This window comes from Sporolactobacillus inulinus, assembly GCF_006539285.1.
Taxonomy (GTDB): domain Bacteria; phylum Bacillota; class Bacilli; order Bacillales; family Sporolactobacillaceae; genus Sporolactobacillus; species Sporolactobacillus inulinus.
The window spans coordinates 1-53,381 of record NZ_BJMS01000023.1 but is presented as its reverse complement, the minus strand read 5'-3'; the positions used below and the strand labels follow the sequence as shown (position 1 = coordinate 53,381).

Sequence of the window (53,381 nt, the reverse complement as noted above, 5' to 3'; positions counted from 1 at the left end):
TTTTATCATATGTATGTGTTGAAAATGTTGAAATTGTTTTGATAGGAAAGCGCTGTTTCCAATTGATCCAGTGGATTGATCGAACAATCCCGCTTTTTTTCAGATTCATGCTCACTGGGGGATATAGATCATGATTAATCAAAAACGATTGGCGATGCAACAAGGATTCGGTCAATTTCAAACACCCGAGGCAAGGTTAATAAAAATCCACTTCGGGTGTTCCGTCCTTCATTTTTAATTCAACGGGCAACAGGGTCAATTTTTAGTGTGTCTGATAGGTACAAAACTTTTTTACGTCTGTCTGCAGATCGGATTTGTCAGCGCATTGTTCGCGATGGTTGGCCTCAAATCGTTTGCAGTGTTGGTCTTATCAGAATATCGTTAATCGTGGTATCCTCAGGCTGATCAATCACGTAGGCAATGGCTGCAGCGACACGGTCTGGGGAAATACTCGGCCATTCGGGATTGTCGTGTACGCCCGTATCAATCATCCCGGGGGATATGCTAGTCGCTCGAATCCTCGACGTTGGCGATTCTTCCTGACGAAGGCCCTCTGTAATGGCGCGAACAGCAAATTTGGTGGCACTGTATACCGCAGTCATCGGAATCACCTTTTGCCCCAAAAGTGAAGAAATATTGATAATATGCCCCGATTGCTGACGCCGCATCCTTGGTAAAACGGCGGCAATCCCGTGCAGTACGCCTTTTATATTCACATCAATCGCCTCGTCCCACTCTTGAATTCTAAGTGTATCTAACCGAGAAAGCGGCTGAAGGCCGGCATTATTAATAAGCACATCGATTCGTCCATAGCGCTCGAATGCGACCTGTGCAAGCTTTTTCATGTCTTCTGGTGACGTTACATCCGTTTTTCGATACACTGCCTGGCCACCTGTTTGCTCAATGGCATGGACGATGCTTTTCAGGCGATCCTCCCTTCTTGCAGCTAGTACAACGCTAGCTCCGTTTTTGGCCAGTAATTTGGCGGTTACTTCTCCAATGCCGCTTGAGGCGCCTGTAATGATGATCACCTTGGAATCCTTTTCTTTCACAATGGTCACTTCCTTGATCTGAATGGATGACGACAATCGTTTTATCAATGAACATATGTTGAATAAAAGACTATCGTTGATTATCATTATAAGGGGACTCAGAGTGAAAGCAATCGCTAATCTCGGCGTTTCTGTTGATTAATCAACATTTCAAAGCGACCTGTTCATTAATAGGAGGAAAATCGAAAAATGGAAACATCAGCAAAGACTGACAGAAGAATTCGTCGAACCCAAGCGGCCATAACTCAGGCCTTTCTAGAACTGCTATCGAAAAAAACGTTCGAACGGATAACCATAAACGATATTGCGAAGCAGGCAGACGTCAACCGTGGCACCATCTATCTGCATTACGCGGATAAATACGACCTTCTGAACGCATGTATTGACTGTCACCTAAACGCCATGATTCATTCTTGTGTCTTTACCCATTTTACGGAACACAAAGCAAATGTAGACGAGGCTACTGAATCACTGGCAGCGTTGTTTCATTATTTTGAAGAACATGCGCTTTTCTTCTCCTCCATGCTTTCTTGTCAGAAAACATCCGTCTTCCGTGAGCGAATGGTGCAGATATTTGCTTCTGTCATTCAAAAAAAACCGATCACGCCAAGCAATAATCAAACTATAGATAAACAAGTCCTGACCCAGTTTATCGCATCAGCTTTTGTAGGAACCTTGGAATGGTGGATTCTGAATCGGATGCCGCACTCTCCTGAATATATGGCTAAGCAAGTATGGATGTTGCTCAAAAGCGATTGAGCCGGGCTTTCTTCAGACCGTCTCTGATGTAATGGATCAAATGTACGAACCGTCCCTATCCATCGATCGGTACACGTGGCCGTGGGACTGCACCATAAAAATTCATATTATAAACAGTTTAATACTTCGTCTAGCTTTTTGACTTCACGATAGGGCATGCAATTTTGGAGTCCAAGTTTAGAGTGGCGATTTACCCAAATCCTTCTCCAATTCATTCTTTGTGCAGGGACAATATCCCACCAAAAACCAGCCGCTATATGTACATGGTAATCATTTGATAATTTATTTTGAACCTGCTCATAAAAGCTTAGTTGAGGTTTGTAAGCGTGTAAATCTTCAGCAAGATAGATCGAATCAAAATCATGTTTGAGTGATTTTAAGTTATATCTCATAATATTCCAATCAGAGTTTGACATGATAGACGTTTGGTAGCCTTTTGATTTCAACGTTTTCAATGCATCGACTACTTCTGGGAATGGCGAGAGTTCTTTATGGACCTTGATTAATCGCTCATATTGATCGGTCAACTCCCCAACACTTAAATCCATTTCGCAATATTGCAGAGCCTTATAGATAATATCACTATAAGGAGTAAACAAACCTTAGCCATACATCAAACGCTCTTCAAAACTGCGATACGTATTGACCATTAATGCTTTGTTAATGCCATGTTCTGTAGCAATTTTCTCAAGTTCTTCCCAAAAGGTGGAAGTGTCAATTAATGTTCCATAACAATCAAAGGTTAGTATATCGGCCAATGTTATCGCTCCTCGTCGTTTAGTATTAGATGCTTATGATCAGAATGCCAACTTTTGCAGGGTTGCAGAAGTTAAGCGGGTTACTTAACGTTTGAAAAAAGTATAGTAAATGTCTTAAGTATTTTGAGCGATTAATATTTCTTACGAATGATCAGCCAATAAACGAATCCAGCGAGTACGGTTAAGGACATTGATGTTGTGAGGCATACCCTTAAAGTTACATAATCTAAAGTTCTCCAGCTTGTCAAAAGAATGATTAAGGACAATAAACCACATAAGAATACAAACAAAAATCGAAAAAGCCGATAGGCCATGATCACGGCACGTTCATCTTTGCCTTCTTTAGCAACCGAAAGTACAAGACCAATGACCACAAAAAAAGCCACGACGGTCATGCTGTTCGTAAACATGATAATTTTCTCCATTAGTTGCTCTCCTCCTTATATTGAAAAACCATGTTTATATCAACATTCAATGCCTTTGCTATTTTAAAAGCCAATACTAAAGATGGGGAATACTTTTTGTTCTCAATCGAAAGGATTGTTTGTCTGCTTACGTCAGCTTTCTCAGCTAATTCTTTTTGAGTCATTTTTCGTTCAGCCCGCAAGACAGCAATTCGATTCGTTAATTGCTGACTTTTTTCGTTCATCAGTATTTTTCATCTCCTGACACGCGAAGTAAAGTTAACATTACTTATTGTAACTAATACTTTACTTTATGTCAAGTTTATTTTACTTTTTGGGTTGGATTTTTCCTCTTTATAAAAAATCAATGGAATTTGAAGCGCTATTTTATTACACGATCTCCAGTCAAGTCGTCATTTTTATCGAGGAGATGCAACTTAACCGCATTGAAGAGTCACAAATTTTAAAACGAGGTAATAATATTGTTATAATGTATGTACAGTTGAATATAATAACAAGGAGGAAAAGAGTACAATGGAGCGTGCGACCGTGGAACGAAAAATTATAAAAATGGGCAATAGCTTTGGATCGACCTATCCAGTAGAAGTATTAAACCACCTTCGTGTAAAACAAGGCGATCATGTTGCCTTTGAACTTCAGCCGGACGGGACAGTGACCATAAAGAAACAGAACATGAACCAGCTACCTAAAGGAATTGAGCCGGAATTTCTTCAGATCGTCTCTGATGTAATGGATCAATATGATGATGCAATTAAGGAACTGGCAAATAAATGAAGCACATTTTATTTATCAATGAAAACGAGTTGATCCTGATTAACGCAGTGTTGATTAAGCGATATACACCATTGGAGCAGATCGCTGTAAAGGAACCCTTTTTACTAAATCGTGCAGTGAATCGTCCGAAGCAATCTGCTTTCGGGCAAGATGCTTATGCAACAATCGATGAAAAAGCGGCAGCACTCTTTCAAAGTATCGCGCAAAACCATGCGTTCTATAATGCGAATAAGCGGACAGCATTTGTAGGAATGGTGACTTTTCTTGGAAAGAATGCGATTGAATTCGATGCGGAAAAAGATGATGTAGTCTCCTTTACGGTTAAAATCTCAGATCAACAGAACAAGATAAGTCTTAGCGAAATCAGCAGATGGATTCAAAAGCACTCTAGAAAAATGAAAGATTAGCGTGCATGCAGAGTAAAGATGGATTTTATAGCGATAATTGGTGAATAATTCAGGAAAACTGTCTATTGCCTAATAAGGTGAGGACCGTTTTTTTATACACTTGTGTTGAAAATATTGAGATTGTTGAATTGTTTGGAAACAATCGGTTATAATGAAGTTAAGGAGGCTGAAGCGATGATGAGAACAATAGACTACGATCAAATTGAAATGTGGGACAGCGTTCGGACCTTGTCAAAAATTAATCGGCAACAGGCAAAAGTTGTGCTCAAAGCCACTATTGAACGATCTTTTCGCCAAGTCGGTATTGTTCTTCCTAAATTATCCAGCCGATCACTAAAATTACCAAAACGAGACGAATTAAACCAGTTGAAACAGCTTGAAAAAAAGTTAAACAATGCTGCTGAACAACAGATGATTGATGATGACTTATTAGCTGAATATATAGACGGATTGATCCAATTGACGGCAAATAATCAGCCAAAGTTCAGAAAAGCGGTCACTGTTTCATTATTGAAGCAAGGAAGAATAAAACGCAGAATCAATCGAACAGCACATACGCAACCCATTATGACCTCATCATTAAAAGAAGAAACAAAACCCTTTTATACACCTAAAGAGGTCGGGGAAAAACTAGGATTGAGCGATCAAACGATTCGACGACTCTGTGAAAAGGGAAAGTTTTCAGAGGCATATCAAACGGAAGGCGGACATTGGCGAATTCCTCGCGATGCATTTATCACCACAAGCAAACAAGATGAGCAAGCAGAGATCGTTCTACAGAGGATCGACGAAAAAAATCGCCGAAGTGGGGATGTAGATGAATTTAATCTATAATGCAAAAATTCGACCGAAAATTTTTATAGATACAACTGTACTGTGCGGCGCAATTCGAGTCGATGGGATTAATCGAAGAATTCTTAAGGCAGCACGGTATCCTGATCTTTTTATTCCGGTTTTTTCAAGGGTCTGTCTCTTTGAATTCATGAAGCATGCTTTAGAAGGATTAGGAAAAGGAACAAACAGAGTTGCCTATACACCTGCAGAGATTGATGAAATCCAATTTTTGAGTATTATACCAAGTTGCCTGTAAATAGTTTGGTTGGACGTTACAGTTCAGAAACAATAATGAGAGAAAATTTGCCGATTGGACAGGTTCTTGTAGAATTAAGCGAATGTTCCGAAGAAGAAGCAAGAAAAATTGCTCAATCTCAAGAAATGAGCAAACCGCTATCAGTATTTGATCAAAACGATTTTCATGTTTGGGTCACAGCCATTCGTGAAAATTGTCAATACATAGTAACAACCAATCACCAGCGTTTTCCCGAACAAATCGGCACGATCAAACGGATTCACCCGAGTGATTTCTATGAACAGCTCATCAATCCTTCAAAGGATCGCCTCTAGATTCACGAACTACATCATAAAAACACAGATAGGGTACCAAAAAATTTTGCATAATAAACACGAGGAGGTAAGTATTTTGAGAAGATCAACGGCTGTCGTTCTTCTTATTCATGCTAACCTTTTTTGGGCTGGTAATTATGTATGTGGCAAATATGTGATAGGTGCCATGCAACCTATTCAGATCATTTTTTACGCTGGCTGATCGCAGCAATTATTCTTTTCCCGCTGGCACAGATTATTGAAAAGCCGGATTGGAAAGCGATTTTAAGAGAATGGAAGGTACTACTTATTCTTTCTGTATTAGGAATCATAGGCTACAATATTTTACTCTATGATGCCCTTTACTTTACGACATCTCTGGACGCAGCTTTAATCAATTCGGTCAACCCGGCCATGATTGCGATCTTTGCAGCTTGGTTATTAAAGGAAAAATTAAGTAAAGTAAATGTTTTGGGCTTGGTTGTATCACTGGTTGGTGTGCTGCTGGTTCTTACGCATGGCAATCTTTTACGCGTGTTTGCGATTGATTACAATGCCGGGGATACCATCATGCTAATGGTGATCATTTCATGGACCTTTTATACGCTGCTCAGTAATAGAATCAAAGGCCTACCCCCGATCGGGGCAACCGCTATTACTGTAGCCCTTAGTTTACTGTTGATGCTGCCCTTTTTCATTTATTCAAATTTCAACTGGCCATTTACTCCGACAACAACACTTGGTATTCTATATCTGGCACTCTTCCCTTCTGTGGGTTCGCTGTTATTCTGGAATATTGGTGTGCCCATCGTGGGATCAAGTCATGCAGGCATCTTTCTGAATTTGATTACGGTGTTTACCGCAATCCTCAGTATTTTATTAGGAAAAGGGATTAATCTTTTTCAGGTTATCGGTGGAATCGTTGTGATTTTTGGCGTCTATTTGACCAATAAAAAATCTGGTGATCATGAGTTGATTTCATTTCATAAACGGTGTTAACTATGGCATTTGTCGAAAATAAATAAATTCTATTCCCTTTTTAAAAGCTCATTTTATTTCGGGATATCCGTCTATTGTGCAGTATGTTCTCCTCTTGTTTTTGCTTTTTTTATTGTCCCTTTATTGACAAGGATCACACCGGCTAGAATGATCATTCCTCCTATTATCGACAGCCATCCGGGGATTTCTCCCAACCAGATCCAAGCAATCATAATGGCCGTAACCGGTGTCAAATAAATCGAACTGGATCCCTTTGCTGACCCCACCTTAGATACAGCATAAGCTAAAGCGAAATAGGCGATTACTGTTGGAAAAAGACCTAGGTAGATAACGCTCAAATTTGTGTAGCGCGAAGCCGAGAGTATCTCATGAAGGAGTTTTGGAACAGTAAAAAACATAAATAATGTGCCTGACCAGATCGTATAGGTTGTAAACGGAATAATTCCATATTTTTTTAAGTAAGGCGTTTGGATGACGAAATATAAACTTTCTGAGAAAGCGGCAAGGAGGATCCAAAAAACGCCGGTTGTGAGGTAAAATGAGCCCTCTTTTCCTAACGAAATCAGCGCTACTCCTGTAAAGCAGATAAGCGTTCCAAACCATCCCCGACTAGTGAATCGTTCATTTAAAAAAAGCGTTGAGAGAATCCCTGTAAATACGGGAGCCAGTGAGATGATTAAGCTGGAAAGACCTGCATTTACAGTGGTTTCCCCAATATTTAGCGCGATGTGGTAAACAGAAAAACCACAGAAACCACAAAGAAGAAAAATTGGAATGTCTTTTAAATCGGGAATACGAATCCGTTTAAATACGACAAATAGAGCGAGTGCTGTCGAACCAATGAACATACGCAAAAAAGCAAGATGCAAGGGCGTATAAGAAACCAACCCTGCCCGAATCCCTGCAAAAGCCGATGCCCACAAAAGGATTGCCAGACCATTGGCGATCCACACATCAATGTTTTTATTTCGAAATAACAAATCGCTCACTCCCAATCCCACCATGTATGATGCAAATTCTGTATTGATTATCTCTAGTTTAGAATTCCAGAAACTGCAAAAACATGGATAATAAAAGGAATGGGTGCCTCATTTGTTAACAATTGTGACGATTTACCGCGAAACTATTTACATAAGTAAACCAGTATCTGTTGATCTGTGTATCAGTTAGTTTTCAATTCTTGGTGAATGACGAATCAACGTATCCGATGAGGGTACTTCTGAAAAAATAATGCTTGTGACTGTATTCGCAAACGGTGCCATTTCGTTGATCAGTTTTTCTATGTCAGATAATGAAGGTGCAGTAAGCAGCATCATATAGCAGGCACGCCCCGCAACACAATAACAGTGAACGACATTTGGACAATTGCTAATAAAGGCGTTGAATCTATGAATTTCGCCATTTCTTAGTGTGATTTCGATCCAGCAATCGATCGTGAATCCTAACGCTTTTCGGTTTATTTGAATCGTGTATCCAGAGATTATACCTTCATCCTCAAGTTTTCTAACGCGGTCAGTGACGGACGGTGCCGACAGATGTACCTTTCTCCCTAATTCTCTTATTGACAACCTTGCATCTTTTTTCAATAACTCGAGAATCTGAACATCGGTATGATCCAGTTTTACCATTAGCTTCTCCCCTCAGTTTCAGTTGTTTTGAAGTATTACGCAGTTTCCGTCAACTATGAAAAATCCGTTCATTTCTTTTTCATTCATGAAAAAGGAATGTTTTCCTCTCTTAAAATGAACCTTTTTACGACCAAATTTCGATTACCGAATAAAAAAGCATGATTGCCATGATGAACGTTGCCACATGTTCATAGCGGGTGAAGAAATTTTTAAACAAAGAGCCGAATGAAGCCCAAAGTAGATTGGAACACGTCCCGGCAAAGCATAAAAAGAGTCCGAGAAGTAAGGCAATCCAAATATTTTCATAGGCAGGCAGAATGAACGCTATGTATCCAGTCAAAAAGTAAAGCATGACTTTTACATTGGACAAATTTAAAATCAGACCGGAAATAAATAATTGCTGATTCGATTGTTCTTTATTTTCGCTTTTATCCGACATACTAAATAGTCCCCAAATCAAATAGAGAATGTAGAGTGAACCTATAGTTTTCATATAAGGCTCGATCGACGGGATGTAAGTCATTAAGCGATCTGTAAATACGAGTGTGCTGATGGCTAAGATCAGAAATCCAGCAAGAAGACCTTCCATAAATGGAATGGATCGTTTAAATCCAAGACGTTTACTTTCTTCCAGTGCCATTAAATTATTGGGGCCAGGGGTAAAAGCAAGAGCAATAACATACGACAGAAATGCCACGAGATTCATAGAATCAACTCCTTGACTTGTCCTATTTATCTTGATATTTTTTGATATTGAGCCAACCGTTTTTCTGCTGCTGATTTCAAAGGATCACCCCAAGAGCATAGTTAGTTGCTTAACGATTGGATAATACATTTTCGTTTCATTTAGAACGATTCGCTTTTTCGTAGATTTCGATTTTCTGATCCAAATGCTTAAGATTGTTTTCCAGTTGCTTTTTCTTTTCAAGTACTGATTCTCGGTGCATGTGAAGCATGTCCAACCGTTCTTTCATGGTTTGATCGCCCGCGTACCTTAGTTTGGCATAGTTTTGTATCTCTCTTAACGGCATGGCGGTTTCTTTTAGTCTCAGAATAAAATCAATCCACGTTTTGTCTTTTTCCGTGTACTGGCGTTGGTTGTGCTTATTGCGTTCCGGTCGAATTAGATTTTCTTTTTCGTAATAGCGCAGTGTATCGATGCTTAGTCCAGTTAATTTTGAGAAGTCGCCGATTGAAAAATACATGAATCATCCTCCAATTCTTCATTTGACATGGAGTATACTCCAGCCCTTACGTTTAGATTGTACCAAAAGGGAGGATGAAAGCAATGGAGAAAAGTCGTTATAAAATCGGTCTTGAAAAGTTGTCTGAGGTGGATGGAAACGCGGGGGATCAGGTCATTGAATCTTTGAAGGATGTGGCCCCCGATTTGGGAAGATTGATTATTGAATTTACATTCGCGGATATTTATACGCGATCTGTTCTCGATTTAAAAGAGCGCGAGCGCATGACGCTGAGCTGTCTTGCATCAATCGGCGGTGCCGAAAATCAGCTGCGTGTACATATCAACGGAGCGCTGAATGTAGGGGTAACGGCTAAAGAAATTGTTGAAGTTTTCATTCACTGCGCGGTCTACGTTGGCTTTCCGTGAGCATTAAATGCTGTAGCCGTGGCTAAAGAGGTCTTTAAAGAAAGGAAAATACTTTAGGATGATAATCGGTGGCGATTTGCTTGTTTTTTTGAGCGAGTCGCTTTTTTTTGCATTCATCTGAGCAATTTTGGAACAGCATCTTTCGATGGCAGTTGATATACTGGGTTTACCGTACGGTTGGAGGGAATGCTTCATGGACACGATCGCGATCTTGCAACAAACGCTGGACTATGTTGACGAACATATTACAGACGACATCACCCCTGAACGTTTAGCGGCGCAAGCCGGGTTTTCTACATGGCATTTTTGCCGAGTCTTTCAATGGGGCGTGGGGTATACGGTGATGGCTTACGTACGAAAGCGCCGCCTTGCCTTTGCTGCATGCGAACTTGCTTCAGGCAAGCGGATTCTCGACATTTCGCTGAAGTACCGATTTGACACGCACTCAGGGTTCAGCAAGGCTTTTCGCCGTTATTTTGGCTGCAGTCCGGCAACATACCGGTTGCATGCACGCGGCGGTCGCCCGAATCCGCCGAGCCTTCCGCGCACAAACAACTATTTGACTGGAGGAATTATTTTGGAGCCAAAATTTGTGACGCTTGCTGCTGTAAAACTTGCGGGCTATGCGATTAAAACAACCTCATCGGATGGAGAAAACAGTAAAACCATTCCGGCATTCTGGCAGGCCTATATGACGGATGGGCGAATGGACAAACTCCATGCCGAGCACTTTGTCAAAGCACACGATGAATACGGGGTCTGCTTTCCTGAAGATCCGCAGGCCGGCGCCTTTGATTATGTGATCGGTGTTGAACGAAAGGAGGGCGAAGCAGTAGCGGATGGCTATCATACATGCGAAATTCCGCCTGCTTCCTATGCTGTGTTTTCAACGCCGCCAAGCAATGCCGAACGCTTTGTATCTGCAATTCAAGGAACGTGGAACTACATCTTCAGCGAATGGTTTCCAACATCTGGATACGAGTACGCACCCGATTGCGTCGACTTTGAACGCTACGATGACCGCTGCATGTCGGACGTAGGTAAAGTATGCGACATTTATATCCCAATCGTGAAAAAGCACGACTAAAATCAATGCAAAAGTGAAGCATGTAAAAAAGGATACCATGGCTGACGGTATCCTTTTTGTGTACTTGTGATTCCCTTTGTCGCTTAAATCAAACCAATAGACAGAGATAGTCTTTTTCAATTGGTTTTTTCTTGATATATAGATAAGATAGGCAGCCGAATGTTGGTTGATTTGCGCTATGTCTATTGATAAGTATGGAAGCGAGTTTTTTGTCGATCATTGACGGTTTGCTATGCGATAGTTTTCCACTTCCTGCAAGGTGGGAATCGCATTCTGTCCGCCTGTCCGGGAAACTTTAATACCAGCAGCGACAGTAGCAAATTTTGCAGCTGCAACGAGATCATCAGAATCGACTAATGCACTTGCGATGGCTCCAGCGTAGCAATCACCGGCCCCAACTGTATCAAGCGCTTTCACTTTAAGTGAGTCGACTAACGTAGATTGACCATTTTGGTAAACAAGACACCCTTGACTGCCCATTTTGACGATGACATTTGGGACACCGAGTGTTTTGATCTTCTGGGCAGCATGTTGCGCGCTTTCTTCATCGATTACTTTAATGCCAGTGATACGTTCGGTTTCCTGAGCATTAGGCAAGGTTAAGTCAGCATACTGGAAGGCTTCAGGGACAATGCCATCAGCAGGCGCTGGATCGAGAATGACAAACATGCCTTTCTGTTTAGCTATTTTCATGGCAGTTAGGATGGAGACGGTACTCGTTTCCATTTGAATCAGTAGGATTTTCGCTTCAATAGCATCGAAAGCCCTTTCAATATCTTGTGCGGTTAATGCTTCGTTTGCCCCTTTGGAGCCGACCATCGTATTTTCACCAGAATGATCAATGATTGCGACGAATGTACCTGTTCCAAATTTTTCTTTACGAATGAGGTGGGTGACATCCACATTTTTATCACGGAAATTATTTATGAGCTGATCACCGGCACTATCTTTTCCAACAGCACCAATGAAGCAGGTTCTCTTTCCAAGACGGGCAGCACTGACTGCCTGATTGGATCCTTTACCTCCTGGCAGCATGTCTACAGAATTAGCAAATGTGGTCTCTCCATACTCTGGATACTTGCCGCACTTGGCAACAACGTCCATATTGATGCTTCCGACTACTGCAATATCATAGTTCATGATAACTTCCTCCTTAATATTTTTGTGCTTTTTCTTTTAGTGATCATAAGTCTTTATACATGAAAGCGAATATCAAAGGAGCTTAGGTATGAAACGTGTGTTAAGAGTCAGCTCAGCCATTTTCGGGTTTGGGCTACATTTTCCTGACGCGTTCCACGATTATGAAAGATGCTGCTCGTTCCGCAGATATAGAGTGTCGCTCCGTTTTCTTTACAGGTGGGAATGGTAGCTTTGCCAATGTTGCCGTCTACTTCAATTTCAATCGTCCGTTCTTGTTTCTGAATCCGTTCATGAAGTTGAGCAATTTTTTGATAGGTTGCCGGAATAAATTTCTGTCCAGAAAATCCTGGATTGACAGTCATGATAACTACATAATCCACGACATCGTAGACATAGTCGAGAACTGTAAGTGGTGTTGCTGGATTCAGCGCCAGACCGGCTTTCATACCTAATTGCTTAATTTTTGCAAGTGTTCCCTGAATATTATCTGTTGCCTCTGCATGAATGGACAGCATATCGACTCCGCAGTCGGCGAATAAGTCAATATAACGCTCTGGATTTTGAATCATTAGGTGTGCATCAAGTGGTTTGTTTGTCAGTGAACGAATGGTTTTAATTAAATCAGGCCCAATGGTAAAGTTGGAGACAAATTGGCCGTCCATGACATCCAGATGATAAAAATCAACACCTGCTTCATCCAATTGACTGATGTCATCGGCTAGGTGAGCCAGATCGGCACACATTAATGATGGACCTATTTTATTCATGATGATTCCCCCTCAATTGAGTTGATGATTCTCTGATCACGAGATCAGGCTGTAGCCGAATTTTTTTCGGTTTGGCATTTGGCTGCTGCATCAGACTAATAATTTCTGTAATTGCGAGATTTCCCATTTCTTTCATATGTTGACTGATTGTTGACAGAGACGGCGTTACGTAGCGAGAAAAAAGGATATTATCATAACCGACAATTTTCACTTGATCGGGAATTTTGAATCCAGCTTCCAAGCATGCACGCATCGCACCGAGTGCTAAAGCATCATCGGAGCAAAAAATTCCGTCAAATAAAAAACCGCTCTGGATCAATGATTGAATCGATTGGTATCCGCTGAAGAGATCAAAATGTGCATAGACGACTTTCTGCGGGAGATCCGGATTAAAAGCATTTAAGGCCTCCTGATAACCGCTTAATCTGTCTATTGAACTCATCTGACCTTTCGGCCCAGACAGATGGATGATCTTTCGGCATCCCTGATCCAGCAGATGGCTAACCGCTTTTTTTGCACCTGATTGGTGATCAACAGAAATGGCGGAATAGGGATGGCTGAATTGTGCACGATCAATCGTCAGAGTGAGTATTCCCTGAGACTCTAGCCTATCAAGATCTTCACTTTCTACATAGAGTGAATTGATAATTGCAGCACAAGCATAATGGCTGAGTATCGAATCTAAATAATATTTAACCTTATGACGGTCATCATCTGTATTGCATAGAAAAATATGAAAGCCTTTCTGATTGGCTGCCGCTTCAATTTCGCGAACTAATTCCGGGAAAAAGGGATTATTAAGAGTAGGAATCAGAAGCGCAATCAAATTGGAACGTCTTTTGGATAGACTTTTTGCAATTGAATTTGGTCTGTAATGTAATTTTTGTATGACCTGCTGTACGCGAGCAATGGTTTCGGGACTGGCTTCACCTTTGTTATTAATGATCCTTGAGACAGTGGCGACTGAGACCCCTGCTGCTTTTGCGACGTCACGGATCGTTGCCATCAGCACAAACTCCTTTACGTAACCGGTTACGAAATTAACTTACACCTAAGATATATTTTTGTCAAACGCTTTCTGAATGCGCTTGCAAAAATATTGAGGATGGATTATATTATGTGTGATCCTTTTCTGAACATTACGTAACCGGTTACGAGGTTTTAGTAATGATTAGGAGGATTCGCTATGGTTGTAGAAAAAATTAACCAGGGGTTCCAATTTTTTATCAACTTAGGAGCCCCTGCGATGATGTTCATTATTATCACGCTACTTTCACTGATTGTTGGGGTCTCCATTTCAAAGGCGCTTGAAGGCGGCATCCGAATGGCGGTCGCTTTAACAGGGATGAGTGCGGTTATTTCTCTGCTGACCAGCGCTTTTGGTCCGGCACTGCGCAGCTTTGTTGAAGAAACTGGGGCTACGCTTGAGATAACTGATCTTGGTTGGGCTCCTTTAGCGGTTATTACTTGGGGTTCAATGTATACGCTTTATTTTGCGTTTGTTTGTTTTTTGCTTAACTTTATTCTGTTGATATTTTCTGTAACAAAGACCTTGAACGTTGATTTGTTCAACATCTGGAATATTTCAATTATTGGATTACTCATTCTTCATTATTCAGGAGGCAATATTATCCTGACAACGGTTTTTGTAGCAGGTGTTTACACTTTGGCTCTGATTAACGCTGATGTCATGAAGCCGACGATCAACGAGCTATTAAACTATGAGAAAACCAATATCACAACAACTGCGCATCCTGAACTACTCATTGCTCCGGTTGTGATGATTTTCAACAAGCTTATTGATCGGTTTCTACCGTTCATCGATAAATTTGATTTTAATGCTGAGACCTTGAACCGAAAAATTGGTTTTTGGGGCAGTAAATTTGCGATTGGGGCCTACCTTGGTGTTTTCATTGGTCTGCTTGCTCGTCAGTCGCCTAGTGAGATTTTTCGGCTGGCGTTTATCGCTGGTGTTTCTCTAGAACTATTTGCATATGTTGGTGGTTGGTTCGGTCCCGCTATTGATCCGCTTTCACAAGGAATTACTACGTTTATGAGTAAACGGTTGCGAGGGAGAAAACTCTTCATTGGAATTGACTGGCCAATTTTAGCTCCGCGTGCTGAACTTTGGGCTGTCGCTAATATTCTGGCGCCAATTCTTCTAATTGTCGCTTTGATTCTGCCTGGCAACCATGTCCTACCGCTCGGCGGTATCTTGATGACTGTCCTGGCTCCAGCTCTACTTATCATCACTAAAGGGCGCGTGGTGCGCATGACCATCATTGGCACCGTGATGATTCCGCTGTTCCTATGGGCTGCCACAATGATTGCTGAATTCCTGACTTCAACATCAAAAGCAATGGGCAATTTTCCAACGGGTCTTGCTAAAGGCTCACTTTTTTCTTCTGTCGACTCAGATCCGCTTGAGAAAATGCTGACGGTTCTTGTTGGAAAGGCTGCTGCAACGCTCGATCCGAAGCTGGTTCTGTTTGCTCTTCTTGCGATAGTCGGCTATATTCTAATGTTTATTTGGTATTTTAAACAGATGAAGAAAGAGAGTTTGAAAGTGAACCATTCAGAAGAACGGTCTGCAGAAGAAAATACAGTAACTCAGTAAAAGTGCAGGGAGAGTTGGTTAGAGCTAACCAGCTGTCAGACAATAAAAGGGGAATTAATGTACAGAGATATAATGTTTAATCTAGAGGAATTTGACGGTAAAGTTTTTATAGATCATTGATTTGAACAGTTGAAAATAATTCAATTGATAAAATTCCGGTTCCGTTTATTGATAGGAGCCGTTTTTTTTATGATTGCATGCATTTGAGGAACATCTTCATCTTATTATAGAAAACAGCAGCAGCTCTAGAGAAAATAACCTAACACTTAATGAATCTTTGATTTGGTTATTTTACGCAATCCTTTGTATGTTTTTCTTTTCAAGAATATGCGCTCCTTGTATGATTTTTTTCGTACCTTTCGTTATTTTAAAACATTAGCAAGTCCTGCTGTGTTGATTAACAGGATCGGTTGTTTATTAAGTAAAATCAATGTGGAGTGTCTAGAGTCCTATAAAGGCGTGGAATGAAAGAAAAGTATAACTAGACTATCTAACCCAGCTCAGCTTGTTTTCATGGTTCGAAGCCATTGAATGAAAAAGCCGCCGGCATCGATTGAACGATATTGGCGACAGGTAACAAAGTGCTGTATTTTTATTTTAATAGGTTGCCGGATAGAACAGTAACGGCTTGTCCGCCAATTTCGCAGCGATCTTTATTGAGGCGAACGGACAATTGGCCTTGTCTGCTTGACAATTGTATGGCCTTGAAACTTGTTTTACCCATTTTATCAGCCCAATAGGGAGCAAGCTGGCAATGCGCTGAACCTGTAACTGGGTCTTCATAAACGCCCAATTTAGGATAGAAGCATCGTGAAACAAAGTCATAATTTGGCGAGAAACTTTTGCTGGTAATGATTAGTCCACGTCTATCTAAATGAGAAATCATTGTCTGATCGGGCTGTGCTTTTACGACACTTTTCTGGCTATCTGTTTCCACGATGTAATCCAATCGAGATTTAGATACAGACAAAACAGGGACATCTAAACTTGCTGCTATTTCTTTTGGAAGATCTGTGATTTCTGAGGGGAATTCTGCTGGAAAATCAAGATAAATGATCGCGCCTTCTTTGCGGGCAAATAGGTCACCGCTTTTACTTGTAAAATGGATTTGAGCTTTATCGGCTGCAGCCAATTCCCATAAAATGTGCGCTGATGCGAGTGTGGCATGGCCACAAAGATCGACCTCAGCCTTTGGCGTGAACCATCGTATTGAAAAACAGCAGTCACCAATTTGATCCAGAAAGGCAGTCTCGCTGAGCTTAACCTCCGATGCAATCTGCTGCATTTCAGTATCCGACAGCCCGCCACTCTCCACATAGATACCAGCAGGATTCCCGTAAAAAGGTTTATTGGTAAATGCGTCTGCAATGTAAAAGTTATCCATAATGGATCACGTCCTTTTTCAATGAGTAGGTTTTATGATTGTGTCTAAGTTAGTGGGTGAGTTTATTTGTACGATCCGCAAACATGACTATTACTTAAAGTACTTCTCGATATCCACTCTATTTTTTAGAATGATGAAATGAGCTGGATTGCGGCCGAGCATGTTTACTAGTTTTGGCTTGCTTTCTTTTTCAAACGTGCGATTCCATTCAAACATTTTCTTGAAGATTTTTAACGAAGCGGTGTAGTTCGCCGCTTCTATGCCTAATTTTTGTCGGATAAAGCGTTTCGTAATCCGATAGATTCTCACGAAGTAGGGGGGATCTAAAAAAATGATTAAGTCAGCAGCTTCAAAACTTTTGTTCACCCAGTGCTGAGCGTGAGCGCCTTCGATGATCCATCGCTTGGACCGAACGATCTGTTCTAAATAGTGATCGCGCTCCTCAGTGCTTCTTCGAAGATCGCCGGACGGCGTGCGTTTCCAAACAACGTTATCCAATTCATAATAGGGAAGCTCATCGTTTGACAAGCTCCGAGCTAAGGTTGTTTTCCCACTGCCCACGGAACCAATAATATGGATGCGATTGGGAAGCGGCTTTTTCAATGCGCCCGTCACGTCAATCTCCGCTTAAAGACCTTTTGCCATTTTATATTTTCGTAACCGAGCTGCAAGTAAAATTGATGTGCTTGTTCTCTGGTTCCTCCTGAACGGACGCGCAGTTCGGAATAGCTGTGCTGAACGGCCCAGTGCTCGCATGCTTCGAGCAATTGTCTGCCAATTCCTTGTCTGCGATGCGCATGGTCAACGACGATGCCGCCGAGCTCGCATAAACCCCTTCAAGAAAATGTTTACCGAAGATGTGCGCCCATCCGCAGACGCATCCTGATTGAGCTTCATAGACAAAAAAGCCGTTGTCTGGATTGTTCAGGATGTAGTGAAGCCGCTGTTTAATAGCGGCCTCCTTTTCTTCATAGCCAAGTTGTGTACATAGATCCTTGAGCGCCAGTATATCGGATGGGATTGCTGAGCGAATCATTTTGATCATCACCTCAGAGCATTTTTTAGTTATTTTTTTCATTAATGGTTAAATTTCTATATATGAGATCTTCGCGTTGGTCAAACCCAATCGATTGCCAAAATTTATTTCCTGCTTGATTTGTGGAGAAAACAACAAGGGCAACTTTATTAATTCCCTCTTTTTTCAAAGCATCGATGCTTACGCTCACCAGTTGCTTGCCGATTCCTTGGCGGCGATAGCTGCGGTCGACTGCTGTGTGATAGATGCAGCCTCTGCGGCCGTCGTGTCCGCACAGGATGACGCCGACAATTTTTTGATGCGCGACCGCGATAAAATTTGTATTCGGGTTTCTCTTTAAGAACTTTTCGATGCCTTGGACCGAATCATCGAGGCTGCGCAAACCCATGCCGTCGCTGCGTGTCCAGAGTTGATAGATTTCCGTGTAATCCTCTTTTCTCATTCTGCGAATTTTCATCACGCATGCTCCTCAATCGTTCGTCGTCAAATCATAATCTAAATAATTGTCTTTCGGTTTGAATCCGTAACTTTTATAGAGGTATTTGCCCATTGCCGATGCGGTGATCGTTACTTTTCCACAATGGCGCTGCTTGGCCTCCTTGACGACGGCGTCGAGCAACTTCATCGCGATCCCCTTTCTTCGGTACGGCGTGAGCGTGTGCATGCAGGATAGTGTGCCGACAAATCTCGTTGGATTGCTGTAGTAGGGCGGGCGGCGGCTGAAGGACATGCCGCTTGTCGCCACAATTTTTCCATCATCCAATGCGATCCAGGAGACAAAACTACCATTCTCAAGTGCGTGACGGAAGTAGTCACTGAGCGGCTCGGTGAGATCAGTTGTCGGCAGCGCACCTTCTTCGAGCAGCTGCAATTTTCTCATTTCCACAAATTCAGCAATATCTTCGCTTCTAAGCTTGCGAAATACGAGAGCGTTCATGGTTGGTTATCCCTAACCTTCATTATGTTTTTTAAATCTTATAATAACGCCTACTGATGAAAAAGCAATGACGAAAAGGAAAGTAGCGCATGGTGGAGTATCGTCTTTGTAAATGTATTGATCCCATCCTTTGCAAAAGATTAAATTTTCATTAAAACGTCCTAAACAGTTGATAAATAGAATAATAGGTGAAGAGGTTGGGATGTCTATACCTCTTATTAACAGGTGGACAAAGGGTGTGAGAATACCTAATATCACAAATTGCTTCGATGAATCTTGAACTGAGAAGGTGTTCCGTTGTTAGAAAAAATAGTTAAGGAAGCAGAACAAATCGCAATTGATGCCGGGCAATGGCTAGTAAACAACCGCTATCGAATGGAAGCCGTGCATTACAAGCGAAATCACTTGGATGTCGTGACGAATATTGACCAACAAAATGAGGCGAGAATTACTGAACGCATCAAAGCAGCTTTTCCCGATCATCAAATCATTTCAGAGGAAAGTCAATTTGGCCATACCAATTATTCAAGTCTTGATGAGGATTACTATTGCTGGATTGTTGATCCACTCGATGGCACGGTGAACTATGTCCATGATTTTACTTATTATTGTGTTTCAATCGGTGTTGCCAAAAAAGGCAAGCTGGTGGCCGGCGTTGTGTATGATCCGAATCGCAAAGAATTATTTTCTGCCGTTCAGGGCAAAGGCGCCTATTTGAATGGGAAACGCATCCGTGTGTCTGAGCGGTCAATCAAACAGAGTGTCGGTCATACCGGCTATACGGCGGCTGACTGGTCAACCGACAGCCCGCTTCGCTTCGAGTTCTCAAAATGTTATGCCCGGTTAAGGAATATTAAAATTGCCGGGTCGGCAGGGTTGGATCTTGCCTATACGGCTTGCGGACGAATTGATGCCTTTTGGCAGAGAAGCCTGTCTCCGTGGGATATCGCAGCAGGGATCCTTCTGGTATCAGAGGCGGGCGGCCGGATTACGGATTTTTCTGGACAAGCATTTGACTTGCAACAAGGAAATATCGTTGCCACGAATCAAGTGATTCACGAAAAAATAACTGAACTGTTAATGGGAGGGACGCGTGATGCGTGAACTTTTTCATGATCAAAATTTTCCATTAGTCGGTGCTCATCGCGGTGCTTCAGCGTATTTTCCTGAAAACACGTTGCTTTCTTTTATGAAGGCAAAGGAAATGGGGGCAGATTACATTGAACTTGATGTTCATCTGTCAAAGGATGAAGTACCGGTCATTATGCATGACGCCCATCTGGATCGAACAACGAACGGTAAAGGGAAATTACGTGATTTTACATTGGCTGAACTCAAACAATTGGATGCCGGATGTAAATTTGGCAAGCCGTTTCCAAAACAAGAAATTCCAACTTTGCAAGAGGCTTTGAATTGGGCAAAGGGCAGCATCGGTGTAAGCATTGAGCTGAAACAGGATATTGAAAAATATCCTAATTTGGAGGAACGGGTACTGGAGGTCATCGATAAGACCGATACCTTAAATCAGATTCAAGTCATGTCGTTTAATCATCGATCAGTCAGAAGAATAAAAGAATTGGAGCCGAAAATTTTTGCAGGAATCATCCTATTTTCGGAACTGTGTGATCCACTGACAGTGGTCAGACAGTCTAAGGCAGACTTTTTCAATGCACCTTGGCTCTTCCAATATAGAGAAGCGATTGACGCCTTGCACCAAGAAGGGTATCTCGTATGCGGTGGAATGAATGATGATCCGGAAAAATGGGTCTCTATGCAGGCTTTGGGTATCGATATGGCAGAAACGAACAAGCCGGATGTCATGATCAAACATACACAGAAGGGAAAAAGAACGAGCACTTTACTCAAAAATTTTTATGCGAAAGCAGCACTTTAAAGGGAAAGAGTGGGTGATTAATGAAGTACTTAAATCCTAATCGACTCTACCATGCGCTCGGAAGAAGAAAATTTTTGGAATTTACACTTTTTACGGTATTTCTATTATTCTTCTACAGTCCATTAATGAATACCGTTATGTTGGCATTTGCCAATGTTTACCGCGTACCGGCGGTCATTCCGCAGCAGTTCGGCTTTCAGTGGTGGTCGTTTATTCTCTCCAAGGAATCTTTGATGTCGTCAATTTTCAACTCGTTCGTCATTGCGATTGTGGCTACAGCGGTGTCACTCATTATTTGTGTGCCGGCAGCCTACGCTTTATCCCGGTATCAATTTAGAGGCAGAAGGGTGCTCATGTTTTCTTATCTGCTCACCAATGCTTTTCCAAAAATGGGCTTATACGTTTCCATGGGAATTCTTTTTTACAAATTTAATCTTATGGGGACTTTCGCTGGTGTCATTATTGTCCACATCATCAACACATTAATGTTCATGGTGTGGCTGCCGATGGGGGCGCTGAGAAATATTCATCGTCAGCAGGAAGAGGCGGCAAGAGATGTGGGGGCGACGCCACTTCAAGTATTCAGAAAAGTGACCTTACCGATGGCCATGCCGGGAATTGCCGTGGCATCAATCTTTACATTTTTAGGATCGTTGGAAGAATCCGAAGGAACGATGCTGGTCGGATTTCCTCAAATTAATACCATGGCAACGGAAATGTATGGCGTGATCAGTGACTATCCGGCAACAGCAGGCGCAGTTTTTGCATTGATTCTGATTGTTCCGTCACTCTTGATCCTGTTCCTTTTTCGAAAATACATTAAACCCGATTCCGTTTTTGGAGGCGTGAAAATCAAGTAAACAAGGTGTAGAGGAGGCATGATGGCTATGAGATCGCCTAAGGTTCAACTCAAGAGAGTGACCAAGAAATATGCCAATGGTGACGGAGTCGAAAACATTAATCTGGAAATCTACGAGGGTGAAATACTTACGCTGCTTGGTCCCTCAGGATGTGGGAAAACAACACTATTAAGAATTCTCGGCGGCTTTAATGCTATCGACGACGGCGAGGTGCTGATTAACGGAAACAACGTCGTTCAATTGGCTCCGGAAAAAAGGCCAACGGCAATGGTCTTTCAAAGCTACAATCTGTGGCCGCATATGACTGTATTTGAAAATCTTGCCTTTGGTATGAAGCTGAGAAAAATGCCGCGGACGCAAATTAAAGAGGCGATTAAATCAATGCTTGATTTGCTGAAGATGAACGGAACCGAGAAAAAGTATCCGAATCAACTATCCGGCGGACAGCAGCAAAGAATTGCGATTGCCCGTTCACTCTTGTTGAAACCTTCCGTTTTATTGCTGGATGAGCCATTTTCAGCACTTGACGCAAAAATACGTATGCAGATGAGAGAAGAGTTGAAAAAAATTCAAGCGCAGCTCAATATTACGGTCATGTTCGTGACCCATGATCAGGAAGAAGCAATGGCACTGTCACATCGAATTGTTGTGATGGATAAAGGAAAGATTGCTCAGGTAGGCACACCAACCGAGATTTATGATCAACCCGTTTCAAAGTACGTTGCTTCCTTTATTGGTGAAATGAATTTTATCAAGGAAGCAGATGGAGAATTGGCTGTACGTCCTGAGAACGTGCGCATCTGCAGCGGGAATAGCGGCAACTACAAAGGAACAATCACTAGCATCATGATCCTCGGACATTTTGCAAGTGTTCATATTAATTATGAGGGGCAGGATGTCAAAGCCTTTGTCGCGCGATCAGCATCATTTGAGTTATGTGAAACCATGCCGGTGTCTTTTGAGCTCATTAAATATCAACGTTACAAAAAAGGAGCATAATCATGAAAAACAGTGTAAAAATACTCTGCGTTCTTTTGGTTGTCAGTGCTTTACTTATGGGATGTGCATCAAATGGTGCGGAAGATGGAAAAAAGACGGTCACCATTTGGTCTTATGGTTCGGATAACGTGAAAACAACCTTCGAAAAATTGGCCAATGCATTCAATAAGAGCGAACACGGGAAAAAATATCAGATGAAAGTTGAGTTTATTTCATCAGGCAGCAACGCACAGAGCTTGCTGGATCGTACGATTGCAGCTAAAAAAGCTGGTAAAAAGAATACGGACTATGACCTTATCGAAGTTTCGGATGCAGAATTGGCTGCTTATCAATCCGAGGGCGGTGACGACTTTTTTCAAAAACTGGATACGAGCAAAATGCCAAATGCAAAAAATGTGAAAGCCAAACTATCGACCGGTCAAGACATTCTGATGCCTTACCGAGGCACAACGGTTGTGCTTGCTTATGATTCAGCCAAGGTATCGAATCCTCCGAAAACAGCTGATGAACTTTATCAATGGATTAAAGATCATAAAGGTAAGTTTGCCTATAATTCGCCAAGTACTGGCGGTGCAGGCGGCTCTTTTGTGACGACGTCTGTCTACAACCAGTTGCCTGAAGAAGCGCTTGTGTCTTCAGATGAAAAATGGTCAAAAGAATGGACGCCAGGATTTAAGTTACTCAAAGCATTGCACCCTTATTTCTACCAATCCGGCGGCAAGACGGTATACCCGAATAAGAACCAAGGAACGCTAGATCTTCTCGCAAATCAGCAAATTGAAATGACACCGGCATGGGTTGATCAAGTGGTTAATGAGATTAACAGCGGAATTCTGCCAAAATCAATTAAAATGGTACAAATGGATCCTGCATTTACCGGTAATCTCGCATCACTTGCGATACCGAAAATTGGCGGGAATAAAGATGGAGCTTACGCTGTGATGGACTTTATGATTTCAAAAGAAGCACAAACGATCCTGCTTGATGAAATGGGCGCTTTTCCGGTCATTGATTCTTCAGACATTAAATCCGATAACACAAAGATGATCTCCAAATTCGATGTGAGCACGTTCAGAACATCAAGTATTGGTGTTTTGGGACAGGAACTGTTGAAAAAGTGGGACGAAGAAATTGCAACGCTAAAATAATCAAGGTGAAAGGATGAGACAATGTCAACGGACATACAAAAAAAGGCAATACCTTATCTGCTTATTCTGCCGTCTTTTGCGCTGATTGCCTTATTTGTTGTCTACCCAATTCTTAATTCGGTCATCAGAAGCTTTCGGCATCCGGATACGGGTACGTTTACTTTGGCTAACTATCTGTACTTCTTTACCGATCCCATCCAGTTATCGAATATCGGCTATACCGTATTTGTAACGGTTACAACGGTGCTATTAACCCTGCTCTTTGCCTATCCATTTTCAATCTATCTGCGTTTCAGCAATTCGCGCTTGAGTCGGTGGATTTACGGGTTGAATCTTCTGCCGCGCTTTGTCCCGGGATTGGTAGCTGTTTACGCAGTCATGCTGGTCATTAACGATGCGGGTGTGATTAATCGAATCGGCAGAATTTTTGGATTAAATATCCAAATGGGACTCTTGCACAACGCTAAGAGTATCATTATCATGAATCTATGGTTTAATATCCCGTTTGCAACGTTGATCATTACAGCCGCTTTATTCGGATTAAAAGCGTCTGTAATCGAGAGTGCACGAGATATCGGCGCGAGTAAGTTGACGATCTTTACAAAAATCATTCTGCCGTTGTCTTATAAGGATGCTTTAATTGCTGTAACTTTTGTGTTTATGAGTAATATCGGTTCGTTTACGACACCTTATTTGGTGGGCGGCAATGCACCGAAAATGCTTGGGATTGCATTGTTCGACCAGTTTAATAGTTACATGGCGTATGAACGCGCCGCGGCACTGTCGTTTATTATGTTTCTGATTTGTTCGATCTCCTCTTTCATCTATATTTATGTCAATCTGAAAGAGAGTAAGTGGGAACAAAGATAGATTGCGAAAGCTAAGCGATCATTTCTATGATCACGGTTTGTGTGGAGTGTGCAGAAAATGACGAGTTACATGGCTGTGAAAGAAAAGCTGGAAGCGATGATCAACGAAGGAGAACTTAAAGTAGGAGAAAAACTCGCTTCTGAACATCAGATGGCAAAATTCTTTGGTGTCAGCAGGGACACGTTCCGTTCGGCAATTAAGCTACTTGAAAAGGAAAGAAAGATATTAGTGAAACACGGTGTCGGTACATTCGTTGTGCAGCCACCTCCTAGTATCTCAAACAATTTGGAAGATTTGCGAAGCATTGGCGAATTAATTAAATCATCCGGTTTAAAGGAAGGCGAGCGACAGGAACGCATCACTTTGGAGAAATGTCCGAAGCAATTCGCCTCTTTACTCAGAATCCAAGCGGGCGAACCGGTTTATTTTTTGAAGCGCGCCAGAACGGCGGATAACGAACCGGTAGTGTTTTCCGTTAATTTAATCCCTAAGGCAGTTGTCGGTGATGTTTTTGAGCGCAAGCCCTTTTCAGGTTCTCTGCTTAGCTACTTGCAGGTGGAATGCGGTCTTTCGATTTTAGATGCAGATACGGAAATTGTTGTCCCCCCATTGTCCGACAAGTACGTAAAAAGGTTGATGTGCAAACCGGAAACAATGGTTCTGCTACTTAAAAGTATTCATCTTGATGAAAAGAATCAAGTGGTGATGTATTCTTTAGACTATTTGAGAAATGATGTTTTCAGCTTTTGGATCAGAAGAGCGCGCAAGTGAATGTAATTAAATCCCCCTTTTATAGAAGTGTGGAGGGTGTCTCAAAGTCAATGGCTGTGAGGCATCCTTTTTTTGCAGGATAAGAAGAAAGTAAAGGCTTGGCAAAACGCAAGGTTGTGAACCAAGCGCGTAGGTGTCCGCTTGTATAGCAGATACTTATTCGAATTATCGAAAAACGGTTGAACCGCTTTTCGATAAGGTGTAAAATATACGTCACTAAACACAAAAAAAGGATCTATCAGAAGGCACAAGGAGAGGATTGAAGTGAGCGAAACAGTCAGACGAGTGGGAGTTGTTGGCATCGGCAATGTTGGAAAGGCGGCAGCATCTGCAGTGCTTCATGAAAATATTGCGGATGAATTGTACATTTCCGATATTGATTCCGAACGTGCGAAAGGCGAGGCTTGGGACTTTGCGGACAGTATTGAGCTGACCCCATCGCGGACGCGTGTGCTTGAGGTGCCGCTGGAAGGGCTTGCGGTGTGTGATGTCATTCTGGTTGCGGTAACGGAACGGTCGCAGATTCCAACCCAATCACGCTTGGAATTGTTGAAGGGGACGGCGGCGATTACCTATGATATCGTCCCAAAACTGCGCAAAGCAGGGTTCAAGGGTACGTATGTGATTGCGACCAACCCTTGCGATATTATTACTTATCTGTTTTACAAACTGTCCGGGCTGCCGAAAAATCATGTGATTGGAACGGGAACGGCGCTGGACAGCATGCGCTTACGCCGTCAGCTTTCACAAGTGATCGGTGATGTTGATCCGCGCAGTATCAACGCCTTCATGATTGGCGAACATGGTGACTCGCAGATCGCGGCATGGTCGCAAGCCACGGTTGGTGGACAGCCGCTTGATCAGTTTGAAGAAGACAACGTCGACGAATTTGGCCCGATTGACCGTGACCAGGTGGAAGACGCAGCTCGTCATTTTGGTTGGGAGATCCATACACGCAAAGGCAATACCCAATTCGGTATCGGCAATGCGCTCGCGTTCTTTGCCAAGTCCATTTTGAACGATGCCCGTGTCGTGACGGCCGCTTCAGTCATTCAGAATGGCGAATACGGTCAAAACGATCTAGCCATTGGTGTTCCGATCATTCTCGGCCGCAACGGGGTCGAACGGATCATCAAGTTCCGCCTCAGCGAAAAAGAACAAGAAGGATTCAACGGGTCGGCTGAACTGATCAAAGGCTACATTAAGCAAACGCTTGAAGAACACGAAGAAACTACCGCAAACTGATCGATACAGAAAGCCTCCGTCTGAGATCCGCGTGTCTCCGCCGGGAGGCTTTTTTATTTAGCTGAACGCGCTAACTGGTTGATAAAACTTGTAAAGTGGTTGATAAAAATCGTAAACTGGTTGATAAAACTTGCAAAGTGGTCGATAAAAATCACAAACTGGTCGATAAAAACACAAAACCGGTTGATAAAACCCGAAAAGTGGTCGATAAAATTAGCAAACGGATCGATATGCCGTTACGCTGAATAGTCGCAAATGAAAACTCGCCGCCAGCATGAAGCAGACGGTGAGTTTTTACGTCCGTATCATAGCTTAACCCGATCAAAAAACTGATCATAACGGTCGAGGTAGAAGTCCGCGCCCGGTGCATCATTTTGAAACAGACATGTTTTCTTGCCTAATTTTTTCGCCGGGATGATGTCAAGTGTCCGGTCGCCAACCGCCAAATCAAAGCCATGGTGCTCATCCAGATAAATATAGGATGCTGGATCCGGTTTACGCGGGAATCCGTCGTCTCGGGTTACGTATGCGCTGAAATACTTGTCCAGCCCATGATGCTTTAAAATTTGCATCAACGAAGCCCGGCTTTTATGCGTCATGATCACGTTTTGATCGGCGGATGCCAGGACCTGTTCAACAAATGGAAACGGCTCGAACGCATCCGAGGAGCAAGAGAGAACCAGCTGATGGTAGCGATGAGCCTGTTCCTGATTCACTTGAAAAGCTGCAAGCGCAGTGCTTTCCGAAATCTTTAACTGACGAAATATATCCTTTTCTTTTACTGATGGGGGGAGTACTTGTTTGAGTAGTCTCGTGTACACCGGATAGGTATCAAAAATTGTTCCATCGAAATCCCAGAGTATCTTCATCGTTTGCCACGTCCTTCAGCTAGCGTTCCCTTTTACTGTAAATGAGCCATAATGAAAACACAATAAGTCGCCCAGGAAAATTTTCACACGGTGAAGAATGAAATCATTTTGATGATCTGGCTTTATCACCAAGCTTAATTGATGTAAGATGATAAAAGGAATCTTATCTGCAAGTTTAAAAGATCGAATCGCAGGATTGACCAAATAGAAAAAAAGTTGCCGGCTCAACGGTTGCATACCTGTCGATCGGCATCGGACATAATGTCTGCAGCAAAGTGATGAAGTGACAGATTTAACCGACGAGAAAGGAATGGACAAGGTTGCAAATTGATAAATTAAGAGGAAAAGCCCTTGATCAGCTCTTCGATGCCATCCTTACCTTGAAAGACCGTGAGGAGTGCTATCGTTTTTTCGATGACTTATGCACGATGGGCGAAATTCAATCGCTCTCGCAGCGTCTAGAGGTGGCAAGAATGCTGATGGTCGGTCAAACCTATCATCAAATCGAGGAAGAAACCGGTGCTAGCACAGCGACGATTTCTCGAGTGAAACGGTGCATCAACTTCGGTACAGAAGGGTACAAAATGATCCTTGATCGTTTATCGGAAAACAACTAAGCACTTTTGCTTTTATTTGAAAAAAGGCATGGACGGCGATGTTCTGGGGGACTTTAGGCAATCAGAATGCGCCGGTTTTGCTTTTTCAGCCCTTTTTTTCTTTGGACAGTGAGCGCATTTTATTTTTAGGAAGTGAGCTAAATGGAACGACTTTCACAGGAACTACTGGAAGGCTTGAATCCGGAACAATTAAAAGCGGTGAAGCACCATGAGGGGCCTCTGCTGATTATGGCGGGCGCCGGAAGCGGCAAGACACGTGTATTGACGCATCGTATGGCTTATTTAATGATCGAGCGCGACGTAGCACCCTGGAATGTTTTGGCGATTACGTTTACCAATAAAGCGGCGAAGGAAATGAAGGAACGGCTCGCAAAACTTGCCGGACCGCTTGTGGAAGATACATGGGTATCCACGTTTCACTCGATGTGTGTGCGCATTCTTCGTCGAGACATCGACCGCATGGGGATCAGCCGCAATTTTACAATCTTAGACAGTACCGATCAGCAGTCGGTAGTCAAGCAAATCCTCAAAGAACGGAATTTTGATCCGAAAAAATTTACACCGCGCAGTATCCTCGGCAGTATCAGTGCGGCCAAAAATGAACTGAAAACGGCAGCGGATTTCGCAAAAACTGTCTATGGACCGCACCAGGAAGTCGTTCGCGACGTCTATCAGGATTATGAGAAACGGTTGCTGCAAAATCAATCGCTTGATTTTGACGACTTGATCATGACGACCGTGCATCTGTTCCAGCGGGTACCCGAAGTGCTCGAATACTATCAGAAAAAGTTCCAATATATTCACGTTGATGAATATCAGGATACCAACCGTGCGCAGTATCTGCTCGTGCGTATGCTTGCCGACCGCTTTAAAAACCTCTGCGTCGTTGGTGACTCCGACCAGTCGATCTATGGATGGCGCGGTGCGGATATTCACAACATCCTTTCTTTCGAGCAAGATTATCCGAACGCTCAAGTGATCATGCTGGAACAGAACTATCGTTCAACGAAAAAGATTCTTGATGCAGCCAATCATGTGATTGAGAACAACCATGACCGCAAGCCGAAGAATCTTTGGACCGAAAATGACGATGGTCAGCAAATCAATTATTACCGGGCACCGACGGAACGGGAAGAAGGTTACTATATTGCCGGCAAGATGCGTGAATTGTTTCAGGATGGATTCACCTATTCCGATCTGGCGATATTGTACCGAACCAATGCTCAGTCGCGTGTGATTGAAGAGACGCTTGTCAAATCAAATATTCCGTATCGAATGGTTGGAAGTATCAAATTCTACGAGCGCAAGGAAATTAAAGACATGCTCGCCTATCTGCGTTTGATTGCCAATCCAAATGATGAAATCAGTTTGGCGCGCGTGATCAATGAACCGAAACGCGGCATTGGTGCCTCTTCAATGGATAAGTTGGCCGACTACGCAATCGCAAACGATCTGACGCTGATGCAGGCGATCGGTGAGGTTGATCAGACGAGCATTGCTGCGCGCACAGCCAAGAAGATGAAAGAATTCGCCGATATGATGCTCAATTGGTCGAAGATGCAGGAATTTCTTTCCGTTACCGAATTGGTTGATGAAGTCTTAGACAAGTCCGGATACCGTGATGCGCTGAAAGCTGAACGAACCATTGAAGCGCAGAGCCGTCTGGAGAACTTGGACGAATTACTGTCGGTGACCAAGGAATTCGAGAGTAATCATGACGATAAATCGTTGATCAATTTCCTGACCGAACTGGCGCTTGACGCCGATATTGAGGAACAGGAGGATCAGGCACCACAGGACGCCGTCACGTTGATGACGCTGCACTCTGCAAAAGGACTCGAATTCCCGGTTGTTTTCCTTGCCGGTATGGAAGAAGGTATTTTCCCGCATCTGCGTGCGCTCGATGATGAGGAAGAAATGGAAGAGGAGCGCCGGCTCGCTTATGTCGGCATCACTCGAGCCAAGCAGCAGCTGTTCCTCACCAATGCCCAGGTGCGCATGCTTTACGGAAAAACGATTGCGAATCCTGCTTCGCGCTTTATTAAAGAAATTCCAGCAGAACTTATTGAACAAGCGGAGTCGGAAGAGGAGCACATTTCCGGCGGGTTCGCATCGAAAGCCGCATCACCGTTCGGCGGCGGGCGTCGCTTCGCTGCTCCGACAGCCAAACCACGGCCGATCCTGCAGAAAAAAGCGCAGACGCAAGAATGGAGCGCCGGTGACAAGGTGTCGCATAATAAATGGGGGCAGGGAACAATTGTCGCGACACGCGGCAGCGGCGACAGTGTTGAGCTGGACATTGTTTTTCCGAGTCCGGTCGGCTTGAAGCGCTTGCTCGGCGCATTTGCTCCGATTGAGAAAGTTGAATGAGGCAATACTGGTGAAGGCGCACGTTTTTTACGGCGGCAACACGTGCGTCTGCCTTGCGGAGCATTCGGTCGTTGCCGCGTATAAATTGGCCGGAATCACGTACAATCCGCTCTTAGCGTCACCGAACCAAGCTGCAAGCACGAACAACGGATGCGTTGCCCCCTTTATTCTCGGTACGATACGCGTGCAGCGTTTACCTTGCAGCATTTGAACCATTGGTGTAAAGGAGAAACTTATTATGGAAGAATCATTGCCGCAGCATGTCCTTGACCTGCATCGACAATTAAATCAATACAGTTATGAGTACTACGTCGAAGATAATCCGAGCGTGCCGGACAGTGAGTATGATCGGCTGATGAATGAGCTGATTGCGCTGGAAAAAGAGCACCCGGAATGGATCACGCCGGATTCACCAACGCAACGCGTCGGCGGTGAGCCACTTAAGGCGTTTAGAAAAGTGACCCATGATGTTCCAATGCTCAGTCTCGGCGATGTATTTAGCGAAGAGGAGCTGCTCGATTTTGATCGCCGCGTACGTCAAGCCGTTGGTGATGATGTCGCGTACGTCTGTGAATTGAAAATTGACGGGCTCGCGATTTCGCTGACTTATGAAAAAGGCGTTTTTGTCCTTGGTGCAACGCGCGGGAACGGAACGATCGGCGAGGATATTACGAATAACTTAAAAACCGTGCGTTCGCTTCCGCTCGTTCTGCCTGAGCCGATTGATCTTGAAGTGCGCGGAGAAGCATATATGCCGAAACGCTCGTTTGAACGGTTGAATGAGGAGCGCAGCCGGAATGGGGAGCTTTTGTTCGCCAATCCGCGCAATGCTGCTGCCGGTTCGCTTCGGCAGCTTGATCCGAAAATTGCAGCAAAACGGCGCCTTGCCGTTTTCCTATACAGTTCCGGCCGCTTTGATCGTGAAAGCATTACGACGCATTACGGTCTGCTCGAATCGATTCGCGAGCTTGGGCTGCCGGTCAATCCAGAATCAAGACGTTGCAAAACGATGCAGGAAGTCTTTGATTATATCAAGGAATATACGGAAAAGCGCGACGCACTTCCATACGGGATCGACGGCATCGTTGTGAAAGTAGATTCGATGGCGCAGCAGCGGCAGCTGGGGAACACGGTTAAATCGCCGCGCTGGATGATTGCCTATAAGTTTCCGGCTGAAGAAGTCGTGACCACGCTTGAGGCGATCGAAGTCAGTGTCGGCCGTACCGGAGCAGTCACACCGACTGCAGTGCTGACGCCGGTTGCAGTTGCCGGGACAACGGTCAAAAGAGCCTCCCTGCATAACGAAGACTTGATTCAGGAGAAGGATCTGCGTCTTGGCGACCGCGTCGTCATTCGTAAAGCCGGCGACATCATTCCGGAGGTTGTCAATGTATTGACCGAGCAGCGGACGGGCAAGGAAATTCCCTACGCGATGCCGACCCACTGTCCGGAATGCGGCAGCAAACTGGTACACCTTGAAGGCGAGGTTGCGCTCCGCTGTATTAATCCGAAATGTCCGGCGCTGATTCGTGAAGGATTGATTCACTTTGTCTCGCGCGCGGCGATGAACATCGACGGCCTTGGCGAGAAGGTCATCCGTCAGTTATTTGAGAAGAAGCTGATCTCGGACGTTGCCGATCTGTATCAGCTGAAGCGCGAGGACTTGCTCTCGATGGAACGAATGGGCGAGAAGTCAACCGATAATTTACTGCAGGCCATTGAGCGCTCAAAGGAAAATTCGCTCGAACATCTGTTGTTTGGGCTCGGCATTCGGTATATCGGTGCCAAAGCGGCCCGAATTCTGGCGCAGTCCTTTAAAGACATCGATCACTTGGCTGCCGCCGACACGGAGGCATTGCTTTCCGTGGATGAAATCGGAACGAAAATGGCCGATTCGCTCACGACGTATTTCGCCCAACCTGAAGCCCAGGCTCTGATTGGCGAATTGAAGCGCGCCGGCGTGACGATGACTTATCTCGGTCCGGATCCTGAAGAAGCGGCGCAATCGGATTCGCCGTTTAACGGGAAAACCGTTGTTCTGACCGGAAAACTGACCCAGATGACGCGTCAGGAAGCCAAACAAGCGATTGAAGCGCGCGGCGGGAACGTCACCGGAAGTGTCAGCAAGAGCACCGATTTGGTCGTTGCCGGAGAGGCGGCAGGTTCCAAATTGAAAAAGGCCCAGGAACTTCAGATTGAGGTTTGGGATGAAGCGCGCTTTGCAGAAACGCTCAAGGATTAAGGGGATGCACATACAATGAAATGGAAAAAAACAGCAGCAGCAATTTCGATCCTGCTCGCCTTGCAGCTGATCCTCTCAGGGTGCTGGTTCAATGCCAGCAAAGACAGCAAGGTAAAAAACAGCGAGGGAAAAACAGAAAATGCGAGCTTGATCCCAAGTACCAATGATTCGGGCTATCAGATGCTGCGACCAAAATCGGGCAATACGACACGTGGCTACATTCAGTACGGCCCGGACAATCGTGTCGATATGGATCAGCTTGAGTCGGGGTTGATGGATCTTTCCAAGAATGTGTTCGGTCCCAGCGACTATGTTTTTCAGAGCGGACAGTACCTCACCGATAAAGACATCAATGGCATGTTGTATCGCTATATGAATGAACCGCAGCGCCTCGCCAATAAGAAAATCAACGATCCGAGTAAACGGCAGCCGGTGGTTGACGGTTTAAATCCGAAGCTTGGTAAGGGAAAGAATATCGTCGAGCAGTCAAAAAACAGTCCGAAGTATCTGAATTACGTACTTGAACAGGACTATATGAAGAAAAACAGCAGCGGTGCCTACAAGATTGCCGGTATGTCGATCGCTTTGTCGCTCAATTCCGTGTATGCAGACAGCATCAACTACAAGGATAAACTCTACCCAATCTCTGAAAAGCTAAATCAGGCAAAGGTTAAAGAATGGGGCAAATCGCAGGCAGCGAAAGTTGTTCAGCGCATCCGCAGCCTTAAAGATTCAGAGAACCAGCCGATTCAGGAACTGCAAAACATACCGATTTACGTTACTTTATACATGACCTCAGCGCCTGATTCGCTCGTACCCGGCAATTTCTTCGCGTCAACGGAAGTTGCCTCAGGCTCACGTTCCATTAATAAATGGTCCACGATAAAGCAGCAGCATGTATTGTTCCCGTCGGATCCGGCCACAAAAGATTATAAAAGCGATCTCCAGAAATTTGATCAATTCAAGACGGATATACAAAAGTACTATCCAAATTATCTTGGTGTCGTTGGTAAAGGGTTCTACCAAAATGATGAACTGTCCGATATTACTTTAGAGATCAATTTTAATAAGTTTGTCGATAAGACGGAACTGATCGGGTTTACGAATTACGTTGCCTCTGTTGTGAAAAATCGATTGGCCTTTCCACAGCATGTTCCGGTTCACATCTATATCTCAAGCGGTTCAAATTCCGAGGCGCTGGTCGAACGGACGAAGGACATGGATGAACCCTATGTGCATATTTACCAACAATAATGTTTCTCTGAAAAGCAAAATTGCGTTGGCGAGCAGTTTTGCTTTTTTATTATTTTTTGATATAACAATTAACATTGTTATGAGAGTGATGTAAAATGGATAATATATTAAGGAATATAGGATGTTTATATAGAAAAACAAGGAGGTGTTTGGTTGGATAAGCTTGATATGAGACTGTTGCAAAGCCTGATGAAGAATGGACGGGCCACATGGTCCGATCTGGCCGCTGAAATTGAGATGTCTTCGCCGGCTGTTGCGGAACGCGTGCGCCGCCTGGAAGACAAAGGCGTGATCCGTACCTATGAAGCGGTCCTGGATCCTGAACTGGTGGGGAATACATGTACCGCTTTTGTTGCCGTGACTCTAGAGCAAATGGACCAGCGTGCCGCTTTCCTTGCGCTGATCGATACATTGCTAGAAGTTCAGGAATGCCATCATATTGCCGGCGATTACGACTACTTAGTTAAAATTCGTGCAAGGAACACGAAGGACTTGGATCGCTTGATTAGCTCTGAATTGAAGCGGCTGCCCGGATTGCGCACGCGTACGACCATTGTGATGAATTCGTTGAAGGAAACCACCCAGCTTCCGATTCATTCCGAACGGTTTTCGTGAGGTGTGCCGATGGATGCCTCTTTTTATTTCAAAGGTTTCCTTTTAGGCTTGGCGATCGCCGCACCGGTTGGTCCAATCGGCGTGCTGTGCATTCGCCGAACCATAGCCTCTGGCCGGCTTGTCGGTCTACTGTCCGGAATAGGTGCTGCAACAGCCGATGCCTGTTTCGGCTCAATCGCAGCCTTTGGTTTGACGGTAATCGCGCATTTTCTTCTGGACCAACGCATTTGGCTGCAAACATTTGGCGGACTTTTTCTTGTTTTTCTTGCGGCCCGGACATGGCGATCTGCCGGTGCGGCGGATGCCGCAAAACTAGGGAAGTCGAATCGCTTGTTCGGTGCATACGGGTCGACGTTTGTTTTGACACTGACCAATCCGATGACCATTTTGTCGTTTATTAGCATGTTTGCCGGTATTGGGCTGACCTCAGGTGATCCATGGCAAGCCTTTTCCATTGTCCTTGGCGTCTTTTCCGGATCGGCGTTTTGGTGGCTGCTGCTCAGCGTATGTATCGGTTCTTTTCAGGAAAAGATGGACAGAAAAGCATTCATTTGGGTGGATCACTTGTCGGCCGTGGTCATTTTTGGATTTGCGATTGTTTCGCTTTACCACGTATTTAACAAATTGCTTTAAGGCATCTTTTTGCTGAAAAGCGTGACCTTGGCGCTTGCGGTTATTGCATCTTGTCAATAGTATTTGATATGATAAATTTATTGTGGACATTTGCCGGAAGGCGGCAGATGAAGCCGATTGGCGGAGGTGAAAAAGATGAGCAGAATTGATAAAGATCAAGTGAAATACGTCGCAAATTTAGCACGTCTTTCTTTTACAGATGAAGAGATTGAAACCTTCACCACACAGCTGGACGACATCATTGGCTTCGCAGAACAGCTGAACGAGCTGAATACGGACGGCATCGAGCCGACGACACATGTACGCGACATGTATAATGTGATGCGCGAGGATGTTGTCGAACCGTCGCTGCCACGTGAAGAGGCGCTGAAGAATGCGCCGGAACAAGAAGACGGACAAATCAAAGTGCCGCAGATTATGAGTGCAGATTGATTGAAGAGAAGGAGGAAAACCGAGATGCCACTTTTTGAAGAAGGCCTTGTGTCTTTGTCTCAAAAGTTACATAACAAGGAAATTAAGGCATCCGATCTTGTCGACGAAGCGTTCGCGCGCATTGGTGAAGTCGATGGTGACGTGCAAGCATTTCTGACATTAAATGAAGAGGCAGCCCGCGAACAAGCCAAGGCGCTGGATGAAACCGGGGCAGGCGATGCGATTCTTGCCGGTATGCCGATTGGAATTAAAGATAACATGGTTACAAAGGGGCTGAGAACCACTTGTGCCAGCCATATTCTTGAAAACTATGATCCCCTCTATGACGCGACGGTCGTTGAGAAGGTCAATGCACAAAAAGCGATCACGATCGGGAAGCTGAACATGGATGAATTCGCGATGGGCTCCTCAACCGAAACCTCATTCTTCAAGAAAGCGAAAAATCCTTGGGACTTGGACCGCGTTCCAGGGGGCTCCAGCGGCGGTTCTGCTGCAGCGGTTGCTGCCGGAGAAGTCTTGTTCGCACTTGGTACCGATACCGGTGGTTCCATTCGTCAACCGTCAGCATTCTGCGGCGTTGTCGGCATGAAACCAACCTATGGACGTGTGTCGCGTTACGGACTCGTTGCGTTCGCATCATCACTGGATCAGGCAGGCCCGATTACCCGTACGGTAGAAGACAATGCCTATCTGCTTCAAGCGATCGCCGGTCTTGACCGACACGACTCCACAAGCGCCGATGTCGCGGTACCGAACTATGCGGCTGCACTCACCGGCGATATCAAAGGACTGCGTGTCGCCGTTCCAAAAGAATACCTTGGCGAAGGGATCGACGAATCGGTAAAAGGAACTATTCGTGCTGCAATCAAGCAGCTTGAATCCTTGGGCGCTGTCATTGATGAAGTCTCACTTCCTCATTCGAAGTACGCCGTGCCTGCGTATTATATCATTGCTTCCTCGGAAGCATCGGCAAACTTGGCACGCTTCGACGGCGTCCGTTATGGCGTTCGCGCGGAAACGGATGACTTGATTGAAATGTATAAGAAATCCAGAAGCGAAGGCTTCGGTGACGAAGTGAAACGCCGCATCATGCTGGGAACCTTTGCACTAAGCTCCGGCTATTATGATGCCTACTATAAAAAAGCGCAGCAAGTCCGCACGCTGATCAAACAAGACTTTGAAAAAGTGTTTGCGGATCACGACCTCATTGTTGGACCAACGACACCGACCACTGCTTTTAAAATCGGCGAAAACATCGATGATCCGTTAACGATGTATGCAAACGACCTGCTGACGATTCCGGTGAACCTCGCCGGCGTGCCGGCAATCAGTCTGCCGTGCGGTCTTGCGGACGGACTTCCGGTCGGTTTACAGATGATCGGCCGTCCATTCGGCGAAGAGACCTTGTACCGCGCCGCACACGCGTATGAGCAATCCACCGGCTTTACACTAACGCCTGCCAAAGGGGCGATGAACAAATGAGCAATTTTGAAACGGTTATCGGACTCGAAGTCCATGTTGAATTGAAAACGAAAACGAAAGCTTTCTGCGGTTGCGCCAACCAATTTGGTGCAGAACCGAATACGAATACCTGCCCGATCTGTCTCGGGCATCCGGGCGTGCTGCCGATTCTGAACCATGAGGCAGTCGACTATGCGATCAAAGCAGCGCTTGCACTCAACTGCGACGTTTCACGCGAGACGAAGTTCGACCGCAAGAACTACTTCTACCCGGATAACCCGAAAGCCTATCAGATTTCACAGTTTGATCAGCCGATCGGCCGCAACGGTTTTATTGAAATTGAAGTTGACGGCAAGAAGAAGAAGATCGGCGTGCATCGGCTGCATCTTGAAGAAGACGCCGGCAAGCTGAGTCACTTGGAAGACGGTTCCGGTTCCCTCGTCGACTTCAACCGTGTCGGCACGCCGCTGATCGAAATCGTTTCTGAAGCCGATATGCGCAATCCGCAGGAAGCTTATGCATACCTTGAAAAACTGAAAGCGATCATGCAGTACATTGACGTATCCGACGTGAAGATGGAAGAGGGCTCGCTTCGTTGCGACGCCAACATCTCGATCCGTCCGTTCGGTCAAACGAGCTTCGGAACAAAGACCGAGCTGAAGAACCTCAACTCATTTGCCTTTGTTGAAAAAGGGTTGGCTTACGAAGAAAGACGCCAAGAACGCGTCCTGCTCTCCGGCAGCGAAGTGGTTCAGGAAACGCGCCGTTACAATGACGCAACCAAGACGACAACCGTCATGCGCGGCAAGGAAGGCTCCAATGACTATCGCTACTTCCCGGAACCGGACATTATCAAGCTGAAGATCGATCAGGAATGGATCGACCGCATTAAAGCTGAAATTCCGGAACTGCCGGACTCGCGCCAAAAGCGCTATGTGGACGAACTCGGTCTGCCGGAATACGATGCAATGGTTCTGACACAAACCAAGACCATGTCCGATTTCTTCCAAGAGGCAGTTGCCCAAGGAGCCGACGCAAAGCTCGTATCCAACTGGCTGATGGGCGAAGTGTCTGCCTACCTGAACAGCAACTACAAGACAATCGATCAGGTGCCGATGACCGCCGAAGGATTGGCAAAGCTGGTTAAGCTGATCGAAAAAGGCACAATTTCCAGCAAGATCGCTAAGAAAGTCTTCAAAGATCTAATCGAAAAAGGCGGCGATCCGGAAGAAATCGTTAAAGCCAAGGGCTTGATTCAGATTTCCGACGCAGGCGCACTGAACGAATTGATCTTGCCGATTCTCGAAGCCAATAAACAGTCCATGATTGACTACAAGAACGGCAAAGACCGCGCACTCGGCTTCCTTGTCGGCCAAGTCATGAAGCAGTCACGCGGGAAGGCCAACCCGAAAATGGTCAACAAGATCATTCTCGACGAAATTAACAAACTATAAGTTCTAAGGATTAAAAACGGGACCCCTTAAACAAGGGGTCTTTTTTTGCTTCCTACAGTACAGCTGTTTCGTGCCGCTGATCGGACGATGCGCGTAAAGACCGGATGTACTGAGCGGCCATCGACTTACGGATCCCACGCTACGCTCGAAAACCTTGCAACAAAATCCAACTGTTTCAATTCAAATGTTTTACATTGTTGAAATTTTGATTTTAAGAAACGTTTACAATATAATTAGTTGAGAAAGGATGGGCGATGGGAACGGACTGGCATCGCCCGTTTTAAACGTCAAAAATTGATGCGCATGGATGAACCCGCCAATGGGGCAGCGATCATTCAAGAAAATGGATCGCCTCAGAGTTACACGGCACAGTAATTTTTTTGAGCTTGAGCGTTGACAAATCTTCACAGAAATTGATTGGGTGATAAACATGAAGAGGGCTAGAATCATTTATAACCCGACGTCAGGCCGGGAACTGGCGAAAAAGAACATTGCCTACATTTTGGATCGGCTGGAAGATGTGGGTTATGAAGCATCCGCTTACGCCACCAAACATGAGGGCGATGCTACGGCCGGCGCACGTAAAGCGGTTGACCGCAAATTTGATCTTGTTGTTGCGGCGGGCGGAGACGGTACAATAAACGAAGTAATCAATGGACTTGCCGAACAGAATTATCGACCGAAACTCGGCATCTTACCTTTGGGCACAACGAATGACTTCGCCCGGGCGATCGGAATTCCTCGAGACATCGTTAAGGCCTGCGATGTACTCTGCGAGGGTCATGAAATGCCGATCGACATCGGCAAAGTCAATGACCGTTATTTTGTCAATATTGCCGGCGGCGGCAAGCTGACCGAGCTGACCTACGACGTTCCGAGCAAACTGAAAACCATGCTCGGGCAAATGGCTTATTTCATCAAGGGGATTGAAATGCTGCCATCGATCCGCCCGATCAAAGTCAGAATCGACTATGACGACCGCAGCTTTGAAGGCGACATTATGTTGTTTCTTGTTTCAAACAGCAACTCGGTCGGCGGATTTGAGAAACTGGCACCGGAAGCGAAAATGAATGACGGTCTGTTTGATTTGATTATACTCAAGGCGTCCAATCTCGCTGAATTCATTCGCCTTGCATCGATGGCAACACGCGGCGAGCACATGAAGGATCCAAAAGTGATCTACGCACAAGCAAGCCGTATTAAAGTTGAATCGGAAGAAAAAATGCAGCTCAATATTGATGGAGAATATGGCGGCGACCTGCCCGGTGAAATTGTCAATCTCTACCACCATCTTCATCTGATCGTTCCCAAAGAGGCCAAAGAAGCCCATGAACTGGACGTGCAGCAAGCCGTTAAGCAACTGCAGTGATGATTAAATAAAAAAGTGCCATGAACTTCGAAAAGGTTCATGGCACTTTCTAGCAATTAATTTAATTGATGAATAGACGGCAGCCGGAAGGCCATTACGGCAATGCCAATGACGGCCAGGCCAGAAATGAAAAACCAGCGATGGACGCCGAGCTGTTCCGCAAACAACCCGGAAAAAAGCAAGCCGACCGGCATGGCAAGTGAAGCCAAACTGCCAAATAGCGAAAAGACACGGCCTAGATATTCCGCTTTAATTTTTTCTTGAAAAAGAGCCGTTTGTACGCCATAAAAGGGAGCGGACAAGCCCATGAATGCGCAGCAAACGAGAAAAATCGGAAAAGTGCTGCTCGGAAGCAAGCCGGATGCAGCAATACTGATCCCCATGAGCAGGATCGATGCGCACAGCGTTATGGTACGCTTTTTAAAACCGCCCCAAGCACTTAGCAGGATGCCTCCGCCAAGCATGCCGACAGCGAAAGCCACTTCAGCCGCCGACGCATGGGCCGCTGTACCGCCGAAATACTGCATGCTCATTAAAGGATAGAGCGCGCTGATTGGCGAATAAACGAACATGTACAAGGTGCCGATCCAAAGCAGCGCAAACAAGCCCTTGTTTTCACGGATGGCATCATAGCCTTCCCTCATCTCCTGCATAAAATGTTGGCACCCGGCTTTGCTGTACGGCTCAGGACTTGGAATCGCTAGCGCGGCAACCGTTGCGCAGGCAACGAGTGCGCCGCCGATATCAAGCAAAATGATCTCCTTCAGATCCCATATCGCGTAAAAGAACGCTGCAGCAGCAGGACTGATGATAAAACCAATCGACTGGATCATCTGACTGTATCCAGAACACTTGGTCAGCCGGTCTTCCGGCACGATGAGCGGTGTCGTTGCATTGAATGCCGGTCCGTGAAAGGCAGTACCAATGCTGCGGATAAAGAGGATCACCATAATGATCCAGATCGGAAGTTCGATAAAAAGCGCAACGAAAGCAAGCACGCCGCCTGCCAATGCAACCATTAAATCAGCGCCGATCATCACTGCTTTTCGGCTCATCCGATCAACCAGTACACCAATCATCGGACCGAATAATGCCTGAGGCAAAAAGCCAACGAGCGCTGCCAGCGATAAAACCATTGCTGATCCGGTTCGTTCCGTAAGATAAAAGATGATCGCCATCTGTAAAATACTGCTGGTAATCAATGAAACCGCCTGACCGCCAAGCAATGTAAAAAATTTGCGTCTCCAAAGAAGTTTCTGTGCCATTCTTAAATCCCCCATGCATTTTTTTATTGTCGTTTGGTCGAAAGGGCAATAAAAAATGCAGAGCTTACGTCCACAACGCGGGCAAAAGCTTTGCATGGAGATACAAACGGAAGCACAGCAAAGAAGGCACAGGATGTGCGTCGATATTCGATGTGCTCAGGTTGATCATCCATAAGGCAAGCAGCATAAAAAAGCCCACTATTGTGGAAAAAGCGCTTCTTTTTTGTTGCCGATCTTACCAAATACGGATGAAAAATCCCATGAGCAGCAAGCCTCCTTTGATAAATATAATAAAAGGGTAACATCACGGGCGGAATGCTGTCAATTGGAGACGAAGGTAAGTGACGAGAAAAGGGAGGATCCGCTTGTTTTCTCGCCTTTTTCCCGCTATCTTAGAATAAGGGGAAAGGGCACTAAGTAAACGTATGCAGCAAAGCAGCCCAATTCAAACTTCAACATCTGAAACAACAAACGTGTAAAATAGATTGAAACAATTAGGAGCTCGAAGCAATGGCAGCATTCAATATACCTGTGCAAAAAAATCAACAGCTTGAAGTCACCTTCAACGACCTGACTCAAGACGGTTCCGCCGTGGCCAAGGTCGACGGTTATACACTATTTATTCCCGGTGGACTGCCTGGCGAAAAAGCAAAAATTCAAGTCATCAAAACGAAAAAAGGTTACGGTTACGGCCGCTTGATTGAACGGACTGAGACAAGTGACCGCCGCACAGAAGCACCATGCCCATACTATCCGCAATGCGGCGGCTGCTCCATTCAACATATCAGCGCCGCGGGTCAGCTTGCCTACAAACGGGAAATCGTTCAGAGCGCTTTAGAACGGATTGGCGGACTATCCGCTATCCCAGTTGAACCAACGCTTGGCATGGACGAACCGTGGCGTTACCGCAACAAAATTCAAGTACCGGTCGCCATACAAAACGGCAAATTCGCCTTCGGTTTTTACAAAACGCGCAGCCACGAGATCGTCACCATGGATCACTGCATGATCACCGATTCACCGATCGATGAAATCGTACAATCTGCACGCAAGATCGCTGAAGAACATCACATCATGCCCTATGACGAAACGAAGCATCGCGGCGTGCTGCGCCATGTCATGGCACGCGTTGGCAAGAAAACCGGCGAAGTGATGGTCGTCTTTGTCACGCGCGGCGAAGAACTCCCGCACCGCAAAACGCTGATTAAGGCACTCACTGAGCGCTATCCGCAGATCAAGTCGATTGCCCAAAATATCAATACAAAGCGCACCAACGCGATTTTCGGCAACGAAACGAAAACACTCTGGGGCCGTGACACGATCTACGACCAAATTGGCGACGTCACTTTTGCCATTTCGGCGCGATCATTTTTCCAGGTTAACCCTACTCAGACCGACGTCCTTTACGGGAAAGCCTTGGAATATGCCGGACTGACCGGAAAAGAAATGGTGATCGATGCCTATTGCGGTATTGGCACGATTTCCCTGTTTCTTGCAAAACAAGCCAAACACGTCTACGGCGTCGAAATTGTTCCCGAAGCGATCGAGGACGCGCGGAAAAACGCTGAAATCAACAAGATAACTAACGCCACCTTTGAGGCGGGTAAATCAGAAGACGTCATCCCCAAATGGCGCGACCAAGGCATTGAACCGGATGTCATTGTCGTTGATCCGCCACGCAAAGGCTGTGACGCCTCACTGATCGACACAATGATCGCCATGCAGCCGCAGCGGATCGTCTATGTCTCCTGCAACCCGGCAACGCTCGCACGCGATCTGAAACTGCTGACAGCAGGTGGATTCGAGATCAAAAAAGTGCAGCCTGTGGATATGTTTCCGCAGACGATGCATGTGGAGTTGGTGGTGCAACTCATTTTAAAATAGTAGAAAACTTGCCCAGTCTTAAGACTGGGCTAAAGTCTTTAAGTGGCACTTAATTTAATAGGGGTTGGAAATTTGTGATTGTAACGGCACAATTATTTCGGAGCCTGTTTTCTTCTTAAGTGTTATAAGCACCTGAACATCTACTCTATTGTATGATAATTCTTTTTGAATGAATTATAATAAAAGTAAAGGTATTGGTAGGAGGAGGGCTGGATAAAATGAAATGGCAAGAAGCGAGGGAGCTATTTCCAAATCAGTTTCTTTTGGTTTCAATTCTTGATTATCATGAAGAAGGTGACAAGAAAATTGTTGATGAAGTAGCCCCAATAAGAACCATTTCCGAAAAGGATGCAAACAAAGAATTCTTCCGTGCTAAAGAAGGAACTATTGTTTATCACACATCTAATGAAGAATTTGTAATTTACATTCGCAGAGATCCTTTAATGAAAGTGAGAAGAATCTAATGAAGCTTTCATATGATGGGCAACTTATTACAACAACTCTTTATGTGGAATTTCGTGGAATGGCAGTAGAAATTAATGATGTAATTGTCGATACAGGATCTTCTCATACAGTAATTAACCCGGATATTTTGGAGAAAATTGGGGTTAGATATGAAAATGGGGACGTGATTTATGAAGCTTATGGGATAGGTGGAACTGTTCCGTTTTATACAAAAGTTATGGACAATATTAAAATTGATACATTTTCTATTAAGAATTTTGAAATAGATATAGGAATGTTGCCTAATAATCACAATGGATTACTAGGGTTAGATATTTTAAAATCATATAACTTTACAATTGACCTAGAAAACTTGGAGTTAAATCCTTCGAATTAAAGTTTGGTGCCTGTCAGAGCGACCGAGCTTAGGTCGTAACATTTAGCGGGTGGGATTCCCGTCGAGTAAGGTTAGCCACCCACTCGTAGCGAGTTTTGGAGGATAGGAGGTAACTCCTATCTTTAAGCGTAAACAGTTAGATGATTCGATAAGTGACAGGCACCGAAATGACTATTTCATTATGCCTCGCTCAAAAAGCAGGACATGTTTATGGGGTTGAAATTGTTCCTGAAGCGATAGAAGATGCAAAGAAGAATGCCGAATTAAATCAAATAACAAATGCCACTTTTAAAGCAGGACAAGCAGAAAAAGTCATCCCAGAATGGTATGATCAAGGGATAAAAGCTGATGTCATTGTCGTAGATCCTCCGCGAAAAGGCTGCGATGAAGCCCTTCTTCAAACCATGATCGACATGAAACCGAAACGAATTGTGTATGTGTCTTGTAATCCAGCGACATTGGCAAGGGATTTAAAAGTGTTAGAAGCAGGTGGATTTAAGACTGTTGAAGTGCAGCCGGTGGACATGTTTCCGCAGAAGATGCACGTGGAGACAGTCGCACTGCTACAAAGGAATTTGTCTAACTAAAAAATAAATCTCTCAGTCAAAATAAACAATTCCCGACTCAGACCCTGATTAAAATAAACTTTTCTGATTTCGGGGTCCTTTCTCTACTATCACTTGCCCTGCCTTGATTTTGCCTTCAACCAACTTTCTGAAGACTTTTAGCAAAGTTAGGAGCTTGAACCCCAGATCATATTTTTAAAATATTGGTAAGTTAAATTGTGAATAACTAGGATAACATTAAGTACCATCCCGGTGTTTCAAGTTAATTTTGACAGGTCACCGATCATTATCGGATAACAATATATGGTCTCATCATCTCATAATCCTCGTGCTCCAAGATATGGCAGTGCCATATATATAACCCGGTAAATGGTCCGAACTGCATGATTATTCGAGTAACTTGCTTCGGATTAGCTCGAACGGTATCTTTCCATCCTCGTTCTTGTGGTTCTGGTGGCATTGCCGGACCTGTATAGTCGATAACCTTCTCCTTGTTAAACGTATCAACATCGAAATTTCTTCGGTCAAGTATTTGAAAATCAATTAAGTGAAGATGAATTGGGTGTGAATCATCAGTTACGTTGATGAGGTACCATATTTCGGTTGCCCCTAATTTTGGATTTTCTGATATGGGTGCATCCCAAGGTTTATGATCCAATAGCATCCATTCACGACCGTACTGATCCATAGTATCATTTAATGTTAGGTATCTTATCCTCGAAACTGACTGTTCTTTTATTTTTGGAACAGGTATTAGATTAGCTGGAATTGTACTCGTGTCAACACTTGATAAAGGAAGAGTTACTCTAAATTGCATCACTTGACCAACCGTATTTGGATCCGGTTTGTCACCCCCTGGAAAGGGAGCGGGGGCATCATTTGTCATGATAATATTCTTCCCCTCTAAATTGGTAAAATCAATGATCACATCTGCCCTTTCTGCAGGGGCTAACATGATTTCCTTGATACCAATTGGATAGTCTAACAACCCTCCATCAGTCGCAATTTGATACATAAGTTGTCCAGAATCAAGCTTAATCCTATAGAAACGCGTGTTGGATGCGTTTAAAAGCCTAAAGCGGTATTTACGTGGTTCCACTTTTAAATAAGGCCATACTTTTCCATTTACGAGAATCGTATCCCCAATAAATTCAGGAGTAATCGACGTTTCTAATTCAGGAATCGGTTTCTCTGGTTGCTTCGGGTAGTAAAGCGAACCATCCTTATTAAATGTTCGGTCTTGAATCATAAGAGGAATCTCATAGTTCCCACTCGGTAAATTCAATGAACGTTCCCGATTTTCTCTGATAAGATAGAATCCTGCTAAACCTGCATAAATATTTAGCCGCGTAATACCAAGCGTATGGTCATGATACCATAACGTGCAGGCATGATTGCAATTATCATATCGATATATTTGCTTTCTAAAATATGGCCCCACGTGTTTGAAGCCCTTTGTAAACCAAGCCTCTGGGTAGCCATCGCTTTCCCATTCAACGCAAGCACCGTGTACGTGCACGACTGTTCTTACATCAGGCACGTCCTGATGGGCACCATGAACCGTATAATCGATTGGAAAAAGATGCTTATCAGGAAGATTGTTCATCCATTTAATCAACACTTTTTCGCCACGTTCGACTTCAATTGTAGGCCCTGGATAGCCATCTTCGTACCCCCAAACAGTTGAGTCATTTAACTGACGATGAAGTGATTGACGGAATTCAGTCATAGTTACTTCGTAATAAGTATAAAACGGATCTTTCCATCGAGGTTTTAAAATAGGTGGGATGGGTAGTTCGTCTACAAATTTAGAGAGAATCATCATTCATCTCCTTAATAACAGACCGTAATGTCAACACGTTTCTATAAATAAATCCTTGATTTAAAAGCAAGTCATGGGTATCAAAGGTTTAATCATCTGAGGGCGACTGAATAAAAGTCGTTTTAAAATCGTTTAAATGGATGACTTTGATCCTTTTGATCCATGGTAACCTCCTATAGAAATAATTTTCTTCTATAGAATGTTTATGTTGTTCACGACAAATATAGTAAAAAAAGTGGTAAAAAGTTGTTTGCTTTCAGCACAGGTAAGCGTCAAACCCTGCACATCTTTTGCACAGGCCAGTGCGGTTATCTACAGTGTTGTGGAGACAGCGAAAGAAAACGGATTGAATCCCTTCAAGTATCTGTCTTGCCTTTTTCATCCACGGATCTGATGAATCAACTCCTTCCCTGGTCAACAGCCATCCCGGAAGATTGTCGCGTCTCCTCATCTGCTAAATAAATCATATAACGAATCCCCATCTGGTTACAGGTGGGGACTATTGACGCTTACCGTTGTACCCTCAATGATTAACTTATTTAATGGAATTTCTGGTTGAATAGGACCTTATGATGATGTCACCTCTCCACCATTAACATGAATGGTTTGGCCAGTAACAAATCTGGAATCGTCGGAGGCAAGAAAGACGTACGCTGGCGCAAGCTCAAATGGTTGGGCCATTCTCCGCATCGGATTACTGGCACCCAATATCGCGACCTGATCTGCAGAATACGTTGACGGCTGGAGCGGAGTCCAGGTTGATCCTGGTGCTACAGCATTGACCCGAATTCCCTTACCTATAAGATTATTGGCCAAAGCACGAGTAAAGCCAATATTCGCTGCCTTCGTTGATGTGTAATCAATCAATTGTGCAGGACCTTCAAAAGCCACAACCGAAGATGTATTAATAATTGAGCTACCTGGTTTCAAATGGGGAAGCGCCGCTCGAGTTGTGTAAAAATGAGAATAGATATTCACTTTACAGGTGTCATCGAATTGCTCGTCTGTGATATCGAGTAAACTTGGTTGCTGGAATTGGATACCCACGTGATTAACAAGAATATCCAATCGTCCAAATGATTGAATCGTTTGTTCCACGTTGGAGATACATTGAATTTTATCCCGGACATCACCTGGCAATAAAATGCAGCGCTTGCCGAGTTGTTCGATCCGTGCTTTTGTTCGGTTTGCATCCTCATGTTCATCTAAGTATGAAATAGCAACATCTGCGCCTTCTTTAGCAAACGCAATCGCTACAGCTGCTCCGATACCACTGTCCCCACCTGTGATGAGGGCGACTTTTCCTGTTAACTTCCCACTCCCTTTATAGTTCGGATTTTCAATAATGGGTCGGGGGACCATCAGTCCTTCCACGCCCGGTTGTCGAAGTTGACGTTGTTCAGGGACATTAATCGGAATTTCCTCATAGCGAGTTATGACCCCGTAATTTGGATACATTGGATAATTTCCATCGGTGATACTCTTCTGATTTTTTTGCTCATCCTGCTCCATTGGAGACCTCCTTGCCTTAATAGAAAATACCCTTTTACATTATGTTACATGGGCGTACCCAGTGCATGTTTCAATCCACAATTGTTTACAGCTTGATGAAAGAAGTACTTGCTCTTTATGAGAAGTCGCTGAATAAGGTGTATTAAGAAGTTTAAGAGGAGGTTATTCGCTTGTTTCAATATAGTCCTGAAGTCAAATTATTACTCGTGAATTTTTCAGATGAAAAAGTAGAGATGCTCTATAATGACAATCCTTACACGTGGCCAATGCCGTTAATAGGACCTAGACCGCCTTATTATGCTAATCCTCGTTACGTACAAACCTATCCCATCCTCTAAAGGGGATAGTAAAATGTATTTAGTTTTATTCACCTATAATTTATTGTGTAATAACACGGGTCTTGGATGTAGACTATGGACCTGCTCTGGGAATTTATATAATAGGGCTAGGACTTGTCAAAGGATGGCGTACTAAGGAATTAAAAGATGTCTTTAATTTTAGAAAGACTAAATATTTGTATGAAAAATATAGATCTAAAGATTCTTTAATGGAGTATTTGTCTCTATTCCTAGTTTTTTTTAAACTCTCTTTTAATCAGTAATACGTCTTACACTGCTTTTGAATATATTTGGCCTTTCTTTCTTGTTGCAGCATTATATCGCTTTATATTTTGGGGTATAACACGAGCAATCAGGACTGGAAACTAACTTAACCGTGTAAAAGCCAATGTTCAATGAGATGACAATATATAAAAATACTATAAATATGATTTATGTACTTAACTACACTACATATAAGACCGTAAATCATATTATTCCATTGAAGGGCCATTTAATAGAATAAGGCGAAAGGAGAATCCTCTCCTGTTAAAGAAACAGAGGGCAGATTTTTTTTCTGCCCTCTGTACCTTTAGTTGCTGAAGTAATGTCCTTTTTCGAGATCTGGAATGAGCTTAGGATGCACTGGCTGCCATCCCAAGCGTTCCTGAGTCAGCGCACTCGACGTTGGGTTGTCAGCCGACACAAAGGCGCCGAGCCATCCGAAGTGGGCGTCCGCCTCCTCGCGGGAAATGCTGACCACCGGCAGGTTCAGGTGACGACCGATGACACCGGCGATGTCACGGAATGGCACTCCCTCATCAGTGACCCCGTGCAGCCGTGAACCCCCTGGGGCGGCTTCCACAGCCAACCGGAACAGACGCGCCGCATCGAGGCGATGAACGGCCGGCCAGCGGTTGTAACCGTCGCCGATGTAGGCCGAGACGCCTTTGTCGCGAGCAATGCCGATCAAGCTCGATACGAAGCCGTGATCGCCAAGGCCATGAACGGAAGGTGCGAGACGGACGAGCGATGACCGTACCCCACGCTCAGCCAGCGCGATAACCACGTTCTCCGCTTCGCCCCTGGGTACTGAGTTGTCGACCACATCCTTTTCCGTCCCGATTTGCCCTGGCGGAAGTACGTATGTGAGCATCAATGTTCCCGAGGTGATCACGAACGGTTTGCCTGTACCCTCAAGTACTTCCCCCATTGCCTTGACGGCGCGTAGGTCGTCTGAGATCGCCTTGCCGTAGTCTGAGAAGTCGTGCTTAAATGCTAGATGAATGACGCCGTCCGCAGCAGAGGCACCGCTGCGAAGGCTGTCAAGATCGTCGAGGGAACCGCGGTGCACCTCGGCCCCTTCAACCTTTAATGTATCGGCAGATTTGTCTGAACGAGCAAGGCCAATGACCTGATGCCCTGCCTCGATGAGTTCACGGACAACTGCAGTTCCGATGAATCCTGTCGCTCCTGTAACAAAAACACGCATGTTCTTACCTCCTTTGGATATTTCTATAAAGATGTTCGGCTACAAAAAGAATTATACAACACGGAATTAACAAAGTAAACTAATTTAATTAAATTGGTTAATTTAATAATCGATGTAAAATACGTTTGTGATAACAAAGCGATGTCGGTATAATATAACTGTCAAAGGAGGTTTCATTCGTGAGAAAACCCGTGAGCGTCGATCAATATATTGAAAAAATAAAACCTGTTATAAGAAGAAACAAATTCAGCCAATTAAAAATAGACGAGATCGCAAAATATATGGATATTAGCAAAGTGACACTTTATAAGCATTTTTCATCCAAAGATGAAATCATTCAACGGGTTGTCATGTATTATATTAATTACTTGCAAGGGGCTGATACCTTTGTAAAAGATGATTCTGTCTCTTATGTTGAACGCTTTCAAATGACGTTTTTGCAATCGTTGATATGTGTAGCTTTTATATCTGATTTGTTCTTAAATGATCTCAAAGAATTTTACCCGCACCATTTTGAGGATCTTGCAGCTGCGCAACAAAGTCGAATTAAAAATTTACAAACCTTTTTTGAATCCGGAATGAAGCAGAAGATATTCAACAAATTGAATGCGGTGTTGTTCATGGTTCAAGACGACGCTGTGTTGCGGCGTTTCATGGAACACTCATTTTCAATTCAGTATGATGTTACCTTGAAACAAGCGATTATGGATTTTTATAAAATGAAAGAATATCAATTGCTTAAGCCTGAACATTTAGATACCGTAGATGATTCCGTTATTGAAAAAGAGGTTTCTAAAGTTTTACAAACCATTTCATAATCCTGTTCGCACCCGTAGTATGTCTTCAGCAATAGGGCGCAATTCTGCAATAAGAATTGCGCTCTTTGTTCATGATTTTTGGGAGACCTGAAGCGGCAATTGCTAAAAAGCTTTCGATTCCATTCGCAGGGTCGCAAATGGCAAAGGACCGAGTCCAACCCCTGCTAAAAACAATGGGCGGACACGGTCTCTTCGCCTGTCGCTCCATCGATCGCCACCAGTGGATGGAAGCCGATGGTGCCGTAACCGATCTCAGAGCAAATTGCAAAAAAGCTTGGCGGCGGTATCACGGTAAAAAGTAGACCAGGGGAAGGCAGCACGTTCACGCTCCGCCTGCCTGTTCAATTTATTGCTGATCAGATGAGCAAGCAATAAATGAATGTGTGGAAACACTGAGTAACGAACACGGGCTGTTTCATGACTTTGTTTTATTGAAAGGTAACAAAACATTATTGAAATACAATAAAAATACGCCTATGTGGCAATCCGGGTGACGCTCGATGTCATGATGGCAAAAAGAAAGATGAGTGTGACCGAACTGTTCGAACGGGTAGGTATTTATAATGGCGAATAGATCAATTTTGAAAAATGGAAAAGCCAGAGCAATCTAGTTTGACACGCTGAACAAAATATGCCGGCCAGCCGGGGATATTCTTGAGTTTACGGATGAAACCTGAAACCTGACTTTTTCCTGAAAACCCGAAGTCAAAGTCTTGGTTGAGCCAAATGACATCGATAAGTGAGATCGTTTCGAACACGTTTTTGTCTACATGAAAACAGCTGATGATTTTGACAAATATACGCGTACAAAAAAGAGGAGAAAAAGTCATGTAACTTTTCCTCCTCAACATATATTTAGGCGTATCTCATTATCAGTCATGTAAAATCTTTTTCATTTTTTTGTACTCATCTTCCGTGATCTCGCCTCGGGCAAATCGTTCTTTTAAAATTGATTCGGCATGATCGCTGGTGTTCGAATGGTGATTTGAATTTTTGATTAAGGAAATCACCAGATAAATTACGACAATAAAGAGTGCGAGTTGTAAAAGCCACCCGATGAACCCCATACCTATTCCGAATCCACCCATCATACCGTTATTCCATCCCATCATATCTACCACACCTTTCTTCTTTATCATTTAATGGAAGAACCTGCTTTTTCATTTAAAGGCTTTACTCTGATTTATTATCGTTTGAGGGATCTGTTACATCGTTCGAATGATCATCGGTATAATTGACTTCTGTCACCATACCGGCCGATGCATGATGAAGATCATGGCAGTGAAACAGCCAGTTTCCGGGGTTATCTGCCAGAAAGGCGACTTCATCGGTTTCTCCTGGTTTCACATTTAACGTATCTTTATAAATCGGTGAACCGGTTACTGGTTTGCCATTTTTACTTAGTATTTGGAAGAAGTGACCATGCAGGTGCATCGGATGATTATTCATAGGATCACGATTGACCAGTTTAACCTTTACACGATCCCCCCTTCTGACCTTAATCGGATCGAAATTCGGGAAGGTCTTCCCGTTAATGGTATAGATCATCCCATTGTTGTCCATGCCAGCGTTCAAATCCATCGTGTAGTTCACATCGTACTTCTGGTTCAAAGTAAACGTCGGTTTTGCGTTCGCCCCGTATTGATCGAAGTTGATTGCCGGCAGAGACGAGTCGGGATTAGGCCGATCGGTTGTTGTCTTGCTCCCCGCATAGTCAATAACGGTTTTCATGCCGTCCGCAGCCTTTGTGGTTCCTTGATCTTCAATGTACCATTTCCCCGGATTGTCGGCAATAAAGGAAACATCATAGCGTTCACCAGGTGCAACAGGAATGACCTGATTCTTGACAGCCTGAGGATTGTTAATCGGCTGACCGTCGGTGGCGATGACTCTGATGCTATGGCCATGGATATGAATATCATGCGGGAGATAGCCTGCATTAATGAAGCGAAGCCGGACATTATCCCCTTTTTTAACGTCCAGTGGTTTCACGGAGTGACCGCTTTTTCCATTAATCGTATACAGGTCATACATGCTCATATTATCTTTCATCATGTTTCCGGACATGTCTATGTTCCCCATATCCATCCTATCACGGTCATGATCCGAATCGTTCCTATTCATGCCGGGCATATGATTCATTCCTCCAGAGTCTTTGTTGTCTTTTTGGCTGTTTCCCTGAGTCATAGACGCGATTTGACGGTTAATCTGACGTTTATCGGTCACCCATTCATCCAGCATCAACGTGTAATCCCTGTCATACTTTTCTTCGGGCTCTTCGACAACAAAAGCGCCATATAATCCCCGATCCACCTGATTCACTGAGTCCTGGTGTGAATGATACCAGTAGGTTCCTGCTTTGTCGGCGACGAACGAATAGGTAAAATTCTTTCCTGGTGCAACGGCATCCTGCGTCACACCTGGTACGCCGTCCATTTTATTTGGGACTGGATAACCGTGCCAGTGTATGGAAACAGGTGAGGGGAGCTCATTTTTAAGCGTGACACGCACTTTCTCGCCTTTTTTCACGCGAATTTCCGGTCCGGGAGCCGATCCATTAAACGTCCAGACCGGAACGGTGACGCCACTGCTTAACTTTTGTGTCCCCTTTTTGGCAACGAGCGTAATATTTGGTCCCTTTATTATTTGGGGTGATTGTGATGTCGCGAATTCACTGCCCGCTTCCTGCTGGTCAATCGCTTTATTGCTGTTCTCTGTATTCGCCGAACACGCCGTGATAAGCAGTAATGCGAAACCAGCGACCGCAACGAAAAGCAACTTTTTCATGAGTGATAACTCCTTATCTGGTTTCCATCAGTGTAGCGTATAAATGTGGGGAAACTGTGAGGATTGAAAAGTGACGGAACAAAAAATTGAATAAAAGTATAAGCATATGAAGGCGCAACCGATACCGAGTTTTTAGTCACATCAACCCGGCACTGTTTTCTCTAAACGACTTGAAGCATTTTCAATATAAGGTATACTAATAGAAAGAA

At 44.2% G+C, this 53,381-nt stretch carries 57 protein-coding genes and 3 pseudogenes; 36 read left to right on the top strand and 24 right to left on the bottom strand.

Going from position 1 to position 53,381, the window contains the following annotated elements; translation table 11 throughout:
* Positions 1-344: 344 nt before the first annotated feature.
* Positions 345-1,052, bottom strand: a complete 708-nt coding sequence (locus SIN01_RS04835) for an SDR family oxidoreductase (RefSeq protein ID WP_010026975.1) — start codon at positions 1,050-1,052, stop codon at positions 345-347.
* Positions 1,053-1,241: 189 nt separating this feature from the next.
* On the opposite strand from SIN01_RS04835, the gene SIN01_RS04830 reads away from it, so the two are divergent.
* Positions 1,242-1,811, top strand: coding sequence for a TetR/AcrR family transcriptional regulator (locus SIN01_RS04830; protein ID WP_010026973.1), 570 nt, complete (start codon positions 1,242-1,244; stop codon positions 1,809-1,811).
* Between the two features lie 107 nt (positions 1,812-1,918).
* Here SIN01_RS04830 and SIN01_RS04825 read toward each other — a convergent pair whose 3' ends face one another.
* From SIN01_RS04825 to SIN01_RS04815, 4 genes are all read right to left on the bottom strand, one after another.
* Complete coding sequence (locus SIN01_RS04825) at positions 1,919-2,410, bottom strand: HAD hydrolase-like protein (RefSeq protein ID WP_052766824.1); 492 nt, start codon at positions 2,408-2,410, stop codon at positions 1,919-1,921.
* A 3-nt stretch (positions 2,411-2,413) separates the two neighbouring features.
* A complete protein-coding gene (locus SIN01_RS14970; RefSeq protein WP_156994740.1) occupies positions 2,414-2,569 on the bottom strand; it encodes a hypothetical protein in 156 nt (51 codons plus the stop codon).
* A 131-nt stretch (positions 2,570-2,700) separates the two neighbouring features.
* The gene (locus SIN01_RS04820) at positions 2,701-2,994 is read right to left on the bottom strand and encodes a hypothetical protein (protein WP_010026560.1); all 294 of its coding nucleotides are present in this window, start codon (positions 2,992-2,994) and stop codon (positions 2,701-2,703) included.
* Complete coding sequence (locus tag SIN01_RS04815; RefSeq protein WP_010026561.1) at positions 2,994-3,218, bottom strand: helix-turn-helix transcriptional regulator; 225 nt, start codon at positions 3,216-3,218, stop codon at positions 2,994-2,996. The genes SIN01_RS04820 and SIN01_RS04815 overlap by 1 nt, the downstream gene beginning before the upstream one ends.
* Before the next feature lie 289 nt (positions 3,219-3,507).
* Between SIN01_RS04815 and SIN01_RS04810 the strand changes: the two genes are divergently transcribed.
* The 6 genes from SIN01_RS04810 (at position 3,508) to SIN01_RS04790 (ending at position 6,557) form a co-directional block, all read left to right on the top strand.
* Entirely contained in the window at positions 3,508-3,768 is a 261-nt protein-coding gene (locus SIN01_RS04810) for an AbrB/MazE/SpoVT family DNA-binding domain-containing protein (RefSeq protein WP_047034881.1), read from the top strand.
* The gene (locus SIN01_RS04805) at positions 3,765-4,175 is read left to right on the top strand and encodes a type II toxin-antitoxin system death-on-curing family toxin (RefSeq protein ID WP_010024964.1); all 411 of its coding nucleotides are present in this window, start codon (positions 3,765-3,767) and stop codon (positions 4,173-4,175) included. Before SIN01_RS04810 ends, SIN01_RS04805 begins: the two co-directional genes overlap by 4 nt.
* Positions 4,176-4,349: 174 nt before the next feature.
* Positions 4,350-5,009 carry a helix-turn-helix domain-containing protein gene (locus SIN01_RS04800; RefSeq protein ID WP_010024966.1) on the top strand — a complete coding sequence of 220 codons (660 nt, stop codon included), beginning with the start codon at positions 4,350-4,352 and terminating at the stop codon, positions 5,007-5,009.
* Entirely contained in the window at positions 4,993-5,265 is a 273-nt protein-coding gene (locus SIN01_RS15360) for a hypothetical protein (RefSeq protein ID WP_010024967.1), read from the top strand. The genes SIN01_RS04800 and SIN01_RS15360 overlap by 17 nt, the downstream gene beginning before the upstream one ends.
* 47 nt (positions 5,266-5,312) lie before the next feature.
* Entirely contained in the window at positions 5,313-5,579 is a 267-nt protein-coding gene (locus SIN01_RS15355) for a PIN domain-containing protein (protein ID WP_237760142.1), read from the top strand.
* 141 nt (positions 5,580-5,720) lie between these two features.
* Complete coding sequence (locus tag SIN01_RS04790) at positions 5,721-6,557, top strand: DMT family transporter (protein WP_010024969.1); 837 nt, start codon at positions 5,721-5,723, stop codon at positions 6,555-6,557.
* 71 nt (positions 6,558-6,628) lie between these two features.
* Here SIN01_RS04790 and SIN01_RS04785 read toward each other — a convergent pair whose 3' ends face one another.
* From SIN01_RS04785 to SIN01_RS04770, 4 genes are all read right to left on the bottom strand, one after another.
* On the bottom strand, positions 6,629-7,537 hold the full coding sequence (locus SIN01_RS04785; RefSeq protein WP_232057238.1) for a DMT family transporter: 909 nt from the start codon (positions 7,535-7,537) through the stop codon (positions 6,629-6,631).
* Positions 7,538-7,723: 186 nt separating this feature from the next.
* Positions 7,724-8,185: an Lrp/AsnC family transcriptional regulator gene (locus tag SIN01_RS04780; protein ID WP_010024349.1), complete on the bottom strand. Its 462-nt coding sequence runs from the start codon at positions 8,183-8,185 to the stop codon at positions 7,724-7,726.
* Positions 8,186-8,309: 124 nt separating this feature from the next.
* On the bottom strand, positions 8,310-8,891 hold the full coding sequence (locus tag SIN01_RS04775; protein ID WP_010024351.1) for a LysE family translocator: 582 nt from the start codon (positions 8,889-8,891) through the stop codon (positions 8,310-8,312).
* Positions 8,892-9,027: 136 nt separating this feature from the next.
* The gene (locus SIN01_RS04770; protein ID WP_010024352.1) at positions 9,028-9,390 is read right to left on the bottom strand and encodes a MerR family transcriptional regulator; all 363 of its coding nucleotides are present in this window, start codon (positions 9,388-9,390) and stop codon (positions 9,028-9,030) included.
* A gap of 83 nt (positions 9,391-9,473) precedes the next feature.
* Between SIN01_RS04770 and SIN01_RS04765 the strand changes: the two genes are divergently transcribed.
* Entirely contained in the window at positions 9,474-9,797 is a 324-nt protein-coding gene (locus tag SIN01_RS04765; RefSeq protein ID WP_010024353.1) for a carboxymuconolactone decarboxylase family protein, read from the top strand.
* A gap of 193 nt (positions 9,798-9,990) precedes the next feature.
* A complete protein-coding gene (locus tag SIN01_RS04760) occupies positions 9,991-10,884 on the top strand; it encodes an AraC family transcriptional regulator (protein WP_010024354.1) in 894 nt (297 codons plus the stop codon).
* 216 nt (positions 10,885-11,100) lie between these two features.
* Here SIN01_RS04760 and SIN01_RS04755 read toward each other — a convergent pair whose 3' ends face one another.
* The 3 genes from SIN01_RS04755 to SIN01_RS04745 all read right to left on the bottom strand — a co-directional run bounded on the left by SIN01_RS04755 (position 11,101) and on the right by SIN01_RS04745 (position 13,797).
* On the bottom strand, positions 11,101-12,024 hold the full coding sequence (locus SIN01_RS04755) for a ribokinase (RefSeq protein WP_010024355.1): 924 nt from the start codon (positions 12,022-12,024) through the stop codon (positions 11,101-11,103).
* Between the two features lie 107 nt (positions 12,025-12,131).
* Entirely contained in the window at positions 12,132-12,791 is a 660-nt protein-coding gene (rpe, locus tag SIN01_RS04750; protein WP_010024356.1) for a ribulose-phosphate 3-epimerase, read from the bottom strand.
* Positions 12,784-13,797, bottom strand: a complete 1,014-nt coding sequence (locus SIN01_RS04745; protein ID WP_028984299.1) for a LacI family DNA-binding transcriptional regulator — start codon at positions 13,795-13,797, stop codon at positions 12,784-12,786. The genes rpe and SIN01_RS04745 overlap by 8 nt, the downstream gene beginning before the upstream one ends.
* A gap of 180 nt (positions 13,798-13,977) precedes the next feature.
* On the opposite strand from SIN01_RS04745, the gene SIN01_RS04740 reads away from it, so the two are divergent.
* Positions 13,978-15,408, top strand: coding sequence for a PTS transporter subunit IIC (locus SIN01_RS04740; protein ID WP_047034886.1), 1,431 nt, complete (start codon positions 13,978-13,980; stop codon positions 15,406-15,408).
* 592 nt (positions 15,409-16,000) lie between these two features.
* On the opposite strand, the gene SIN01_RS04735 is transcribed toward SIN01_RS04740, so the two are convergent.
* From SIN01_RS04735 to SIN01_RS04715, 5 genes are all read right to left on the bottom strand, one after another.
* Positions 16,001-16,792 carry a PhzF family phenazine biosynthesis protein gene (locus SIN01_RS04735; protein ID WP_010025145.1) on the bottom strand — a complete coding sequence of 264 codons (792 nt, stop codon included), beginning with the start codon at positions 16,790-16,792 and terminating at the stop codon, positions 16,001-16,003.
* 90 nt (positions 16,793-16,882) lie between these two features.
* The gene (locus SIN01_RS04730) at positions 16,883-17,407 is read right to left on the bottom strand and encodes a EutP/PduV family microcompartment system protein (RefSeq protein ID WP_010025144.1); all 525 of its coding nucleotides are present in this window, start codon (positions 17,405-17,407) and stop codon (positions 16,883-16,885) included.
* Positions 17,404-17,559: a GNAT family N-acetyltransferase gene (locus SIN01_RS15645; RefSeq protein ID WP_373864395.1), complete on the bottom strand. Its 156-nt coding sequence runs from the start codon at positions 17,557-17,559 to the stop codon at positions 17,404-17,406. The genes SIN01_RS04730 and SIN01_RS15645 overlap by 4 nt, the downstream gene beginning before the upstream one ends.
* 294 nt (positions 17,560-17,853) lie before the next feature.
* Complete coding sequence (locus SIN01_RS04720; protein ID WP_010025142.1) at positions 17,854-18,285, bottom strand: GNAT family N-acetyltransferase; 432 nt, start codon at positions 18,283-18,285, stop codon at positions 17,854-17,856.
* A 12-nt stretch (positions 18,286-18,297) separates the two neighbouring features.
* Positions 18,298-18,765 carry a GNAT family N-acetyltransferase gene (locus SIN01_RS04715; RefSeq protein ID WP_010025141.1) on the bottom strand — a complete coding sequence of 156 codons (468 nt, stop codon included), beginning with the start codon at positions 18,763-18,765 and terminating at the stop codon, positions 18,298-18,300.
* A gap of 297 nt (positions 18,766-19,062) precedes the next feature.
* Between SIN01_RS04715 and SIN01_RS04710 the strand changes: the two genes are divergently transcribed.
* The 8 genes from SIN01_RS04710 (at position 19,063) to SIN01_RS04675 (ending at position 26,552) form a co-directional block, all read left to right on the top strand.
* Entirely contained in the window at positions 19,063-19,869 is an 807-nt protein-coding gene (locus SIN01_RS04710; protein WP_010025140.1) for an inositol monophosphatase family protein, read from the top strand.
* Positions 19,862-20,659, top strand: coding sequence for a glycerophosphodiester phosphodiesterase (locus SIN01_RS04705; RefSeq protein ID WP_010025139.1), 798 nt, complete (start codon positions 19,862-19,864; stop codon positions 20,657-20,659). The genes SIN01_RS04710 and SIN01_RS04705 overlap by 8 nt, the downstream gene beginning before the upstream one ends.
* Positions 20,660-20,679: 20 nt before the next feature.
* Positions 20,680-21,519 carry an ABC transporter permease gene (locus SIN01_RS04700; RefSeq protein ID WP_010025138.1) on the top strand — a complete coding sequence of 280 codons (840 nt, stop codon included), beginning with the start codon at positions 20,680-20,682 and terminating at the stop codon, positions 21,517-21,519.
* Between the two features lie 27 nt (positions 21,520-21,546).
* Positions 21,547-22,518 (top strand): ABC transporter ATP-binding protein, encoded by a 972-nt coding sequence (locus SIN01_RS04695; RefSeq protein WP_010025136.1) that lies wholly within the window; start codon positions 21,547-21,549, stop codon positions 22,516-22,518.
* A gap of 2 nt (positions 22,519-22,520) precedes the next feature.
* Positions 22,521-23,666: an extracellular solute-binding protein gene (locus tag SIN01_RS04690; protein ID WP_010025134.1), complete on the top strand. Its 1,146-nt coding sequence runs from the start codon at positions 22,521-22,523 to the stop codon at positions 23,664-23,666.
* A gap of 21 nt (positions 23,667-23,687) precedes the next feature.
* The gene (locus tag SIN01_RS04685; protein ID WP_010025132.1) at positions 23,688-24,536 is read left to right on the top strand and encodes an ABC transporter permease; all 849 of its coding nucleotides are present in this window, start codon (positions 23,688-23,690) and stop codon (positions 24,534-24,536) included.
* 57 nt (positions 24,537-24,593) lie between these two features.
* Positions 24,594-25,307 carry a GntR family transcriptional regulator gene (locus SIN01_RS04680; RefSeq protein WP_010025131.1) on the top strand — a complete coding sequence of 238 codons (714 nt, stop codon included), beginning with the start codon at positions 24,594-24,596 and terminating at the stop codon, positions 25,305-25,307.
* A gap of 264 nt (positions 25,308-25,571) precedes the next feature.
* A complete protein-coding gene (locus tag SIN01_RS04675) occupies positions 25,572-26,552 on the top strand; it encodes an L-lactate dehydrogenase (RefSeq protein WP_010025130.1) in 981 nt (326 codons plus the stop codon).
* A 305-nt stretch (positions 26,553-26,857) separates the two neighbouring features.
* On the opposite strand, the gene SIN01_RS04670 is transcribed toward SIN01_RS04675, so the two are convergent.
* Positions 26,858-27,421 (bottom strand): HAD-IA family hydrolase, encoded by a 564-nt coding sequence (locus SIN01_RS04670; RefSeq protein ID WP_010025128.1) that lies wholly within the window; start codon positions 27,419-27,421, stop codon positions 26,858-26,860.
* Between the two features lie 320 nt (positions 27,422-27,741).
* On the opposite strand from SIN01_RS04670, the gene SIN01_RS04665 reads away from it, so the two are divergent.
* The 11 genes from SIN01_RS04665 (at position 27,742) to SIN01_RS04615 (ending at position 39,868) form a co-directional block, all read left to right on the top strand.
* Positions 27,742-28,038, top strand: a complete 297-nt coding sequence (locus tag SIN01_RS04665; RefSeq protein WP_010025127.1) for a YerC/YecD family TrpR-related protein — start codon at positions 27,742-27,744, stop codon at positions 28,036-28,038.
* A 141-nt stretch (positions 28,039-28,179) separates the two neighbouring features.
* On the top strand, positions 28,180-30,408 hold the full coding sequence (pcrA, locus tag SIN01_RS04660; protein ID WP_010025126.1) for a DNA helicase PcrA: 2,229 nt from the start codon (positions 28,180-28,182) through the stop codon (positions 30,406-30,408).
* Between the two features lie 10 nt (positions 30,409-30,418).
* Complete coding sequence (locus SIN01_RS04655; RefSeq protein WP_010025124.1) at positions 30,419-30,619, top strand: hypothetical protein; 201 nt, start codon at positions 30,419-30,421, stop codon at positions 30,617-30,619.
* 27 nt (positions 30,620-30,646) lie between these two features.
* Entirely contained in the window at positions 30,647-32,650 is a 2,004-nt protein-coding gene (gene ligA, locus SIN01_RS04650) for an NAD-dependent DNA ligase LigA (RefSeq protein WP_010025122.1), read from the top strand.
* 15 nt (positions 32,651-32,665) lie between these two features.
* Positions 32,666-33,904, top strand: coding sequence for a CamS family sex pheromone protein (locus tag SIN01_RS04645; RefSeq protein WP_010025120.1), 1,239 nt, complete (start codon positions 32,666-32,668; stop codon positions 33,902-33,904).
* A 153-nt stretch (positions 33,905-34,057) separates the two neighbouring features.
* Positions 34,058-34,519 (top strand): Lrp/AsnC family transcriptional regulator, encoded by a 462-nt coding sequence (locus SIN01_RS04640; RefSeq protein WP_010023852.1) that lies wholly within the window; start codon positions 34,058-34,060, stop codon positions 34,517-34,519.
* Positions 34,520-34,528: 9 nt separating this feature from the next.
* Complete coding sequence (locus SIN01_RS04635; RefSeq protein ID WP_010023853.1) at positions 34,529-35,152, top strand: LysE family translocator; 624 nt, start codon at positions 34,529-34,531, stop codon at positions 35,150-35,152.
* A gap of 135 nt (positions 35,153-35,287) precedes the next feature.
* A complete protein-coding gene (gatC, locus tag SIN01_RS04630) occupies positions 35,288-35,584 on the top strand; it encodes an Asp-tRNA(Asn)/Glu-tRNA(Gln) amidotransferase subunit GatC (protein WP_010023855.1) in 297 nt (98 codons plus the stop codon).
* A gap of 24 nt (positions 35,585-35,608) precedes the next feature.
* A complete protein-coding gene (gene gatA / locus SIN01_RS04625) occupies positions 35,609-37,066 on the top strand; it encodes an Asp-tRNA(Asn)/Glu-tRNA(Gln) amidotransferase subunit GatA (RefSeq protein ID WP_010023856.1) in 1,458 nt (485 codons plus the stop codon).
* Positions 37,063-38,499: an Asp-tRNA(Asn)/Glu-tRNA(Gln) amidotransferase subunit GatB gene (gatB, locus tag SIN01_RS04620; protein ID WP_010023858.1), complete on the top strand. Its 1,437-nt coding sequence runs from the start codon at positions 37,063-37,065 to the stop codon at positions 38,497-38,499. The genes gatA and gatB overlap by 4 nt, the downstream gene beginning before the upstream one ends.
* A gap of 430 nt (positions 38,500-38,929) precedes the next feature.
* The gene (locus SIN01_RS04615; protein ID WP_010023859.1) at positions 38,930-39,868 is read left to right on the top strand and encodes a diacylglycerol kinase; all 939 of its coding nucleotides are present in this window, start codon (positions 38,930-38,932) and stop codon (positions 39,866-39,868) included.
* Between the two features lie 56 nt (positions 39,869-39,924).
* Here SIN01_RS04615 and SIN01_RS04610 read toward each other — a convergent pair whose 3' ends face one another.
* A complete protein-coding gene (locus tag SIN01_RS04610; RefSeq protein ID WP_010023860.1) occupies positions 39,925-41,133 on the bottom strand; it encodes a Mef(A)/Tet(V) family efflux MFS transporter in 1,209 nt (402 codons plus the stop codon).
* A gap of 510 nt (positions 41,134-41,643) precedes the next feature.
* Here SIN01_RS04610 and rlmD (SIN01_RS04605) point away from each other — a divergent pair.
* The 4 genes and pseudogenes from rlmD (SIN01_RS04605) to rlmD (SIN01_RS04590) form a co-directional block, all read left to right on the top strand.
* Positions 41,644-43,017: a 23S rRNA (uracil(1939)-C(5))-methyltransferase RlmD gene (gene rlmD, locus SIN01_RS04605; protein WP_010023862.1), complete on the top strand. Its 1,374-nt coding sequence runs from the start codon at positions 41,644-41,646 to the stop codon at positions 43,015-43,017.
* Positions 43,018-43,235: 218 nt separating this feature from the next.
* Positions 43,236-43,481 (top strand): hypothetical protein, encoded by a 246-nt coding sequence (locus SIN01_RS04600; protein ID WP_010023864.1) that lies wholly within the window; start codon positions 43,236-43,238, stop codon positions 43,479-43,481.
* Positions 43,481-43,858 (top strand): retropepsin-like aspartic protease, encoded by a 378-nt coding sequence (locus SIN01_RS04595; RefSeq protein ID WP_010023866.1) that lies wholly within the window; start codon positions 43,481-43,483, stop codon positions 43,856-43,858. The genes SIN01_RS04600 and SIN01_RS04595 overlap by 1 nt, the downstream gene beginning before the upstream one ends.
* Positions 43,859-44,028: 170 nt before the next feature.
* Positions 44,029-44,445: pseudogene (gene rlmD / locus SIN01_RS04590) on the top strand (23S rRNA (uracil(1939)-C(5))-methyltransferase RlmD); the annotation flags it as partial.
* 265 nt (positions 44,446-44,710) lie between these two features.
* On the opposite strand, the gene SIN01_RS04585 reads toward rlmD (SIN01_RS04590), so the two are convergent.
* Positions 44,711-46,246 (bottom strand): multicopper oxidase family protein, encoded by a 1,536-nt coding sequence (locus SIN01_RS04585; RefSeq protein WP_010023868.1) that lies wholly within the window; start codon positions 46,244-46,246, stop codon positions 44,711-44,713.
* A gap of 292 nt (positions 46,247-46,538) precedes the next feature.
* Here SIN01_RS04585 and SIN01_RS15345 point away from each other — a divergent pair.
* Positions 46,539-46,708, top strand: a pseudogene (locus SIN01_RS15345) (IS66 family transposase); the annotation flags it as partial.
* A gap of 105 nt (positions 46,709-46,813) precedes the next feature.
* On the opposite strand, the gene SIN01_RS04575 reads toward SIN01_RS15345, so the two are convergent.
* Complete coding sequence (locus tag SIN01_RS04575; protein WP_047034894.1) at positions 46,814-47,758, bottom strand: SDR family oxidoreductase; 945 nt, start codon at positions 47,756-47,758, stop codon at positions 46,814-46,816.
* A gap of 909 nt (positions 47,759-48,667) precedes the next feature.
* Positions 48,668-49,567 carry an SDR family oxidoreductase gene (locus SIN01_RS04570; RefSeq protein ID WP_037563185.1) on the bottom strand — a complete coding sequence of 300 codons (900 nt, stop codon included), beginning with the start codon at positions 49,565-49,567 and terminating at the stop codon, positions 48,668-48,670.
* A 179-nt stretch (positions 49,568-49,746) separates the two neighbouring features.
* Between SIN01_RS04570 and SIN01_RS04565 the strand changes: the two genes are divergently transcribed.
* On the top strand, positions 49,747-50,385 hold the full coding sequence (locus SIN01_RS04565) for a TetR/AcrR family transcriptional regulator (protein WP_047034896.1): 639 nt from the start codon (positions 49,747-49,749) through the stop codon (positions 50,383-50,385).
* Between the two features lie 478 nt (positions 50,386-50,863).
* Positions 50,864-51,062: pseudogene (locus tag SIN01_RS04555) on the top strand (helix-turn-helix domain-containing protein).
* 195 nt (positions 51,063-51,257) lie between these two features.
* Here the strand turns inward: SIN01_RS04555 and SIN01_RS15530 are convergent.
* Positions 51,258-51,524 carry an SHOCT domain-containing protein gene (locus SIN01_RS15530; RefSeq protein WP_272947200.1) on the bottom strand — a complete coding sequence of 89 codons (267 nt, stop codon included), beginning with the start codon at positions 51,522-51,524 and terminating at the stop codon, positions 51,258-51,260.
* Positions 51,525-51,558: 34 nt separating this feature from the next.
* The gene (locus SIN01_RS04545; protein WP_010025153.1) at positions 51,559-53,172 is read right to left on the bottom strand and encodes a multicopper oxidase family protein; all 1,614 of its coding nucleotides are present in this window, start codon (positions 53,170-53,172) and stop codon (positions 51,559-51,561) included.
* Positions 53,173-53,381 lie beyond the last annotated feature (209 nt).

What these genes read in the sequence shown, in the direction of transcription:
- SIN01_RS04830 (WP_010026973.1), top strand. Translation starts at nt 1,242, where the DNA reads ATGGAAACATCAGCAAAGACTGACAGAAGAATTCGTCGAACCCAAGCG.
- SIN01_RS04820 (WP_010026560.1), bottom strand. Translation starts at nt 2,994, where the DNA reads ATGGAGAAAATTATCATGTTTACGAACAGCATGACCGTCGTGGCTTTT.
- SIN01_RS04815 (WP_010026561.1), bottom strand. Translation starts at nt 3,218, where the DNA reads ATGAACGAAAAAAGTCAGCAATTAACGAATCGAATTGCTGTCTTGCGG.
- SIN01_RS04810 (WP_047034881.1), top strand. Translation starts at nt 3,508, where the DNA reads ATGGAGCGTGCGACCGTGGAACGAAAAATTATAAAAATGGGCAATAGC.
- SIN01_RS04805 (WP_010024964.1), top strand. Translation starts at nt 3,765, where the DNA reads ATGAAGCACATTTTATTTATCAATGAAAACGAGTTGATCCTGATTAAC.
- SIN01_RS04800 (WP_010024966.1), top strand. Translation starts at nt 4,350, where the DNA reads ATGATGAGAACAATAGACTACGATCAAATTGAAATGTGGGACAGCGTT.
- SIN01_RS15360 (WP_010024967.1), top strand. Translation starts at nt 4,993, where the DNA reads ATGAATTTAATCTATAATGCAAAAATTCGACCGAAAATTTTTATAGAT.
- SIN01_RS04790 (WP_010024969.1), top strand. Translation starts at nt 5,721, where the DNA reads ATGTGGCAAATATGTGATAGGTGCCATGCAACCTATTCAGATCATTTT.
- SIN01_RS04780 (WP_010024349.1), bottom strand. Translation starts at nt 8,185, where the DNA reads ATGGTAAAACTGGATCATACCGATGTTCAGATTCTCGAGTTATTGAAA.
- SIN01_RS04775 (WP_010024351.1), bottom strand. Translation starts at nt 8,891, where the DNA reads ATGAATCTCGTGGCATTTCTGTCGTATGTTATTGCTCTTGCTTTTACC.
- SIN01_RS04770 (WP_010024352.1), bottom strand. Translation starts at nt 9,390, where the DNA reads ATGTATTTTTCAATCGGCGACTTCTCAAAATTAACTGGACTAAGCATC.
- SIN01_RS04765 (WP_010024353.1), top strand. Translation starts at nt 9,474, where the DNA reads ATGGAGAAAAGTCGTTATAAAATCGGTCTTGAAAAGTTGTCTGAGGTG.
- SIN01_RS04760 (WP_010024354.1), top strand. Translation starts at nt 9,991, where the DNA reads ATGGACACGATCGCGATCTTGCAACAAACGCTGGACTATGTTGACGAA.
- SIN01_RS04755 (WP_010024355.1), bottom strand. Translation starts at nt 12,024, where the DNA reads ATGAACTATGATATTGCAGTAGTCGGAAGCATCAATATGGACGTTGTT.
- rpe (WP_010024356.1), bottom strand. Translation starts at nt 12,791, where the DNA reads ATGAATAAAATAGGTCCATCATTAATGTGTGCCGATCTGGCTCACCTA.
- SIN01_RS04745 (WP_028984299.1), bottom strand. Translation starts at nt 13,797, where the DNA reads ATGGCAACGATCCGTGACGTCGCAAAAGCAGCAGGGGTCTCAGTCGCC.
- SIN01_RS04740 (WP_047034886.1), top strand. Translation starts at nt 13,978, where the DNA reads ATGGTTGTAGAAAAAATTAACCAGGGGTTCCAATTTTTTATCAACTTA.
- SIN01_RS04735 (WP_010025145.1), bottom strand. Translation starts at nt 16,792, where the DNA reads ATGGATAACTTTTACATTGCAGACGCATTTACCAATAAACCTTTTTAC.
- SIN01_RS04720 (WP_010025142.1), bottom strand. Translation starts at nt 18,285, where the DNA reads ATGAAAATTCGCAGAATGAGAAAAGAGGATTACACGGAAATCTATCAA.
- SIN01_RS04715 (WP_010025141.1), bottom strand. Translation starts at nt 18,765, where the DNA reads ATGAACGCTCTCGTATTTCGCAAGCTTAGAAGCGAAGATATTGCTGAA.
- SIN01_RS04705 (WP_010025139.1), top strand. Translation starts at nt 19,862, where the DNA reads ATGCGTGAACTTTTTCATGATCAAAATTTTCCATTAGTCGGTGCTCAT.
- SIN01_RS04700 (WP_010025138.1), top strand. Translation starts at nt 20,680, where the DNA reads ATGAAGTACTTAAATCCTAATCGACTCTACCATGCGCTCGGAAGAAGA.
- SIN01_RS04695 (WP_010025136.1), top strand. Translation starts at nt 21,547, where the DNA reads ATGAGATCGCCTAAGGTTCAACTCAAGAGAGTGACCAAGAAATATGCC.
- SIN01_RS04690 (WP_010025134.1), top strand. Translation starts at nt 22,521, where the DNA reads ATGAAAAACAGTGTAAAAATACTCTGCGTTCTTTTGGTTGTCAGTGCT.
- SIN01_RS04685 (WP_010025132.1), top strand. Translation starts at nt 23,688, where the DNA reads ATGTCAACGGACATACAAAAAAAGGCAATACCTTATCTGCTTATTCTG.
- SIN01_RS04680 (WP_010025131.1), top strand. Translation starts at nt 24,594, where the DNA reads ATGACGAGTTACATGGCTGTGAAAGAAAAGCTGGAAGCGATGATCAAC.
- SIN01_RS04670 (WP_010025128.1), bottom strand. Translation starts at nt 27,421, where the DNA reads ATGAAGATACTCTGGGATTTCGATGGAACAATTTTTGATACCTATCCG.
- pcrA (WP_010025126.1), top strand. Translation starts at nt 28,180, where the DNA reads ATGGAACGACTTTCACAGGAACTACTGGAAGGCTTGAATCCGGAACAA.
- ligA (WP_010025122.1), top strand. Translation starts at nt 30,647, where the DNA reads ATGGAAGAATCATTGCCGCAGCATGTCCTTGACCTGCATCGACAATTA.
- SIN01_RS04645 (WP_010025120.1), top strand. Translation starts at nt 32,666, where the DNA reads ATGAAATGGAAAAAAACAGCAGCAGCAATTTCGATCCTGCTCGCCTTG.
- SIN01_RS04635 (WP_010023853.1), top strand. Translation starts at nt 34,529, where the DNA reads ATGGATGCCTCTTTTTATTTCAAAGGTTTCCTTTTAGGCTTGGCGATC.
- gatC (WP_010023855.1), top strand. Translation starts at nt 35,288, where the DNA reads ATGAGCAGAATTGATAAAGATCAAGTGAAATACGTCGCAAATTTAGCA.
- gatA (WP_010023856.1), top strand. Translation starts at nt 35,609, where the DNA reads ATGCCACTTTTTGAAGAAGGCCTTGTGTCTTTGTCTCAAAAGTTACAT.
- gatB (WP_010023858.1), top strand. Translation starts at nt 37,063, where the DNA reads ATGAGCAATTTTGAAACGGTTATCGGACTCGAAGTCCATGTTGAATTG.
- SIN01_RS04615 (WP_010023859.1), top strand. Translation starts at nt 38,930, where the DNA reads ATGAAGAGGGCTAGAATCATTTATAACCCGACGTCAGGCCGGGAACTG.
- SIN01_RS04610 (WP_010023860.1), bottom strand. Translation starts at nt 41,133, where the DNA reads ATGGCACAGAAACTTCTTTGGAGACGCAAATTTTTTACATTGCTTGGC.
- rlmD (WP_010023862.1), top strand. Translation starts at nt 41,644, where the DNA reads ATGGCAGCATTCAATATACCTGTGCAAAAAAATCAACAGCTTGAAGTC.
- SIN01_RS04600 (WP_010023864.1), top strand. Translation starts at nt 43,236, where the DNA reads ATGAAATGGCAAGAAGCGAGGGAGCTATTTCCAAATCAGTTTCTTTTG.
- SIN01_RS04595 (WP_010023866.1), top strand. Translation starts at nt 43,481, where the DNA reads ATGAAGCTTTCATATGATGGGCAACTTATTACAACAACTCTTTATGTG.
- SIN01_RS04585 (WP_010023868.1), bottom strand. Translation starts at nt 46,246, where the DNA reads ATGATTCTCTCTAAATTTGTAGACGAACTACCCATCCCACCTATTTTA.
- SIN01_RS04575 (WP_047034894.1), bottom strand. Translation starts at nt 47,758, where the DNA reads ATGGAGCAGGATGAGCAAAAAAATCAGAAGAGTATCACCGATGGAAAT.
- SIN01_RS04570 (WP_037563185.1), bottom strand. Translation starts at nt 49,567, where the DNA reads ATGCGTGTTTTTGTTACAGGAGCGACAGGATTCATCGGAACTGCAGTT.
- SIN01_RS15530 (WP_272947200.1), bottom strand. Translation starts at nt 51,524, where the DNA reads ATGATAAAGAAGAAAGGTGTGGTAGATATGATGGGATGGAATAACGGT.
- SIN01_RS04545 (WP_010025153.1), bottom strand. Translation starts at nt 53,172, where the DNA reads ATGAAAAAGTTGCTTTTCGTTGCGGTCGCTGGTTTCGCATTACTGCTT.